Annotated in this window: 39 protein-coding genes; 28 read left to right on the forward strand and 11 right to left on the reverse strand. The window is 74.7% G+C overall.

Going from position 1 to position 41,353, the window contains the following annotated elements; genetic code table 11:
* The first annotated feature begins 85 nt into the window (after positions 1–85).
* On the forward strand, positions 86–709 hold the full coding sequence (locus FHE66_RS09980; protein ID WP_139072814.1) for a molecular chaperone TorD family protein: 624 nt from the start codon (positions 86–88) through the stop codon (positions 707–709).
* 9 nt (positions 710–718) lie between these two features.
* On the forward strand, positions 719–1,363 hold the full coding sequence (locus tag FHE66_RS09985) for a molecular chaperone (protein ID WP_139072815.1): 645 nt from the start codon (positions 719–721) through the stop codon (positions 1,361–1,363).
* A gap of 331 nt (positions 1,364–1,694) precedes the next feature.
* Here the strand turns inward: FHE66_RS09985 and gatB are convergent, their stop codons facing one another.
* Genes gatB through gatC form a run of 3 tightly spaced genes read right to left on the reverse strand, consistent with a single transcriptional unit; the run spans position 1,695 to position 5,019 of the window.
* Positions 1,695–3,203 (reverse strand): Asp-tRNA(Asn)/Glu-tRNA(Gln) amidotransferase subunit GatB, encoded by a 1,509-nt coding sequence (gatB, locus tag FHE66_RS09990; protein ID WP_139072816.1) that lies wholly within the window; start codon positions 3,201–3,203, stop codon positions 1,695–1,697.
* Complete coding sequence (gatA, locus tag FHE66_RS09995) at positions 3,200–4,723, reverse strand: Asp-tRNA(Asn)/Glu-tRNA(Gln) amidotransferase subunit GatA (protein WP_139072817.1); 1,524 nt, start codon at positions 4,721–4,723, stop codon at positions 3,200–3,202. Before gatA ends, gatB begins: the two co-directional genes overlap by 4 nt.
* Positions 4,720–5,019: an Asp-tRNA(Asn)/Glu-tRNA(Gln) amidotransferase subunit GatC gene (gatC, locus tag FHE66_RS10000; protein WP_139072818.1), complete on the reverse strand. Its 300-nt coding sequence runs from the start codon at positions 5,017–5,019 to the stop codon at positions 4,720–4,722. Before gatC ends, gatA begins: the two co-directional genes overlap by 4 nt.
* Before the next feature lie 71 nt (positions 5,020–5,090).
* Between gatC and FHE66_RS10005 the strand changes: the two genes are divergently transcribed.
* Positions 5,091–6,350 carry a phosphatidylserine/phosphatidylglycerophosphate/cardiolipin synthase family protein gene (locus FHE66_RS10005; RefSeq protein ID WP_139072819.1) on the forward strand — a complete coding sequence of 420 codons (1,260 nt, stop codon included), beginning with the start codon at positions 5,091–5,093 and terminating at the stop codon, positions 6,348–6,350.
* Between the two features lie 9 nt (positions 6,351–6,359).
* A complete protein-coding gene (locus tag FHE66_RS10010; protein WP_218013682.1) occupies positions 6,360–7,928 on the forward strand; it encodes an aspartate:alanine exchanger family transporter in 1,569 nt (522 codons plus the stop codon).
* Positions 7,929–8,010: 82 nt separating this feature from the next.
* Here FHE66_RS10010 and FHE66_RS10015 read toward each other — a convergent pair whose 3' ends face one another.
* A complete protein-coding gene (locus FHE66_RS10015; RefSeq protein ID WP_168202648.1) occupies positions 8,011–9,075 on the reverse strand; it encodes a MupG family TIM beta-alpha barrel fold protein in 1,065 nt (354 codons plus the stop codon).
* Between the two features lie 121 nt (positions 9,076–9,196).
* On the opposite strand from FHE66_RS10015, the gene ligA reads away from it, so the two are divergent.
* From ligA to FHE66_RS10050, 7 genes are all read left to right on the forward strand, one after another.
* Entirely contained in the window at positions 9,197–11,566 is a 2,370-nt protein-coding gene (ligA, locus tag FHE66_RS10020) for an NAD-dependent DNA ligase LigA (RefSeq protein ID WP_139072821.1), read from the forward strand.
* A gap of 94 nt (positions 11,567–11,660) precedes the next feature.
* Positions 11,661–12,362 carry an SOS response-associated peptidase gene (locus FHE66_RS10025; RefSeq protein WP_139072822.1) on the forward strand — a complete coding sequence of 234 codons (702 nt, stop codon included), beginning with the start codon at positions 11,661–11,663 and terminating at the stop codon, positions 12,360–12,362.
* Between the two features lie 2 nt (positions 12,363–12,364).
* A complete protein-coding gene (locus FHE66_RS10030) occupies positions 12,365–13,798 on the forward strand; it encodes a sensor histidine kinase (RefSeq protein WP_255303683.1) in 1,434 nt (477 codons plus the stop codon).
* Between the two features lie 11 nt (positions 13,799–13,809).
* Positions 13,810–14,487, forward strand: coding sequence for a response regulator transcription factor (locus tag FHE66_RS10035; protein ID WP_139072863.1), 678 nt, complete (start codon positions 13,810–13,812; stop codon positions 14,485–14,487).
* Between the two features lie 171 nt (positions 14,488–14,658).
* Entirely contained in the window at positions 14,659–15,408 is a 750-nt protein-coding gene (locus tag FHE66_RS10040; RefSeq protein ID WP_230976543.1) for an ABC transporter ATP-binding protein, read from the forward strand.
* Complete coding sequence (locus tag FHE66_RS10045) at positions 15,408–18,008, forward strand: ABC transporter permease (protein ID WP_139072824.1); 2,601 nt, start codon at positions 15,408–15,410, stop codon at positions 18,006–18,008. The genes FHE66_RS10040 and FHE66_RS10045 overlap by 1 nt, the downstream gene beginning before the upstream one ends.
* A 166-nt stretch (positions 18,009–18,174) precedes the next feature.
* Positions 18,175–19,782, forward strand: a complete 1,608-nt coding sequence (locus FHE66_RS10050; protein ID WP_139072825.1) for a phosphodiester glycosidase family protein — start codon at positions 18,175–18,177, stop codon at positions 19,780–19,782.
* Here FHE66_RS10050 and FHE66_RS10055 read toward each other — a convergent pair.
* Positions 19,779–20,192, reverse strand: a complete 414-nt coding sequence (locus FHE66_RS10055) for a hypothetical protein (protein WP_139072826.1) — start codon at positions 20,190–20,192, stop codon at positions 19,779–19,781. The two genes, FHE66_RS10050 and FHE66_RS10055, sit on opposite strands and share 4 nt — an antisense overlap.
* Before the next feature lie 182 nt (positions 20,193–20,374).
* On the opposite strand from FHE66_RS10055, the gene FHE66_RS10060 reads away from it, so the two are divergent.
* Positions 20,375–20,623 (forward strand): WhiB family transcriptional regulator, encoded by a 249-nt coding sequence (locus FHE66_RS10060; protein WP_139072827.1) that lies wholly within the window; start codon positions 20,375–20,377, stop codon positions 20,621–20,623.
* Between the two features lie 119 nt (positions 20,624–20,742).
* Positions 20,743–21,351 carry a DedA family protein gene (locus tag FHE66_RS10065; protein WP_139072864.1) on the forward strand — a complete coding sequence of 203 codons (609 nt, stop codon included), beginning with the start codon at positions 20,743–20,745 and terminating at the stop codon, positions 21,349–21,351.
* 24 nt (positions 21,352–21,375) lie between these two features.
* Here the strand turns inward: FHE66_RS10065 and FHE66_RS10070 are convergent, their stop codons facing one another.
* Positions 21,376–22,833 carry a sensor histidine kinase gene (locus FHE66_RS10070; protein ID WP_139072828.1) on the reverse strand — a complete coding sequence of 486 codons (1,458 nt, stop codon included), beginning with the start codon at positions 22,831–22,833 and terminating at the stop codon, positions 21,376–21,378.
* Between the two features lie 92 nt (positions 22,834–22,925).
* On the opposite strand from FHE66_RS10070, the gene FHE66_RS10075 reads away from it, so the two are divergent.
* The 9 genes from FHE66_RS10075 to FHE66_RS10115 all read left to right on the forward strand — a co-directional run bounded on the left by FHE66_RS10075 (position 22,926) and on the right by FHE66_RS10115 (position 31,261).
* Complete coding sequence (locus tag FHE66_RS10075; RefSeq protein ID WP_139072829.1) at positions 22,926–23,420, forward strand: DUF2505 domain-containing protein; 495 nt, start codon at positions 22,926–22,928, stop codon at positions 23,418–23,420.
* A gap of 104 nt (positions 23,421–23,524) precedes the next feature.
* Positions 23,525–24,427, forward strand: coding sequence for an AAA family ATPase (locus tag FHE66_RS10080; RefSeq protein WP_330998324.1), 903 nt, complete (start codon positions 23,525–23,527; stop codon positions 24,425–24,427).
* Positions 24,424–25,668, forward strand: coding sequence for a DUF58 domain-containing protein (locus FHE66_RS10085; RefSeq protein WP_139072831.1), 1,245 nt, complete (start codon positions 24,424–24,426; stop codon positions 25,666–25,668). The genes FHE66_RS10080 and FHE66_RS10085 overlap by 4 nt, the downstream gene beginning before the upstream one ends.
* On the forward strand, positions 25,665–28,148 hold the full coding sequence (locus tag FHE66_RS10090; RefSeq protein ID WP_139072832.1) for a DUF3488 and transglutaminase-like domain-containing protein: 2,484 nt from the start codon (positions 25,665–25,667) through the stop codon (positions 28,146–28,148). Before FHE66_RS10085 ends, FHE66_RS10090 begins: the two co-directional genes overlap by 4 nt.
* A gap of 44 nt (positions 28,149–28,192) precedes the next feature.
* A complete protein-coding gene (locus tag FHE66_RS10095) occupies positions 28,193–28,648 on the forward strand; it encodes an OsmC family protein (protein WP_139072833.1) in 456 nt (151 codons plus the stop codon).
* Positions 28,648–29,337 carry a hypothetical protein gene (locus tag FHE66_RS10100; protein ID WP_139072834.1) on the forward strand — a complete coding sequence of 230 codons (690 nt, stop codon included), beginning with the start codon at positions 28,648–28,650 and terminating at the stop codon, positions 29,335–29,337. The genes FHE66_RS10095 and FHE66_RS10100 overlap by 1 nt, the downstream gene beginning before the upstream one ends.
* A gap of 122 nt (positions 29,338–29,459) precedes the next feature.
* Entirely contained in the window at positions 29,460–29,891 is a 432-nt protein-coding gene (locus FHE66_RS10105; protein ID WP_139072835.1) for an Hsp20/alpha crystallin family protein, read from the forward strand.
* 66 nt (positions 29,892–29,957) lie between these two features.
* Entirely contained in the window at positions 29,958–30,767 is an 810-nt protein-coding gene (locus tag FHE66_RS10110; protein WP_139072836.1) for a thymidylate synthase, read from the forward strand.
* Positions 30,768–30,775: 8 nt separating this feature from the next.
* The gene (locus FHE66_RS10115; RefSeq protein ID WP_304364101.1) at positions 30,776–31,261 is read left to right on the forward strand and encodes a dihydrofolate reductase; all 486 of its coding nucleotides are present in this window, start codon (positions 30,776–30,778) and stop codon (positions 31,259–31,261) included.
* Positions 31,262–31,268: 7 nt separating this feature from the next.
* Here FHE66_RS10115 and FHE66_RS10120 read toward each other — a convergent pair whose 3' ends face one another.
* The 4 genes from FHE66_RS10120 to FHE66_RS10135 all read right to left on the reverse strand — a co-directional run bounded on the left by FHE66_RS10120 (position 31,269) and on the right by FHE66_RS10135 (position 34,325).
* Complete coding sequence (locus FHE66_RS10120; protein ID WP_230976542.1) at positions 31,269–31,505, reverse strand: helix-turn-helix transcriptional regulator; 237 nt, start codon at positions 31,503–31,505, stop codon at positions 31,269–31,271.
* Entirely contained in the window at positions 31,498–32,364 is an 867-nt protein-coding gene (locus FHE66_RS10125) for an ABC transporter permease (RefSeq protein ID WP_218013683.1), read from the reverse strand. Before FHE66_RS10125 ends, FHE66_RS10120 begins: the two co-directional genes overlap by 8 nt.
* The gene (locus FHE66_RS10130) at positions 32,361–33,290 is read right to left on the reverse strand and encodes an ABC transporter ATP-binding protein (RefSeq protein WP_139072838.1); all 930 of its coding nucleotides are present in this window, start codon (positions 33,288–33,290) and stop codon (positions 32,361–32,363) included. Before FHE66_RS10130 ends, FHE66_RS10125 begins: the two co-directional genes overlap by 4 nt.
* Positions 33,291–33,506: 216 nt before the next feature.
* Positions 33,507–34,325, reverse strand: a complete 819-nt coding sequence (locus FHE66_RS10135; RefSeq protein ID WP_139072839.1) for an alpha/beta fold hydrolase — start codon at positions 34,323–34,325, stop codon at positions 33,507–33,509.
* Between the two features lie 35 nt (positions 34,326–34,360).
* Here FHE66_RS10135 and FHE66_RS10140 point away from each other — a divergent pair, with 35 nt between their 5' ends.
* Genes FHE66_RS10140 through FHE66_RS10160 form a run of 5 tightly spaced genes read left to right on the forward strand, consistent with a single transcriptional unit; the run spans position 34,361 to position 38,394 of the window.
* Complete coding sequence (locus FHE66_RS10140) at positions 34,361–35,068, forward strand: DUF4129 domain-containing protein (protein WP_139072840.1); 708 nt, start codon at positions 34,361–34,363, stop codon at positions 35,066–35,068.
* Complete coding sequence (locus tag FHE66_RS10145) at positions 35,065–35,517, forward strand: hypothetical protein (protein WP_139072841.1); 453 nt, start codon at positions 35,065–35,067, stop codon at positions 35,515–35,517. The genes FHE66_RS10140 and FHE66_RS10145 overlap by 4 nt, the downstream gene beginning before the upstream one ends.
* Positions 35,514–36,506 (forward strand): MoxR family ATPase, encoded by a 993-nt coding sequence (locus FHE66_RS10150; protein WP_139072842.1) that lies wholly within the window; start codon positions 35,514–35,516, stop codon positions 36,504–36,506. Before FHE66_RS10145 ends, FHE66_RS10150 begins: the two co-directional genes overlap by 4 nt.
* Positions 36,503–37,840 carry a DUF58 domain-containing protein gene (locus FHE66_RS10155; RefSeq protein WP_176554733.1) on the forward strand — a complete coding sequence of 446 codons (1,338 nt, stop codon included), beginning with the start codon at positions 36,503–36,505 and terminating at the stop codon, positions 37,838–37,840. Before FHE66_RS10150 ends, FHE66_RS10155 begins: the two co-directional genes overlap by 4 nt.
* Entirely contained in the window at positions 37,837–38,394 is a 558-nt protein-coding gene (locus tag FHE66_RS10160) for a hypothetical protein (protein ID WP_139072843.1), read from the forward strand. Before FHE66_RS10155 ends, FHE66_RS10160 begins: the two co-directional genes overlap by 4 nt.
* Before the next feature lie 4 nt (positions 38,395–38,398).
* On the opposite strand, the gene FHE66_RS10165 is transcribed toward FHE66_RS10160, so the two are convergent.
* Positions 38,399–39,955, reverse strand: a complete 1,557-nt coding sequence (locus FHE66_RS10165; protein ID WP_139072844.1) for an ABC-F family ATP-binding cassette domain-containing protein — start codon at positions 39,953–39,955, stop codon at positions 38,399–38,401.
* A 383-nt stretch (positions 39,956–40,338) separates the two neighbouring features.
* Between FHE66_RS10165 and FHE66_RS10170 the strand changes: the two genes are divergently transcribed.
* Complete coding sequence (locus FHE66_RS10170; RefSeq protein ID WP_139072845.1) at positions 40,339–41,313, forward strand: alpha/beta hydrolase; 975 nt, start codon at positions 40,339–40,341, stop codon at positions 41,311–41,313.
* Positions 41,314–41,353 lie beyond the last annotated feature (40 nt).

Consider the following 41,353-nt stretch of genomic DNA (forward strand, 5'->3'; position numbering starts at 1 on the left):
TGACCGCGGCCTTCACCCTCGCCCTCATCGCCGAGCTCATGGGCCGCTCCCTGCACTACGACTCCATGATCCGAGTCGGCATCTGATGGATCTCCTCGACCACGGAGTCCGCACCGGGACAGCCGGGTTCGTGCTGTCCCGGCTGCTCCTGGCGGCGCCCAGCCAGGCGCTCGCCGAGAGCTTCGGGACCCCGCAGATGCGCGGGACGTGGCCGCTCACGGACCCCTCCAGCGCTGCGGCGCTGGAGGGGTTCGGGGCCGACCCGTACGAGGTGCTCGCCCGCGAGCACGTGACGCTCTTCCGGGGCCGGCAGCCCCTCGTCGCCCTGCACGAGTCGGCGTGGCGCGCCGACGTCGACCGGGCGGCGCTGCTGAGCGAGCTCGCGGCGACCTACGAGGGTGCGAACTTCACCGGCCTGCCCACCCCCGTCGACGACCACCTGGGCTACCAGGTGGCCTACCTGGCCGACCTGGCCACCCTCGTCGGGCGGGCCAGCGCCGCCGGTGACCTCGAGACCGCGCGCGCCGCGGCGGAGCGCGCCGAGCGCTTCCGGACCGAGCACCTCGACCCCGTCGTGGAGCTGGTCCTCCAGGGCATCGAGGCGCATGCCCACACCCACCTGTACCGGGCCCTGCCCGGTCTGCTCCGCGGCTTTCTCACCGAGCACGAGAGACTGTGTTCCGCGGCCCTGGACCACCCCCCAGCCTGAGGAGGCTCCGTGCTCGACCCCACCCAGCTCGACACCCTCGCCGCAGGGTTCACCGTCCTCGCGCGCTTCCACCAGGAGCCGCCGGACGAGGACACCCTGGCGACGTTCCGCCAGATGCTCGACGAGTGGCCGCTGCCCGGGACGGAGGGCGCCACTCAGGGCCTGCAGGTCCTGCGGTCCTCCGAGGCCGTGGCGGAGGACGCCGCAGCCGTCCGCGCCGACCACGCCGGGCTCTACGGCACCCTTGCCGTCGCCCGCGTCGCGCCCTACGAGTCGGTTCACCGCGGCCAGGAGCGGCTCGTCTTCGACGCGCACACCCTCCAGGTCCGCGACGCCTACCGCACCCTGTCGCTGCAGGCTCCCAAGCTCAACCGGGAGCCGGACGACCACATCGGCCTCGAGCTGGAGTTCGTCGCCCAGTCCTGCCTGCGGGCGCTGGACGCCCTGGACCAGGGCTCCGAGGCGGACGCGGAGCGGTACGTCCGCCTGGGCGCGGACTTCTACCGCGACCACCTCGGCCAGTGGGCTCCCGAGATGCTCGGACGGGTCGTGGACGAGGCGCACACCGCCTTCATGGCGGGTCTCGCCCACCTCACGGCCGGCGCGCTCGAGAGCTACGCCCAGGCCACCGGCGTCCAGACCGAGGACGCCTGACAGCCCCCGTCCCCCGGTCCAGACGCCGAGAGCTGGATCGTGCACCGTGCACGATCCAGCTCTCGGCGTCTTTGGGCGGGGCGTGACCAGTCGCGGGGACGAGATCCGTCGCGGGGGCCCGTCCTGGGTCCCGCGTCCCTCCCGTCCCGCGTCCCTCTCGCACCACCTCCCTTCCCCACCCACGTCGCCGGCTCGGGCGCGTGCACGATCCAGCGCTCGGCAGGTGGTGGGGCGCCCATGTGCGGGTGGTGAGGGCGCCATGTACGGCGAGAGCCGGATCCTGCGTGCAGGATCCGGCTCTCGCGCGTGAGGGGTTGTGCGTGAGGGGGCGTCAGCCGCTGACGCGCTCCATGATGAGTTCGCGGACGCGGGCGGCGTCGGCCTGACCGCGCGTCGCCTTCATGACCGCGCCGACGATCGCGCCGGCCGCCTGCACCTTGCCGCCACGGATCTTCTCCGCGACGTCCGGGTTGGCGGCGAGGGCCTCGTCGACGGCCGCGATGAGCGCACCGTCGTCGGAGACGACCTCCAGGCCACGGGCGACGACGACCTCCTCCGGACCGCCCTCCCCCGCGAGCACGCCGGCGAGCACCTGGCGGGCGAGCTTGTCGTTGATCCGGCCCGAGTCGACGAGCGACTGCAGCTCGGCGATCTGCGCCGGGGTCACGGCCAGCTCCTCGAGCTCGACGCCGTCGGCCTTGGCGGTGCGGGCGAGCTCGCCCATCCACCACTTGCGCGCCGCGCCCGGGTCGGTGCCGGCCGCGACGGTCGCCTCGATGAGGTCCACCGCCCCGGCGTTGACGACGTCGCGCATCTCGGCGTCGGCGTAGCCCCACTCCCCCTGGAGACGACGACGCCGCAGCGCCGGCATCTCGGGCAGCGAGCTGCGGATCTCCTCGACCCACTCCCGGCTCGGGGCGAGCGGGACGAGGTCCGGCTCGGGGAAGTACCGGTAGTCCTCGGCGTCGGACTTCACCCGGCCGGGCGACGTCGTGCCGGTGTCCTCGTGCCAGTGGCGGGTCTCCTGGACCACGGCCTGGCCGGCGTCGAGGACGGCAGCCTGGCGCGAGACCTCGTAGCGCACGGCGCGCTCGATCGAGCGGAAGCTGTTGACGTTCTTCGTCTCGGTGCGCGTGCCGAGCGGCGCGTCGGGGCCCGGGCGCAGCGAGACGTTGATGTCGGCGCGGACGTTGCCGCGCTCCATCTTGGCCTCGGAGACGCCCAGTGCCCGGAACAGGTCACGCAGCGTGCTCACGTAGGCGCGGGCCACCTCCGGCGCCCGCGCGCCGGTGCCGGTGATCGGCTTGGTGACGATCTCGACGAGCGGCACCCCGGCACGGTTGTAGTCCACGAGGGAGTACTCCGCCCCGTGGATCCGGTTCCCGGCGCCGCCGACGTGGGTGTTCTTGCCGGCGTCCTCCTCCATGTGGGCGCGCTCGACCGCGATCGGGACGACCGTGCCGTCCTCGAGCTCGACGTCGATGGCGCCGTCGAAGGCGATCGGCTCGTCGTACTGGGAGGTCTGGAAGTTCTTCGTGAGGTCCGGGTAGAAGTAGTTCTTCCGGGCGAAGCGGCACGTCTCGGCGATCTCGCAGCCGAGGGCCAGGCCGATGCGGATCGCGTACTCGACGGCGGTGCGGTTGACCACCGGCAGCGCGCCGGGCAGCCCGAGGGACACCGGCGTCGTGAGGGAGTTGGGCTCCCCGCCGAAGGCGTTGGGGGCGCCGTCGAACATCTTCGTCGCGGTGCCCAGCTCGACGTGCACCTCGATGCCGATGACCGGGTCGTAGCGGGTGACGGCGTCGTCGAAGTCGACGAGCGCGGGGGTGGTCGCGGTCATCGCTGGGCCTCCTCGGAGACGGTGGTGGGCAGGGCCGGAGCCTCGGCCAGCAGCCGGTGCCCGCGCTGCTCGTCGAGCAGCCGCTCGAGGACCGCTCCGACCCGGTAGAGCCGGGCGTCCTCGCGGGCCGGGGCCAGCGCCTGGAAGCCGACCGGCAGGCCGTCGTCGCTCAGGCCGCTGGGCACCGAGATGCCGGGGATGCCGGCGAGGTTCGCCGGGATGGTCGCGACGTCGTTGAGGTACATCGCCATCGGGTCGTCGAGCTTCTCCCCGAAACGGAAGGCCGTCGTCGGGGTGGTCGGTGAGACGAGGACGTCGGCCTGCTCGAACGCGGCGGCGAAGTCGCGCTGGATGAGCGTGCGCACCTGCTGCGCGCTGCCGTAGTAGGCGTCGAAGTACCCGGCCGACAGTGCGTGCGTGCCGAGGATGATGCGCCGCTTGACCTCGTCGCCGAAGCCGGCGCCGCGGGTGGCGCCCATGACGCGCTCGGCGGTGAGGGGGCCCTCGGAGGGCTCCACGCGGAGGCCGTAGCGCATGCCGTCGAACTTCGCGAGGTTGGAGGAGGCCTCGGCCGGGAGGATGAGGTAGTACGCCGCGAGCGCGTAGGCGAAGCTCGGGCAGGACACCTCGACGACCTCGGCCCCGGCCTGACGGAGCAGCTCCAGGGCGGCGGTGAAGCTCGCCTGGACGCCGGGCTGGTAGCCCTCGCCGCCGAGCTCACGGACGACGCCCAGACGCACGCCGCGCAGGTCGCCGGCGCCGGCCGCGGCGACGAGGTCACCCACGGGGTCGGGCAGGGAGGTCGAGTCGCGCGGGTCGTGCCCGCCGATGAGCTCGTGGAGCAGCGCCGAGTCGAGCACCGTGCGCGAGACCGGGCCGGCCTGGTCGAGGCTCGAGGCGAGGGCGATGAGCCCGTAGCGCGAGACCCCGCCGTAGGTCGGCTTGGTGCCCACGGAGCCGGTGACGGCGGCGGGCTGGCGGATGGAGCCACCGGTGTCCGTGCCGATCGCCAGGGGCGCCTCGAAGGCGGAGACGGCCGCGGCCGAGCCACCGCCCGAGCCGCCGGGGATGCGCTCGAGGTCCCACGGGTTGCGGGTGGGGCCGAACGCCGAGTGCTCGGTGGAGGAGCCCATGGCGAACTCGTCGAGGTTCGTCTTGCCGAGGATCGGCAGGCCCGCGGCGCGCAGCCGCTCGACGATCGTCGCGTCGTACGGCGGCACCCAGCCCTCGAGCATGCGCGAGGCGGCCGTCGTCGGCTGTCCCTTGGTGACGACGACGTCCTTGACGGCGATGGGCACGCCGGCGAGCGGGTGGAGCTCCTCGCCGCGAGCCCGACGCTCGTCGACGTCGCGGGCGGTGGCCAGCGCCTCCTCGCCGTTGACGTGGAGGAAGGCGTGCACGGCGCCGTCGACCTGCGCGATGCGCTCGAGGTGCGCCTGGGTGACCTCGACCGAGCTGACCTCCTTCGCGCGCAGCCGCTCGGACAGCTCCGCCGCGGTCGCGGTGATCAGCTCGTTCATGCGTCCTCCCCGAGGATCTGCGGGACCAGGAACTGGCCGTCCCGGCTGGCCGGCGCGCCGGAGAGCGCCGCGTCGACCGACAGCGGCTCCTCGACGACGTCGGGCCGCATGACGTTGGTCAGCGGGATCGGGTGGCTGGTGGCCGGGACGTCGGGGCCGACGGCGGCGCTCACCTGGGCGACGGCATCGGCGATGACGCCGAGCTCCCCCGCGAGGCGCTCGACCTCCTCGGTCGTGAGGTCGATGCGGGCCAGGGCGGCCACACGCGCGACCTCGGCTGCGTTGATGGTGGACATGGAGATCGAGTCTAACGCCACGCCCCGCGCCGCCGGGGCTGGGCAGCCCCTCGCTGCTCTAGGTTTGGTACATGAAGCTGAGCACCGCCCGCAGGTGGCTGCGGCCGCGCGTCCGACGCGCCGTCACCTGGGGCGCCCTCGGCCTCGCATGCGCGCAGGTCGCGGCCGCCGCGACCGTGTGGGGGGTGGACTCGCTGCGCAAGCGACGGGAGCCCCCCGGCGGGGAGTTCCCCCTCACCGAGCCCGTGCCGATCGACGTCGCCGGCTCCGCGCTCACGGTCTACACCTACGGCGAGGACGTCTACGCCGCGATGCTCGAGGCGATCCGCGAGGCGAAGCACTACGTCTTCTTCGAGTCCTACATCTGGAAGGACGACCCCGTCGGCCGGGAGTTCAAGCGCGAGCTGATCCGTGCCGCCGAGCGCGGGGTGCAGGTCTTCGTCATCTTCGACTCCTTCGGCAACCTCGTCGTCCCGCGGTCGTTCAAGCGCTTCCCCGACTCGGTGCACGTCATGCGCTTCCCGCTGTGGCGCCCGGGGCTCATCACCTTCAACATCCGCAAGTCCGGCCGGGACCACCGCAAGATCCTCGTCGTCGACGGCGAGCGCGGCTTCGTCGGCGGCTACAACATCGGCCAGCTCTACGCGACGAGCTGGCGCGACACCCACCTGCAGGTCCGCGGTCCGCAGGTGTGGGAGCTGGACAACGCGTTCGTCGACTTCTGGAACGAGCACCGCCGCCCCCACCACCCCGAGCTCGAGGACCGCGGGGCGCTGTCGTGGGACGCCCGCATCCAGTCGACGCAGAACTCCCCCTCCTCGATGCTCTTCCCGGTGCGCGGCGCCTACATCAAGGCGATGGACCGGGCGCAGCACCACATCTACATCACCCAGGGCTACTTCATCCCCGACACCGAGTTCCTCGGCGCGATGCTCCGCTCGGCCAGGCGCGGGGTGGACGTGCGGGTGCTCATCCCCGAGGTGTCCAACCACGTGCTCGCCGACTGGGCAGCGCGCACCCTGTACCGGCGCATGCTGGAGGGAGGGGTGACGATCTGGCTCTACCAGGGCGCGATGGTCCACGCGAAGACGGCGACGGTCGACGGCCGGTGGACGACGATCGGAACGACGAACATCGACCGGCTGTCCCTCGTCGGCAACTTCGAGATCAACCTCGAGATCTACGACGAGGCCATCGCCCGGCACATGGAGAAGGTCTTCGCCACCGACCTCACCAACGCCCGTCTGCTCACCCTGGAGGAGTGGGAGAGTCGCCCGTTCCTCAACCGGGTGGGTGAACGACTGCTCCACCCGCTTCGCTTCTTGTTCTGAGGTACCACCGTGCTCGACGTCCTCGCTTCCGCTCCCCTCCTGACGATGATGCTCGTCGTCGCCCTCGGCACCCTCCTCGGGGCGGTGCCCTTCGGGCCCGTCCGCTTCGGCGCCGCCGGAGCGCTGTTCGTCGGGCTCGCGGTCGGCGCACTCGACCCCCGCCTCGGGGAAGGGCTGGGCCTGGTCCAGACGCTGGGCCTGGCCCTGTTCGTCTACACCGTCGGACTGGCGGCCGGCGGCACCTTCTTCCGCGACCTGCGCGGCCAGCTGCCGCTCATGGCCGGATCGATCGTCGTGCTCGTCGTCGTCGCGGGCGTGGCCGTCCTGGCCGCCCGGTGGGCCGGGATCCCCGCGGCGATGGCCGGCGGGGCCTACGCCGGGGCCCTGACCTCGACGCCGGCGCTGGCCGCGGCGACGACGGCGGCCGGCTCCCAGGAACCCGCGGTCGGGTACTCCCTCGCCTACCCCATGGGCGTCCTCGTCTCGATCGTCGTCGTCGCGGTCGTCACCGCGCGGCCGTGGCAGGCCCGGCGCGACCCCGACCCGACAGCGGGCATCGGGCTCATCGACGTGAGCGCGGAGGTCGAGCACCCCGGGCCGCTGTCGGCGATCCCCGGCGTCGCGCAGGGCGAGGTCCGTCTGTCCTACCTCGAGCGGGACGGGGCGACCCGCGTCGTCGACGCCGACGAGGACCTGCAGGCCGGCGACCGCGTCGTCGTCGTCGGGTCACGCGAGGCGGTCGAGCGCGCCGTCGAGCACCTCGGCCGGCGGGTGCACCGCCACCTGGCACACGACCGCTCGGTCGTCCACTTCCGCCGGTTCGTCGTGTCGAACCGGAAGGTGGCCGGGCGCACGGTCCACGACCTCGACATCCCCGGCCGCTTCGGTGGCGTCGTCACCCGGGTGCGCCGCGGGGACCGGGACCTGCTCGCCGGCGACGACCTCGTCCTCCAGCTCGGGGACCGGGTCCGGGTGGTCTTCCCGCGCGGGCGCCTCACCGAGCTGTCCGAGATCTTCGGGGACTCCGAGCGCGGCGTGAGCGAGATCGACCCGCTGTCGGCGATGACCGGCATCGCCGTCGGCCTGCTCCTCGGGCTCATCACGGTGCCGCTGCCCGGCGGGGCCGCCTTCGCGCTCGGCTCGGCGGCGGGCCCGCTCGTCGTCGGGATGGTCCTCGGCCGGCTCGACCGCACCGGTCCGATCGTGTGGACGCTGCCCAACGCCGCGAACCTCACCATCCGCCAGCTCGGCCTGCTGCTGTTCCTCGGGGCGACCGGCCTGTCCTCCGGGCAGGCGTTCGCCGCGCAGGCGTTCACGCCGCTCGGGCTGCGGGTCGTGCTCGTCGGCATCCTGCTCGTCGGACTCGCCGCCGTGGCGTTCGTCGTCATGGCCCGGCTGCTCGGGCAGAGCACGCCGCGCACGGCGGGGGCGCTGGCCGGCTTCGTGGGCCAGCCGGCGATCCTCGCCTACGTCGGCGGCCGGGTCAGCGACGAGCGGGTCGAGGCGGGCTACGCCTCGCTGTTCGCCCTGGGGATCATCGTCAAGATCCTCCTCGTCCAGTTCGTCACCACCCTCTGACCGCCGGCCCCGCCGTCGGGCACCAGGTGCCTCCGGCGGGACCGGAGAGGGCCGGGAGTGACCGGCCGGCGAGCCTGCCGGGTCAGCGCAGGCGGAGACGGACGGGCTGGCCGGGCCCGATCCGGTCGAGCAGGTCGCGGTCCTCGGCGACGACGTGGCCGACGACGTTGACCGTCGGGTCGGCCGGCAGGTCGCGCCGCTGGATCGCGATCTCGCCCTTGTACCGACCGGCGGCGTCGTTGTCGACGGTCACCGAGCCCAGGGCGCGCCCGACGGTCGGCCCCGCCGGGACGGCGACGTCGGCGAGCGCCCCGCGGGCGCCCTCGAGGCGGACCATCGCGGCGGCGTCGTCGGTGCGGTTGCGGTCCTGGACGGCGAGCCGCTCGGCCACGGCCTGCGGCACCGGTGCGGTGAGCTCGACCTCGAGCTCGACGACCCCCTCGACCGCCCACGCCCGCCACGTGCGGCGGGTGCGCTCGGACAACGACGGGTCTCCGACGAAGACGTCGTCGACGCCGAGGCGGAGCAGGTCGATGGCCGCGGCCACCGGGTGGGTGTCGCGGTGCCGCTCGAGCGTGGGCAGGCCGAACCCGAGGGGGATGCGGCGCAGGCCGTCGCCCGGCACCCACGCCTGGACGGGCAGGCCGAGCCCGTGGAACATCCGGGTCTGGGCGTCGAGGAACTCCTCCGACAGCCCGGTCCACACCTTGGGGTAGAAGTTGTGCGAGATGCCGATCCCCTCGGTGCGCATCCCCATCCCGACGAGCCGCTCGTAGTCGCCCGGGGTGGCCGTGGAGGCGTTGAACCAGATCGGGATCGAGCGGGACAGCGCGACGATCTCCTCGTCGCTCAGCCCGTAGTCCACCCGCAGGGCCGTGACGCCCCAGTCGCGCATCGTCCCGGCCGTCGTCACGTCCAGGCCGACGGCCGCGAGCGACGGGCCGGAGATGTCGACGACGAGGCCGAGCCCGTTGTCCTGGGCGAGCGCGCCGACCCGCTGCATCCGCGCGCGGAAGTCGCCCTCGGGCTCCTCGGGAACGTGGAGGGAGCCGAAGAGCGTGGTGAACCCGTCCTCGCGGGCGGTCGCGCAGACCTGCTCGGCGACGTCGAGGTGACGGAAGTAGGCGGACAGTCCGAAGCCGGTCACGGGGTCTCCTCGAGGGGGTCGGTGCACCCGCGCGGGTGGTGCCCGCACGGGCCCTCAGTCTCTCAGCCGGCGCGGGCCCCACCGCGAGGCAGGCGGCCCGCTCCTTCGTACACTGGCCCGCGTGGCACAGACCGAACCGGTCCCCGCGAGCCTCGACGAGGCGAGGGACGAGGCCCGCGCGCTCACCGAGAAGATCGACGGCGCCCGCGAGGCGTACTACGGCAAGGACACCTCGCTCGTCGACGACGCGACGTACGACGGGTGGATGCACCGCCTGGAGGAGATCGAGCGCGCGCACCCCCTGCTGCGCAGCCAGGACTCCCCCACCCAGGTGGTGGGTGCCGCCGGGACCAGCGACCTGCCGACCATCGAGCACGCCGAGCCGATGCTCAGCCTCGACAACGTCTTCTCCCTGGAGGAGCTCGCCGAGTGGTGCGCCAAGACCCAGGCGGCGGCCGGCCGCACGGTCGCCTGGCTCACCGAGCTGAAGATCGACGGACTGGCTGTGTCGCTGCGCTACGAGCACGGCGTCCTCACCTCCGCCGCGACGCGCGGGGACGGCCGGGTCGGTGAGGACGTCACGAGCAACGTCAAGCGCCTGGGCATCGTGCCCGACCGCCTCGCGGGCGAGGGGCACCCTCCGCTCGTCGAGGTCCGGGGCGAGCTGTTCATCCCCGTCGCGGAGTTCGAGCGGCTCAACGAGCTGCAGGCCGAGCTCCGTGAGCGCGCCGTCGCGGAGGCCCGCACCCGGTGGCAGGAGCGCTCGACCGGGGGCACCTTCGACGAGTCCCGCGCCGAGGCGAGCGCCGCCCGCCGCTTCCCCGCCTTCGCCAACCCGCGCAACGCCGCCAGCGGCGGCCTGCGGCAGCGGCTCGACAAGAAGACCGGGCTCGAGCACGAGGCCGGGACCGCCCGGCTACGCGCCCTGGCGCTGTTCGTCCACGGCTTCGGCGCCTGGGGCGACCCGCCGGTCCACGCGCAGAGCGAGGTGTACGAGCTCCTCGCCGGCTGGGGCCTGCCGACCAACCCCCGCACCAAGGTCCTCGGCAGCGTCGAGGAGGTGGGCGCCTACGTCGAGCAGTACGGCCGCGAGCGCCACGAGGTCGAGTACGAGATCGACGGCGTCGTGGTCAAGGTCGACGAGTTCGCCCTGCACGCCGAGCTCGGCCGCACGAGCCGAGCCCCGCGCTGGGCCATCGCCTACAAGTACCCGCCCGAGGAGGTCCACACCCGGCTGCTCGACATCAAGGTCGGCGTCGGGCGCACCGGGCGGGCCACCCCCTACGCCGTCATGGAGCCGGTGCACGTCGCGGGGAGCACGGTGCGCCAGGCGACGCTGCACAACCAGGAGGTCGTGCGGGCCAAGGGCGTGCTCATCGGGGACACGGTCGTCCTGCGCAAGGCCGGTGACGTCATCCCCGAGGTGCTCGGGCCGGTCGTCGACCTCCGCGACGGCAGCGAGCGCGAGTTCGTCATGCCGCAGGACTGCCCCGAGTGCGGCACGCCGTTGCGGCCGATGAAGGAGGGGGACATCGACCTGCGGTGCCCCAACGCCCGCTCCTGCCCGGCGCAGGTGCGCGGACGGGTCGAGCACATCGGCTCCCGCGGCGCCCTGGACGTCGACGCGCTCGGCGAGGTCACCGCCGCCGCCCTCACCCAGCCGACGAGCCCGGCGCAGCCGCCGCTCACCACCGAGGCCGGCCTCTTCGAGCTCGAGCTCGACGAGCTCGTGCCCATCGAGGTGGTCGTGCGCGACAACGAGACCGGGGAGCCGCGGGTGGACGAGCACGGCGAGCCCGTGCGCCGCCGCCCGTTCCAGCGGGTGGAGCTCACCTACCCGCCGGGCTACGAGGACGCGACACCGGCCGAGCGCCGCGCGGCAGGGGTGCGCAAGAACTTCCGCCGCGTCCACCCCTCCAAGCAGGCGCTCGTCCTCCTCGAGGAGCTGGAGCGCGCCAAGACCAAGGACCTGTGGCGCCAGCTCGTCGCCCTCAACATCCGGCACGTCGGACCCGTCGCCGCGCGGGCGCTCGCCGCGCACTTCGGCTCCCTCGACGCGATCCGCGCGGCGGAGCAGGCCGAGCTGGCCGCCGTCGAGGGCGTCGGCGGGATCATCGCCGACGCCGTGCGCGACTGGTTCGAGGTCGACTGGCACCGCGAGATCGTCGAGCGGTGGACGGCCGCCGGCGTCCGCTTCGCGATCCCCGGCCACCCCGGTCCCGGGGCCGCCGCGGAGACCGGGGGCGTGCTCGAAGGGCTCACCGTCGTCATCACCGGCTCGATCGAGGGCTACACCCGCGAGGGTGCCAAGGAGGCGGTCATCGCCGCGGGCGGCAAGGCCGCGACGAGCGTGAGCAGGAAGACCGACTACGTGGCCGCCGGCCCCGGTGCCGGGTCCAAGCTCGCCAAGGCCGAGGAGCTCGGGCTGCCGGTCCTGGACGCCGAGCAGTTCCGCACGCTCGTCGAGCAGGGGCCCGACGCCCTGGGCTGAGGCCACCGGGTCCACCCCTGGTCTGAGGGCGTGCCACCCCCGGTCAGCCCGGGGTCGGACGCCCGGTGTGGGACCCACCTGGCACCCTTGAGTCATGTGCGGTCGCTATGCATCGTTCCGGGAGGCGCAGGAGCTCGCCGACGCCTTCGACGTCGAGGAGATCGCGGAGGAGGCCGCCGCCGTCCACCCGTCGTTCAACGTCGCCCCCACCGACCGGGTGCGCGTCGTCCTGGAACGCTCGGACGGGCACGTGCGCCAGATGCACTCCGCCCGCTGGGGCCTGGTCCCGGCGTTCGCGGACGACCCCTCGATCGGGGTGCGGATGATCAACGCCCGGATCGAGACGGTCGCGGAGAAGAGCGCCTTCGCCAAGTCGCTGCGCGCCCGGCGCTGCATCCTGCCCGCCGACGGCTACTACGAGTGGCGCAAGGAGCCCGACGGCTCCAAGACGCCCCACTTCATCCACCGGGCCGACGCCGCACCACTCGCCTTCGCGGGGCTCTACGCGTTCTGGCGTGACCCGAGCAAGGACGACTCCGACCCCGCCCGCTGGCTGCTGTCGACGACGATCCTCACCCAGCCTGCCCGCTCCCAGCTCGCCGGCATCCACGACCGCGAGCCCGTCGTCCTGCGCGGCGACGCCGTGGCGCCGTGGCTCGACCCGTCGGTGACCGCGCCCGAGGAGGCCCTGGCGGCCATCGGCGCGGAGCGGCCGCAGCTGCAGTTCCACCGGGTGGGGCCGCGCGTGGGTAACGTCCGCGTCGACACCCCCGACCTCATCGAGCCCGTGGACTGACGGTGAGCACCTCCCCCACCGACTCCCCCTGGTCCTACCCGCCACCGCCCCCGCCGCCCGCGTCCTCCCAGCCCTGGGTGTCACAGGGCTCGACCATGCACGGCGCGCCACCACGCCTGCCCGAGCCGCAGCTGCGCGACACCAGCCGCACCGTGGACCTGCTCGTCGTCCTCCTGCTCGCGGTCTTCGTCGCGATCCCCTCGCTCATCGGCGGGGTCGGCACCGCCACCACCGGGTACGGCGCGTTCTTCGGGGCGCTGGCGTCCCTCGCCATGCCGGCCGCGCTGTTCTGGCGCCGCACGCGGCCGGTCCCCTCCGCCGTCGTCGTCTACGGGGCGGCGCTGGTCCACTTCGCGAGCGGCGCGCCGCTCATCGTCGCCGACGTCCTCATCTTCGTCGCGCTCTACTCGGTGACCGTCTACGGGCCGGTGTGGGCGGGGCGCACGGCCCTCGTCTCGGCCATCTTCGGCGGCCTGCTCCTCGCGACGTGGATCAGCGGGACGTCCGGTCCCGGCCTCACTGGTCGGTTCTGGCTCGACCTGTCTCCCGAGAGCCTCCTTCTCATCGCCGTCATCGGCGGCCTCATCGGGGCCGCGTGCCTCTTCGTGTGGGCGATGGGGCTGGTGCGCCGCAGCCGCCTCGCCCACACCGAGACGCTCGCCGAGCGCGCCCAGCGGCTGGAGATCGAGCGCGACCAGCAGGCCCAGATCGCCACCGCCGCGGAGCGCTCACGCATCGCCCGGGAGATGCACGACATCGTCGCCCACTCGCTGTCGGTCGTCATCGCCCAGGCCGACGGCGGGCGGTACGCGGCGGCGGCGGACCCCGACGCCGCCGTCCGCGCGCTCACGACCATCGCCGACACCGGGCGCGCGGCCCTCGCCGACATGCGCAAGATCCTCGGCGTCCTGCGCGCGCCGGGCGGGGAGGACGAGACCCACGGCGCGACGATGCCCCAGCCCATCGACGCCGACCTCGACGGCCTCGTTGAGCAGCTGCGCTCCTCGGGGCTCGACGTCTCGCTCATCCGCGTCGGCGACGCCCGCCAGCTGCCCCCCGGCCTCGGGCTCACCGTCTACCGGATCTGCCAGGAGGCGCTGACCAACGTCCTCAAGCACGGCGGTCCGGCCGCGAGCGCCACCGTCCTGCTCCAGTGGGCACCGCAGCGCATCATCGTCCAGGTCGAGGACACCGGCCGAGGCGCGGCCGCCTCGAACGACGGCGCCGGGCACGGTCTGCTCGGCATGCGCGAGCGGGTCATGCTCTTCGGCGGGACGCTCGAGACCGGCGCGAAGCCCGGGGGTGGCTACCGGGTGCGGGCGGAGATCCCGCTGCCCGGCGTCACGCCGCTCAGCCCACTCCCACCCCCCGACGGCGCGAACGCCCCGCTGGCTCCGGCATCATGGCCCCAGCAGCAACGAAACGGAGTCCTGTGAGCACCGAGCCCATGCCCGCCGAAGACACCCCCATCCGTGTCGCCCTCGTCGACGACCAGCAGCTCGTGCGAGCCGGCTTCACCCTCGTCATCAACTCCCAGCCGGACATGGAGGTGGTCGCCGAGGCCTCCGACGGCGCGCAGGCGCTGCGGATGCTCAGCGCCTACGACGCCGACGTCGTCCTCATGGACGTGCGCATGGCCGGCATGGACGGGCTCACCGCCACCGAGCAGCTCACCGCGCAGGGCTCGGGCCCGAAGGTCGTCATCCTCACGACCTTCGACCTCGACGAGTACGTCATGCGCGCGATCAAGGTCGGAGCGAGCGGCTTCCTCCTCAAGGACGTCCCGCCGGAGGACATGCTCCAGGCCATCCGCACCGTGCACGCGGGCGACGGCGTCATCGCGCCGTCGTCCACCAAGCGGCTCATCGAGCACCTCGCCCAGGTCCTCCCGGACGAGCAGAAGGCCCCGCCTGCCATCCTCGACGCGCTCACCGAGCGCGAGCGTGAGGTCCTCGTCCTCATGGCCCGCGGGCGCAGCAACACCGAGATCGCCGCCGACCTCTTCGTCGCCGAGGCCACCGTGAAGACGCACGTCGGGCGGGTGCTCTCCAAGCTCGGCGCCCGCGACCGGGTCCAGGCGGTCGTCCTCGCCTACGAGACCGGGCTCATCACCCCGGGCTCCTAGCCCGTCCGCGCGCGCCCGCCCGCCCCAGGGGTGGACCCGCGGGTGGTGGCGTACGACCACGGGATGACCCGAGAACAGGCCCCCGGCAGGACGCAGGCACCGTGGTGCCGCCCGTAGCGTCGGTGACATCACCAGACGCGGCCCGTGGCCGCCCCACCCAGGAGGATCCCTGTGAGCAGCTCCCCCCGACGACCCGCAGTCCAGGCACGCGGCCTGAGCAAGGTCTACGGCAGCGGGGACGTCGCCGTCCACGCGCTCCGCGGCGTCGACGTCGCCTTCACCGCCGGTGAGTTCACCGCGATCATGGGGCCTTCCGGCTCCGGCAAGTCCACCCTCATGCACCTGCTCGCCGGGCTCGACGCGGCCACGGGCGGCCAGGTCGTCCTCGGGGACACCGAGCTCACCGCCCTGGGCGACACCGAGCTCACGCTGCTGCGCCGTGAGCGGGTGGGCTTCGTATTCCAGTCCTTCAACCTCCTGCCGATGTTCACCGCCCTGCAGAACATCACCCTGCCGTGCGAGCTCGCCGGCACCGCCCCGGACCAGGGGTGGCTCGACACCCTCATCGACACGCTCGGCCTGCGGGACCGGCTCACCCACCGGCCCAGCGAGCTGTCCGGCGGCCAGCAGCAGCGCGTCGCCATCGCCCGCGCCCTCATCACCCGCCCCGACGTCGTCTTCGCCGACGAGCCGACCGGCAACCTCGACTCCCGCTCCGGCGCCGAGGTGCTCTCCTTCCTGCGCACCAGTGTGCGCGAGCTCGGGCAGACGATCGTCATGGTCACCCACGACCCGGTCGCGGCGTCCTACGCCGACAGCGTCGTCCTCCTCGCCGACGGCCGCATCGCCGGCTCGATCGACAACCCGACCCCCGAGTCGGTCCTCGCCGGTCTCGACGCGCTGCGCACGGTGAACGCCTGATGCTCAGACTCACCCTCACCCAGATGCGCCGCAGCACCGGGCGCCTGCTCGCCGCGGGCCTGGCGATCATGATCGGCACGGCCTTCATCGCCGCGACACTCCTCGGCACCGCGGTCATCCGCGACACCACGTACTCGGCGGTCACCGCCGACATCGGAGACGCGGACGTCGTCGTCCAGTCCGGCGACGACCTGCTCACCCCCGAGCAGCTCGACGAGGTCCGGGCCCTGCCCGGCGTCTCCGTCGCCGACGGCCAGGTGACGATGTTCGGCTCGATCGTCGCCGGTGGGCGCCAGGACTGGTCGGCCGTCGACGCCGTCGGCTCCCCCGGCCTGTCCGGCGTCACCGTCCTCGACGGCACGCTCCCGACGGCGCAGGGCGAGGTCGCCCTCACCGCCTCCTCCGCCGACCGGCTCGAGGTCGAGGTCGGTGACGCACTGACGATGTCGACCGAGATCTACCTGCCGCCCCCGCCTGGCGCGAAGGACTCGATGCCCTTCGTCGACGCGGAGCTCACCGTCGCCGGCATCCTCCAGGACCCCTCTGCGCTCGTCGGCATGGGCAACACGGCGCTCGTCACCCCCGCCCAGCGCGACGCCTGGGTGGTGCAGGCGGACCGCGAGCTCGCCTTCAGCGAGATCCTCGTCCGCGCGGCGGACGGCGCGGAGCCGGCCGCCGTCGCAGCCGCGGTGTCCGCGGAGCTGCCGAATGCCGCCGTCCGGACGGGCGAGGAGTACGCCCAGCAGACGCTCCAGGACCTCACCGGTCAGGCCTACGCCCTCACCGCGGTCATCCTCGCCTTCGGCGCGCTGGCGATGTTCGTCGCCGCGATCGTCATCACCAACACCTTCCAGGTGCTCGTCGCCCAGCGCACCCACACCCTGGCCCTCCTGCGGGCCGTCGGCGCGACCAAGCGCCAGATCCGCCGCTCGGTGCTCACCGAGGCGCTCATCCTCGGGATCGTCGCCGGTGTCGCCGGGCTGGTCCTCGGCACCGCGCTCGCCCAGGGCGCCCTGTGGGTCCTGCACGCCCAGGAGCTGCCCTTCCCGGTGCCCAGCAACGTGACGATCACGGCGGCGGCCGTCATCGTCCCGATCGTCACCGGTGCCCTCGTCACCGTGCTGGCGGCGCTGTCCCCCGCGCGGGCAGCGACCGTGGTCTCCCCGCTCGCGGCGCTGCGTCCCCCTGAGCCGCCGGACCCGCGCGGCGCCTCCCGACTGCGCGTCGTCGCCTCGCTCGTCCTCGTCCTGGGCGGCGGCGCCATGGTGGCCGCGGCCCCGTTCCTCGCCGGCGCCGAGTCCATCGACGAGGAGACCGCCGTGCTCGGCGGGCTCGCCCTGGGGATCCTCGGCGGCTTCGTCTCCTTCGCCGGCGTCATGCTCGGGATGGTCTTCGTCGTCCCGACGGTCGTCCGTGGCCTGGGCGCGCTCGCCCGGCGGGCCGGTGGCGGCACCCCGGCGCGGATCGCCACCGCCAACGCCGTGCGCAACCCGCGCCGTACCGCGGCGACCGCCACCGCGCTCGTCATCGGCGTCACGCTCGTCGCGCTCATGTCGACGGGCGCGGTGAGCGCCCGGTCCAGTCTCGACTCGATGCTGCGCAGCCAGTTCCCCGTGGACCTCGTCGTCTCCTCCAGCGCCTGGGACCAGGAGACCGGCCTTCCCGGCGGGCTCACCCCCGCGCAGATCGAGACGGTCGAGCGCACCGAGAACGTCGAGGCCACGCTCGGCATCGCCGAGGCCCAGGCCACCTTCCAGACCCCGCAGGGGGAGATCGAGACCGGGGTCTCGCTCGTCGACCGCGCGGCCGCCGAGTCGATCATGCGGGACAGCTCGCTCCTCGACCTGCTCGGTGAGGACACGCTCCTCGTCGGCAGCGGCTGGGCCCGCGACGTCGGCCTCACCGACGGGCAGACGGTGACGCTGGGCGACGCAGACCTCACCCTCGTCGTCCAGGGCAACGGTTACACCGCCTTCGCCCCGCTCAGCCTGCGCGAGGCGATCGACCCGCAGGCGCCGGTCACCGAGCTGTGGGCGCGCCTGTCGGGCGAGGACCAGGCCGCGACGATCACCACGGTCTCCGACCGTCTCACCGAGGCCCAGGCGGTGGCCACGGCGCAGGACCCCGACGCGCGGTACGACACCCCCTACGTCGACGGGCCGGCCGCCCAGCGCGAGATCTTCGAGCAGGTCATCAACACGTTGCTGGCGATCGTCGTCGGACTGCTCGGCGTGGCCGTCGTCATCGCGCTCATCGGCGTGGCGAACACGCTGTCCCTGTCGGTCATCGAGCGGCGCCGCGAGTCGGCCCTGCTGCGGGCCATGGGCCTGACCCGCGGCCAGCTGCGCCGGATGCTCGCCGTCGAGGGCGTCTTCCTCGCCCTGGCCGGGGTGCTCATCGGGGCCGTCCTCGGGCTGCTCTACGGCTGGGCCGGCACCGCGGTCATCCTCGGCCGCTCAGGCGAGCTCGCGCTCGCCGTGCCGTGGGGGTACCTCGGCGCGATCGTCGTCGTCGCGCTCCTCGCCGGGTTCGCGGCCTCGGTGCTGCCCGCCCGCAGCGCCGTGCGCACCCCGCCGGTCGCCGCGCTCGCGGCCGACTAGACCCGTCGCCGCCGGGCTGGAGGGGCCGGCGCCGACGCACCGACGGACCCCGTCGTGTCCCTGGACGCGGCGGGGTCCGTTCGTGCTGTGGCGGCCCCTCCCCCACCCCGTGAGACTGGCGCCACACCGGCCGCGACGAGCGGCCCCCGACCCCGGAGGACCTCCCATGCCCCGTGCGCACGGTGTCACCGCCCTCGCGACCGCCGCCCTGCTCGCCCTGCCCCTCGCCGCCGGCGCCGCGCCGGCGCCCGACGACGGGCCGGGTCTCCCCCTCGGCGCGGCAGACCTGCAGGAGACCCGGCACACCGAGGCGGTGGCCCCGGGGGTCACGCTCACCCGGATCGTCCGCGGGGACGCCGAGGCGACCTACCCGTGGACGGTCGAGGTCTCGGTGCCCGCGGGCTCCGGCTCACCGGACCCCGACGCCCCCGCCACCGCGCTGCGCGACCGGGCGAGCGCCGAGGAGGTCGTCGCCGAGCTGCGTGCCGCCGGGCTCGACGCCCGCACCGAGGAGGTGCGCACGCAGCCCACCGTGGACTTCGCGGGCGGCAGCCTCGGCTGGCGTGTGCGCGTCGGCTCGTTCACCGACCGGGCCGCGGCGGACGCGGCCCGGGAGCAGGTCGTCGCCGCCGGGCACCGCGGCTCCACCCTGTCGACCGCGTGGGACGCCGACGGCGAGGAGGACCGCGGGCCGTGGCGGATCGACGTCCTCACCGTCGACCCGCGCCACTTCCGCGGCGAGCTCGCGGCGTCGGTCGGCCCGGACGTCGAGCGCCGCGAGACGACCTCCGAGCTCGCCGCCCTCTCCGGGGCCCTCGCGGCCGTCAACGGCGGGTTCTTCGTCCTCGACCCGCGGGCCGGCGCGCCCGGCGACCCGGCCGGGGTTTCGGTCGTCGACGGCGAGCTGCTCAGCGAGCCGGTCGGGGACCGGCCCGCGCTGCTGCTGCGACCCGACGCGCGGCGCACCGAGGTGGAGCGCCTCACGTGGGAGGGCGAGCTGCGCACGGGCGGAACCCGTCTCCCGCTCGACGGGGTCAACCGGGTGCCGGGCCTCGTGCGCAACTGCGGCGGGCTCGACGACCTGCCGACGTCCCTGCCGCTGCACGACACGACGTGCACCGACCCCGACGAGCTCGTCGTCTTCACCGGCACCTACGCCGCGACCACGCCCGCGGGCCCCGGTACCGAGGTGGTGCTCGACGCGGGCGGCCGGGTCGTGGAGGTCCGCGGGGAGCGCGGGGGCCCCGTGCCGGAGGGCGGGCGCACCGTCCAGGCCACCGGCGACCTCGCCCCGGTCCTGCGCGGACTCGTCGAGGAGGGCGGGCGGCTCGACGTCCGCACGACCCTGCACGACGAGGAGGGCCGACCCGTGCACCCCACCCGCTACCCCGCCGTCGTCAACGGTGGACCCGAGCTCGTGCGCGACGGCGCACGGCACGTCACCGTCGCCGCCGACGGCATGGTCCACCCGGACAACCCGAGCTTCTACTACGGCTGGGCGCACAAGCGGAACCCGCGCACCCTCGCGGGCGTGGACGCCCAGGGCCGCCTCGTCCTCGTGACCGCGGACGGGCGCAGCACCGACGCGCTCGGCCTGTCGATCCCGGAGGCCGCGGACGTCGCGGTCGGGCTGGGTCTGCGCGAGGCGCTCAACCTCGACGGCGGCGGGTCGACGGCGATGGTCGTCGGGGACCGGCTGCTCACCGTCCCGTCCGACGCCGCCGGGGAGCGGCCGGTGGGCGACGCGGTGCTCGTCCTGCCCGGGCGGTCCTAGGCGACCGCGCGGGGCGGGGTGGCGCTGCTGGTCCACTCCACCGAGCGCGGCAGGAGGATCCCCACCGTCACGGCCACCGGGAAGGCGACGAGGAGAGTCACGACCCACCACTCCAGCGCGCCGGCCTGCGACACCCCGGTGGCGAGGAGGAGCAGCTGCCACGTCACGACGGGCCCACGGCCCCACCGGTGGCGCTGGTAGAGCGCCCGGCCCGCGGCGACCAGCACGGCGCACAGGCCGAGGAACAGGGCGGCGAGCACGGCGGTGACGGCCCCTCCGGTGCTCTGCCCGCGGACCACCTCGAGGAGCATCCCGACGGTGAGCGCGAGGAGCGCCCCGACCTCCACGAGGAGGAGCAGCAGCGCGCTGAGAAGGGCGGTGGGCGGACGGACGGGCCGGTCGGAGGTCACGGTCCTGAGCGTACGTCCTACATCCGTGTGACGAAGGCCACTCCCCCCGGGAGGTGGTTGACCTCCGCCGAACCCTTGTCCCGGCACGGGCCGTCGTGTGAAGGTGGTGCACAGTCATTCTCCCGGACCGCCCCCCTTGCTCCATCAGGCGGTCCGCACGCGCCCAAGAAGGAGTTTCATTCATGGACTGGCGCCACACCGCCGCTTGCCTGACCGAGGACCCCGAGCTCTTCTTCCCGATCGGCAACACCGGCCCCGCTCTCCTGCAGATCGAGGAGGCCAAGGTGGTCTGCCGCCGGTGCCCCGTCGTGGACACCTGCCTCAAGTGGGCGCTGGAGAACGGTCAGGACGCCGGGGTGTGGGGCGGCCTGTCCGAGGACGAGCGGCGCGCTCTCAAGCGCCGCACCGCCCGAGCCCGGCGCGCGTCCTGACTCCCCTCGCCGCACTGAGCGTGCCCCCGGTGTCCCTCGCGACGCCGGGGGCTTCCTCGGTGTCCGCCGCCGACGACGGGGGCCTCTTCTCCGGGGTCGCCGACTACGCGGTCTCCCTCATGGAGACCCTCGGCGGGCCCGGCGCGGCCCTCGCGATCGCCCTGGAGAACCTCTTCCCGCCGATCCCCAGCGAGGTCATCCTCCCGCTCGCCGGCTTCACCGCCAGCCAGGGTGAGCTCGGCCTCGTCAGCGTCATCCTCTGGACGATCGCCGGCTCGGTCGTCGGCGCGCTCACCCTCTACGGGCTGGGTGCCGCGCTCGGGCTGCGCCGGCTGCGGGCCATCGCCGACCGGCTGCCGCTCGTCGACTCCCGCGACGTCGACGCCACCGACCGCTGGTTCCAGCGCCACGGCACCAAGGCCGTCTTCTTCGGGCGGATGCTGCCGATCTTCCGCAGCCTCATCTCCATCCCCGCCGGCATCGAGCGGATGAGCCTCCCGGTCTTCCTCGGGCTGACGACGGCGGGCTCGGCGATCTGGAACACGGTCCTCGTCCTCGCCGGGTACTACCTCGGCGAGCGGTGGCACGTGGTGGAGGAGTACACCGGCATCCTCCAGCTCGTCGTCATCGCGGGCATCGTCCTCGCCGTCGCGTGGTTCCTGTGGAGCCGCACCGGCCGCCGCGGGCGCGAGCGCCGGCAGCGCAGCGAGGCACCCGCCACCGACTGAGCGGGACGCGGCGGGCGAGCCGCCTCAGCGGGCCTCGGCGATCCGGGCCCGCACGGCGACCTCGGTCCCGCCGCCGGGAGCCGGCAGCCACTCGATGGTCCCGCCGAGCTCCCCGCGCACGAGCGTGGAGACGATCTGGGTGCCGAGGCCACCGAGGACGCTGCCCTCCTCCATGCCCTTGCCGTCGTCGCGCACGGTGACGGAGAGCTGCTCGCCCTCGCGGTCCGCGGTGACGACCACGGTGCCGCCCTCGGGCCCGAGCCCGTGCTGGACGGCGTTGGTGACGAGCTCGGTGAGCACGACGGCGAGCGCCGTCGCGTCGTCGGCCGGCACCTGACCGAAGCTGCCGCACACCTCGGTGCGCACCTGCCCCTCGCCCGCCGCGACGTCCGCCGACAGGCGCAGCACCCGGACGAACAGGGCGTCGAAGTCGACGATCTCGTCGATGATCTGGGAGAGCATGTCGTGGACGAGGGCGATCGTCGAGACGCGACGGATCGCCTCGCCGAGGGCCTCGCGGACCTCCTCGCTGCCCGAGCGGCGCGACTGGAGACGCAGCACCGCGGCCACGGTCTGGAGGTTGTTCTTCACCCGGTGGTGGATCTCGCGGATCGTCGCGTCCTTGGTGAGCAGCTCGAGCTCCTGACGGCGCACCTCGGTGACGTCGCGGCACAGGAGCACCGCCCCGCGCCGCTGACCGTTCTCCGTGATGGGGATCGCGCGGAAGGAGACGACGACGCCGTGCGCCTCGATCTCCGAGCGCCATGCCGCCTTGCCGGTCATGACGACGGGCAGCGACTCGTCGACCGGGCCCTCGCCGTCGATGACCTCGGTGACGGCCTCGACGAGCACCTTTCCGGTGAGGTCACCGATGATTCCGAGCCGGTGGAAGCACGACAGTGCGTTCGGGCTGGCGTAGAGCACCTCGCCGTCCAGGCCGAGGCGGAACAGGCCGTCCCCCACGCGCGGGGCGCCGCGCCGCGAGCCCGACGGGGTCTCGGGCTGGGGGAACTCCCCGCGGGCGACCATCGCGCAGATCGCGTCGGCGGCCTCGACGTAGTTGAGCTCCAGCCGGCTGGAGGTGCGGGTGATGCCGAGGTTCGCCTGGCGGGAGACGACGGCGATGGTCCTGCCCTCGTGGACGACGGGGATCGCGTCCTCACGCACGGCGTGGGAGCCGATCCAGCGCGGCTCGGTCGCCCGGACCGGGACCTGGCGCTCCATCGCCTGACGCAGCAGGCGGCGGCGTCCCGCGGGGATGAGCCGGCCGACGACGTCCTCGTAGTAGACGGTGGCCCCGGTCGAGGGACGGCAGTGGGCGACGATGAGGAAGTCCTCCTCGCCCATCGGGATGCACAGGAGGAGGTCGGCGAACGAGAGGTCCGATACGACCTGCCAGTCACCGACGAGCTGGTGGAGCCACTCGATGCTGTGCGGGTCCAGCCGCGACCTGTCCTGGATGAGTTCGCTGAGCGTCGACACCCTGCCAGCGTATAGCGCGGCCCGCCGCGAACCCGGCGCCCGCGCGGCGCGGCGGCTAGGCTGGGACCTCCCACCGACTGGAGGAATGCACAGTGCGCTTCGACGCGACGATCGACTACCCGGCCGACGTGCGAGCGGTGGCCGCGATGCTCGCCGACGACGGCTTCGTCCGCCGCAAGATCGAGGCGTCCGGCGCCCTCGACGCCTCGTGCGAGATCCTGCGTGAGGGCGAGGCGTTCACCGTCACCACCCGCCGCAAGATGCCGACCGACCAGGTGCCCTCGCGCTTCCGCTCGCTCGTCGGGCAGAGCCTGGACGTGCGGCTCGTCGAGGCGTGGGGCGCCCCGCAGGCCGACGGCAGCCGCAGCGGCACCCTGGCGCTCGACATCGCCGGCGTCCCGGTGCGGGTCAACGGCCGGATGTCGCTCACCCCCGCCGGCGAGGGCGCCGCCCAGTCCTACTCCGGCGACGTCACCGCCTCGATCCCGCTCTTCGGGAAGCCGATCGAGAAGGCCGCCGCCGACGCCGTCGACAAGGTCCTCGCCGTCGAGCGCAGGATCGGCCTGGAGTACCTCGCCGGCCGCTGACCCGCCACCCGGTTCCCCCGGCAGGACGGCTGTCCATGGGGGAGGATCGGGGAGTGAGCGAACTCGACGAGGTCCAGGTCGTCGCCGCCCGGATCCAGGAGGCCATGTCCGCTGTCGTCGTGGGCAAGGACCGCGTCGTGCGCACGGCGGTGACCGTGCTCCTGGCCCAGGGCCACCTCCTCGTCGAGGACGTGCCCGGCGTCGGCAAGACGCTGCTCGCCAAGGCGCTGGGGCGCAGCATCGACTGCTCGGTCCAGCGCGTCCAGTTCACCCCGGACCTGCTGCCCAGCGACGTCACCGGCGTGAGCGTCTTCAACCAGGACGCGCGGACCTTCGAGTTCCGCCCCGGTGCGGTGTTCGCCAACATCGTCGTCGGGGACGAGATCAACCGGGCCTCCCCCAAGACGCAGTCCGCCCTGCTCGAGGCGATGGCCGAGGGGCAGGTGACCGTCGACGGCACGACCTACCGGCTCGAGGAGCCGTTCATGGTCATGGCCACCCAGAACCCCATCGAGATGGAGGGCACCTACCCGCTGCCCGAGGCGCAGCGCGACCGGTTCATGGCGCGCATCGAGATGGGCTACCCCGACCCGGCGGCGGAGCTCGCGATGATCGGCTCGCACTCGGAGACCGACCCGCTCGACGAGCTCGAGCCGGTGACCGACTCCGCGACGGTGGCGCGGCTCGTCCAGGCGGTCCGGCGGCTCTACGCGAGCCCCGCCGTGCTCCAGTACGTCGTCGACCTCGCCGTCGCCTCCCGCCACCACCCGCGGCTGCGGCTGGGCGTCTCGCCCCGGGCCGCGCTCCACCTCGTGCGCGCCGCCCGCGCCCACGCCGCCCTGGCCGGGCGTGAGCACGTCCTGCCCGACGACGTCCAGCGCCTCGCCGTGCCCGTCCTCGCCCACCGGGTCATCCTCAGCAACGACGCCCGGCTGGCCCGGGACACCGCCGAGCAGGTCCTCACCGACCTGCTGCGCGAGGTGCCCGTCCCCGCGGGAGTCCGATGAGCCGACGACCGCGCCTCACCGGCCGAGGACAGGTCTTCCTCGCGCTGGGGGTGGTGGTCGTCGCGCTCGGCACGCTGCTCGGCTTCCCGGACATCACCCGGGCGGGCGTCCTCCTCGTCTGCCTGCCGGTGCTCGCCGTCCTCGTCGGGTGGCGTCCCGCGCCGCCGGTGACCTTCCAGCGGCTCGTCGACCCCGCGCTCGTCGCCCCGGACCAGCCGGCCCGCGTCGAGCTCTCCTTCCGCGGGCGCGGCCAGCGGCTCAGCCCGCTCCAGGTCGCCGAGGAGCAGGTCGACCCGCTGCTCGGCGCCCCCCACCGCTTCCTCCTGCCGCGGATGGACCCCGGTGAGCGGCACCTCGTCACCTACACGGTCTCCTCACCGTTCCGCGGCGCCCACAAGCTCGGTCCGCTGCGGCTGGAGCGCCACGACCCGTTCGGGCTGACGACGGCCACCCTCGCGCTGCCCGGCGCCGGGCAGGTCCTCGTCCTGCCGCGCATCGAGCCCCTCGGCGCGGACCGGGTCCGCGGGGGCGGGGTGGGCCGCGAGGGCCAGGTGCCGCACATGGTCGCCCTCCACGGGGAGGACGACGTGAGCATCCGCGCCTACCGGGACGGTGACGACCTGCGCCGTGTGCACTGGCCGACCACCGCGCACCGTGGCGAGCTCATGGTGCGCCAGGAGGACCGTCCGGCGCGCCGCCGCGCCGTCCTCCTCCTCGACCCGCGCGCCGCGGCGTACCGGCACGCCGCGGAGGCCTTCGAGTGGGCGGTGCGCGCCGTCGCGTCGGTCGCGGTGCACCTCGCGCAGGACGGCTACGCGGTCCACGTCGTCGGCGCGGGAGACCCGTCCGCCACCCAGCTGGGCACCCTCCTGCGGGAGCTCGCCGTCGTCGAGCCCACCGCCCGCGACCTCACCACCCACGTGCGCGAGGCGCACGCGCTCACCTCCGAGGGCGCCGTCGTCGTCGCCGTCGTCGCCGACCGCGACCCCGAGACGGTCCTCACGCTCCCCGCGGTCCGCTCCCCCGGGAGCCTGGGGGTGGCCCTCGTCCTCGACACCCCGTCCTTCGCCGACGTCCTGCCCTCCCCACGCGCCGACGACGGCCCTCTCGCCCCCCTGTTCACCGCGGCCGGGTGGCGCACCCGCACGGTGCGCCAGGGCGAGACCGTCGCGGCTGCCTGGGCCGGGGCCACGCGCGGCCTGGACGGGCTGCGGCCGGGCGTCCCGGCGGGGCTGCGATGACCGCCGACTGGCCCGCCGCCGTGGCCCGCGGACGGTGGGTGGACTCCCTGCTCGCGGTGGGCGCGGTCCTCGCCGTCACGTGGCCGATCGGCGGCCTGCTGTCCACCCGCCCGTGGACGGTGCCGCTCGTCGCGCTGCTCCTGCTCCTCGTCGTCGTCGGCTCCCTCGTGCGCGCCGCCCGGGTGCCCGCGTGGCTCGTCCTGCTGGCCCAGCTCCTCGCCCTCACCAGCGGCCTGGCGGTGTGGGCCCAGGAGCAGCGGCCGGGAGAGTCGGCCATCACCGCGCTGAGCACCCTCGCGGTCCAGGGCGTGGACACGATCCAGCACTACGCCGTGCCCGCTCCCGCGACGCCGGGGCTCGTGCTCCTCGTCCTCGCCGGCACCGGGCTGCTCGCCCTGCTCGTCGAGGCGGTCGGGGTGACGTTCCGGGCCGCGGCCGTCGCCGGGGTCCCGCTCCTGCTCGTCTCCGCCGCCACCGCCTCGAGCACGGGCACGGCCCTGGACCCGCGCTACTTCCTCCTCGCCGCTGCCGCCTGGCTGCTCCTGCTCACCCAGCAGGGCCGTCGCACCCTCGCGCGCGCACAGGCACGCTCGACGGTGACGACGGTCGACAGCGGCGCCGTCACGAGCGGCGGGCTGCACCGGCTGTCGGTGACGGCGCGCGTCATGGGGCTGTCCGCGCTCGTCCTCGCCGTCGTCCTGCCCGGGGCGCTGCCCCACCTGCCACCGACCGTGCTCCTGGACCGGGCCGGGGACCCGCAGGCCGGCTCGGTGAGCTTCACCGACACCCTCGACCTCGCCGAGGACCTTGCCGACCGGTCGACCGCGCCGGTGCTGCGCTACCGCACCGACGACCCCGCTCCCCCACCGCTGCGTGTCAGTGCCACCGCCCACTACGCGGACGGCCGGTGGTACCCGGCCGAGTCCGTCGCCGGCCCCGTGGACACCGAGGTCCGCACCCCCACGCAGCTGTTCCTCGCCGCACACGGCGTCGAGGTCTCCACCCAGACCGTCACCGTCACCCAGAACGGCATGCGCGCCCCCCAGCTCGCCGTGCCCTACCCGACGAGCGCGGTCGACCTCGGGGACGTCCCCTGGACGTGGGACCCGGTGAGCGAGGCGGTCGGGGTGGGGGCGGCGCCACGCACCTACGAGGCCTCCTACCTCAAGCTCGGGCCCCTGACGACGCTGCCGGAGAGCGTCGGCGCCCCGCCGCAGCGGCTGCTCGACGTCGTGCCCGTCGCGGAGGTCCAGGAGGACGGCGGGGGCTGGGAGATGCACCTGTCCCGCGACGGACAGCCGGTCGAGTTCGTCCAGCCCGACGGGACCCGCCAACGCCCGTTCACGGACGGCAGCGTCGAGATCGTCGCGCCGGACGGCACGGCGGTGCGCACGTTCTGGGGTGTCGACGCCGCGGACGACGCCCTCCACGTCGACCCGCGGTCCGCCGACCGGGTCCGCGAGCTGGCCGCCGAGATCACCGCGGGGCTGACCAACCAGGTCGAGATCGCGCTGGAGATCCAGCGCTACCTGCGCGGACCGGACTTCACCTACTCCCTCACCCTGGCCGACCCGGTCGAGGGTCCCGACGGCGAGCCGCTCGACCCGCTGTCCCACTTCCTGGAGACCAAGCAGGGCTACTGCACCCAGTTCGCCACCGCGATGGTCATGCTCGCCCGGGCCACCGGCATCCCCGCCCGGCTCGCCGTCGGCTTCCTGCCGGGCAGCGAGGGCCTGGACGGCACCCGCACCGTCGTGGCCTCCGACGCCCACGCCTGGCCCGAGCTCTACGTCAACGGGCTCGGCTGGACGCGCTTCGAGCCGACGCCGAGCTCCCGCGCCGGGTCGGCGCCGTTCTACGCCACCCCGGGCAACGAGGAGGAGGTGCCCACGGTCGGTGCCGACCCCACCGCCGGGCGGCCGACCCCGTCCGCGGCGGCCGTGGACGCGCTCGACCCGCGCGGCGGCGGCACGTCGCTGGGGTGGTGGGACCGCAACGGGCGGACGGTGGGGCAGGTGGCCCTCGGGCTCGCCGGGCTGGCCGCGCTCCTGTCCGTCGTCCCGCTGGCCGGGGCCTGGCGGCGGTGGCGGCTGCGTCACGGCCCCGACGTGACCCAGCAGATCGAGGGCGAGTGGGCGGGCCTCGTCACCGGGCTCGCCGACCTCGGCGTTCCCCCACCGGACGAGGCGGCCACGCCCCGCGGGCTGCGCGACCACTACGCGCGCGAGCTCGCCGCCGACCCGCCCACGCTCGAGGCGCTCACCCGCGCCTCCGCCCGGCTCGAGGCCGCCCGCTACGCCCCTCGCCCGCCCTCCCTCGGGACGATGGGCGAGGACGTGCGCACGGTCCTCGACTGGCGCCGCCGCCACACTCCCCGCGGTCGGCGGCTGGGTGCAGCGCTCCTGCCGGCCGACGGCACCACCCACCTCCGGTCCCTGCTCCCCGGCTCCCGCCCGGCCGCCGTCGACCCGGCCCGCTGAGCCGTGCGGCGGCGGGCCGGTGCGCCCCGTGCCACGATCGGGGCATGAGCGACACGACGACCCAGGACGAACCCGCTGCCCGCGCGCTGTGGGCCGAACGACAGGGCGGGCCCGTGTACGTCGCCCGCAACGAGCGCGGGGCGCAGGTGCGCATCGGCAGCGGCGACACCGAGGGCGTCTTCTCCCCCGGTGAGCTGCTGAAGATCGCCCTGGCCACCTGCACCGCGCTGTCGACCGACCACGTCCTGCGCAGCCGGCTCGGTGAGGACTTCCCCGCCGTCGTCGGCGTCTCCTCCACCGGCGTCGAGGGCGAGAACCGGTACGGGCACCTCGCCGTCGAGCTCCTCCTCGACCTCGCCGACCTCGAGGAGGGCAAGCGCGCCGCCCTGCCCGAGCGGGTCGAGCGCACCTCCGCGCGCCTGTGCACGGTCGGGCGCACACTCAAGGCCGGGGCCGACTACGACCTCACGGTGACCGACGAACCCATCCGGGAGCGCTGATGACCCAGATCGCCCTGCCTGCCCAGACCGAGGACGAGTCCGCCCCGAACCTCCTCGAACGGCTCGTCGACCGCGCCGTCGCCTCCGGGGAGGAGCGCTCACGCCGCCAGGTCGAGCGGCTCACCCGCCGCCACCCACGTGCCTCGGCCGCCGACGTCGTCGCGATCCTCGAGCACCGCTACCGCCGGCGGGTCAAGACGCTGAGCGCCGCCGTCGGCCTCACCGCGGCGGTGCCGGGCGTGGGCACCGGGATCGCCGCCGTGCTCACCGCCGCGAACGTCGGCACGTTCCTGCGCATGAGCACGACCTTCGTCGGCTCCGTCGCGCGCGTCCACGGCGTGCCGCTCGAGGACGCCGACCGCCGCCGCACCCTCGTCCTGGGCGCGCTGCTCGGTGAGGACGGCGCGCGAGCGGTCACCGGCGACCTCGGGGTGAGCAGCCTCTACTGGGGCCGCGGTGTCCTCGGTCGCCTGCCGCTGGGCACGGTCCGCGCCGTGAACAAGGGCCTCTCGCGGCGCCTCGTGCGCTCGGCCACCGAGCGGACCGGCGCCCTGCTCCTCGGGCGGCTCGCTCCCTTCGGGGTCGGCGCCGTCGTCGGCTGGATGCTCGGGCGCGGCCTGTCGAACCAGGTGGTCACCGGGGTCCGGGCCGCTCTCGGCCCCGTCCCCGCAGGTCAGTCCATGACTTGAGCCTGGTCGGCTCAACTTCTTTCGCGGCAGGCGAACTCGGCTGGCACTCTCGCCTCCCGAGTGCCAGCATTGTCCTCGACGGCGTCCCACCTCGGGCGCCTGGGACCGAAGGAGGGACATTCATGGCACTCTTCACCGACCCGCTGCGGGACATGGACCGCGTGGTCAACAGCGTCCTGCGTCAGGCACCCGCATCGGCCGCGATGCCGCTGGACCTGTACCGCCGCGGTGAGTCCTTCACCGCACAGATCGACCTGCCGGGAGTCGACCCGTCGACGATCGACATCGACGTCGAGGACCGCACGCTCACCGTCCGGGCCGAGCGCACGAGCGTCACCGGCGAGGACATCCAGTGGCTCTCGCACGAGCGCCCCACCGGCACGTTCGCCCGTCAGCTCGTGCTCGGCGCCGGCCTCGCGCTGGACCGCATCGACGCCGACTACTCCGACGGCGTCCTCACCCTGACGATCCCGGTGGCCGAGGAGGCCAAGCCGCGCAAGATCCAGGTCTCCCACACCCCGCGGACCATCGAGCAGGACACCCCGCAGGCCTGAGCCGTTCTCCCCGACGGGCCGCCGCACCGACCACCCGGGCGGCGGCCCTCGGCATACGATGGCGCGGTGACCACCGCTCCTGTCGCCACGCCCTACGAGGACCTCCTGCGCCACGTGCTCGAGCACGGGACCCCCAAGGCCGACCGCACCGGCACCGGCACCCGCAGCGTCTTCGGGCACCAGATGCGCTTCGACCTCACCGCCGGCTTCCCGCTCGTCACGACCAAGCGCGTGTTCCTCCGCGGCGTCGTCGAGGAGCTGCTGTGGTTCCTGCGCGGGGAGCGCAACGCCCGCCCGCTGCAGGACAAGGGCGTGCACATCTGGGACGAGTGGGCCGCCGAGGACGGCGACCTCGGGCCCGTCTACGGCTACCAGTGGCGCTCGTGGCCCACGCCCGGCGGCGGCCACGTCGACCAGCTCGCCGAGGTGCTGCGCACCCTGCGGGAGAACCCCGACTCCCGGCGGATGATCGTCTCGGCGTGGAACGTCGCCGACCTCGACGCCATGGCCCTGGCCCCCTGCCACGCCTTCTTCCAGTTCTACGTGGCCGACGGGCGCCTGTCGCTCCAGGTGTACCAGCGCTCGGCCGACCTCTTCCTCGGGGTGCCGTTCAACATCGCGTCCTACGCCCTGCTCACCCACATGGTCGCCCAGCAGGTGGGCCTCGAGGTCGGTGACCTCGTGTGGACCGGCGGGGACTGCCACATCTACGACAACCACGTCGACCAGGTGCGCGAGCAGCTGAGCCGCGAGCCCTACCCGCTGCCCCGGCTCGAGCTGCGCAAGGCGCCGTCCCTGTTCGACTACACGTTCGAGGACGTCGTCGTCCACGACTACCGCCACCACCCCGCGATCAAGGCGCCGGTGGCCGTATGACGCTCGGGATGATCTGGGCCCAGGCCCACGACCGCGTCATCGGCCGCGACAACGACCTGCCCTGGCACCTGCCCGAGGACCTGCGCCACTTCCGCCGCACGACGGCGGGTGACGCCGTCGTCATGGGCCGGCGCCAGTGGGAGTCGCTGCCGGAGCGCATCCGCCCGCTGCCCGGCCGGCGCAACGTCGTCCTCACCCGCAACCCCGACTACGACGCCCCCGGCGCCGAGGTCGTCACCGACCTCGAGGCCGCGCTCGCGCTCGTCTCCGAGGAGGACGCGTGGATCTGCGGCGGCGCCCAGGTGTACGAGGCCGCCCTGGACCACGCCGACCTCCTCGTCGTCACCGAGATCGACCACGCCGTCGAGGGCGACCGCTACGCCCCGCCGATCGGCCCGCAGTGGCGCGTCACCGAGCAGGACCCCGCCGACGGCGGCTGGCACGTCGCCGAGAACGGCATGCGCTTCCGCATCCTCACCTACCGCCGCGACTGACCGCGCCTCACCCCGGGCCGATCTTGGGGAAGGGCTCCAGGGAGAAGACGAACTCGAGCGGGACGCCGAAGTAGGCGCTGATGCGCAGCGCGAGGTGCAGGCTCGGGGCGTACTCACCGCGCTCGAGGTACCCGACCGTCTGGTAGTGCACGCCCAGGGCCTCGGCGAGCTCACGCCGGGTGACGCCGCGCTCAACCCGGAGCATGGCGATGCGGTTGTGGACGACGTCGGTGGGCTCAGACACGCTGCAGCTGCTTCTCCCGGCCGGCCTGGACGACGGAGCCGGACTCCCGGCGGGCCATCCGTCGCAGGAGGACGGGGGCCAGCACGACGCCGACGACCGCCCACAGACCGAGCACGCCGAAGACCTCCAGCGTGCGCCAGCTCTGCCCGAGCTCGATGGCCACGGCGGAGTCCGGGAGCAGCGCGCCGCGCAGGCCGAGCCCCATCCAGTACATCGGGGTGAGCTGACCGACCACCTGGGCCCAGCCCGGGATCTGGGAGATGGGGAAGAAGACGCCGGAGACGTAGACCAGCCCGGCGATGACCAGCATCCCCCACCCGCCGACGGCGCGCGGACTGCGGAACACCGAGCCCACCGCGAAGCCGATCGGGACGCAGGCGACGAGCCCGAGCAGGAGCACGGCGACCATGACCGCGATGCCCTCCGGGCCGGCGGAGCCCCACAGGCCCGGGACGAGGAGGGTCGCCGGGACCGACAGGAGGAGGACGTTGAGGGCGACCTCGAGCGTCCCGCGGGTGGTCTGGCCGACGACGTAGCCGCGCATGCCGTGCGGGACCGACTTGGCCCGGAGCAGGGTGCCGTCCTCGCGCTCGGTGGCGACCTGCGTCGCCAGCCCGTAGGAGGCGGAGAACATCGTGCTGAAGGCGAGCACGCCGGGGAAGATGAGGAGCGCGGCGGTGATGCCGGTGCCCTGGATCTCGTTGTCCCGGTTGAGCCACATGACGACGACGAAGACCGCCGCGCCGATGACGTAGTAGGCGACGTCGTCCGGGGCGCGCAGGGAGTTGCGCATCTCGATCCAGCCGCGGCGGGCCCCGACCCGCACGGCGTTCGTCGTGGCGTTCGTCGTGGCGTTCATCGGGCTGCCTCCACTCGTGCCGGTGCCGCCTGCTCCTCGCGACGCCGGGCGTCGCTGCGGGCGACCATCGTGAGGTAGGTGTCCTCCAGGGTCGTGCGCCGCACCTCGAGGTCGCGCACGTCGTCGTGACGGGCCAGCAGCTCGCGGGTGAACGCGGTGCCGTCCTCGGTGGCGTGGACGTGGCGCTGACCCTCGGACGTCCAGCGGACCTCGGTGCGCCCGGCGACCTGGTGGGCGAGCTGCTCGGCACTGCCGTCCGCCACGATCCGGCCGTCGTCGAGGATGAGGATCCGGTCGGCGAGCCGCTCCGCCTCGGCGAGGTCGTGCGTGGTGAGGAGGATGGTCGTGTCCTCGAGGTCGCTCAGCCGGTGGATGAGGTCGTGGAAGTCGCGCCGGGCGACCGGGTCGAACCCGGCGGTCGGCTCGTCGAGGAAGAGGAGGCGCGGGCGGCCGACGATCCCGATCGCGACGTCGAGGCGACGGCGCTGGCCACCGGAGAGCTTCTTCACCTGCTGGTCGGCCTGCGGGGCGAGGCCGACCCGCTCGAGCAGCTCGTCGGCCGCGTAGGGACGCTCGCGCCCGGCCTCGGAGTAGGGCCGGTAGTAGGCCCCGTAGTGCTCGACGAGCTCGCGGACCGTCCAGCGGCCGTGGTCCCGCCAGGACTGCAGGACGACGCCGACGTCGGCGCGCCATCCCTCGTCCGCCTGGGCGGGGTCCTGCCCCAGGACGCGCGCCCGCCCGCCGGACGGGAGCCGGAAGCCCTCGAGGACCTCGATCGTCGTCGTCTTCCCGGCACCGTTGGGACCGAGGAGGACGACGACCTCGCCGCGGCGGACCTGGAGGTCCACGCCGTCGAGCACGTCCTTGGCGCCGTAGCGCATGCGCAGACCGCTGACCTCGATGACGGTCTCGGTTGCTGCGACCATGGTCGCCCCCCTCTGTCGTAGTGACAAGATGGAATGTAGCAGGAGTGCTACATCCGCGGAACCCCCTCCTGGACTCCCCCTCCCCCGCGACAGCCGACTTCCGCCCGACAGCCGACTTCCGCGCGACAGCCGACTTCCGCCCGACAGCCGACTTCCGCGCGACAGCCGAGTTCCGCGCGACGGCCGATCTCCGCACGGCGTCGGCGCGGACCTCTCTCAGGGCGCGCTGCGGACGCGCGCGAGGACGGCACCGGCGACGGCGTCGGGGGCGAGCTCGGGCAGCCAGTGCCCGCCCGGCACCGGGAGGAACTCGTAGGGGCCCAGGGCGAACCGCGCCGTGGCCCGAGCGGCGACCGGTCCGAGGAAGGGGTCCTCCTCGCCCCAGACGTACGTCGTGGGGACGGTGACCGGGCGGGGCGCGAGCCGGCTGAGCGGGACGGCGCGGTACCAGTTGAGGGCCCCGCGCGCCGCCCCCGGCTCACGCATCCGCTCCTCGTAGTGCCGCGCGGTCGCCTCGGGCAGGCCGGTGCCCGCGAGCGCCGGCACGAGCCGTCGGCGCACCACCTGCTCGGGTATCCACGGCAGCTGGAAGAAGCCCATGTACGTCGAGCGCAGCGCCTGGTCCGAGCGCGGCAGCGACCACCTCATCGCCCCCGGGTGGGGCGTGGACACGACGGTGAGCGAGGCGACCCGCTCCGGGTGGGCCCACCCCAGCGCCCACGCCACACCCCCGCCCCAGTCGTGCCCGACGACGTGCGCCCGGGCGACCCCCGCGGCGTCGAGCACCGCGATCGCGTCGGCGACGAGGTGCTCCAGGCGGTAGGCGGCCCGCTGCGGCGGACGCGCCCCGGGTGAGTAGCCGCGCTGGTCGAAGGCGATCGTCCGCAGCCCGGCGGACCGCAGCAGCGGGACGACGTGCCGCCAGCTCGTCAGGTCCTGCGGGAAGCCGTGGAGGAGCAGGACGGGCGGCCCGCTGCCCCCGTCCTCGACGTCGAAGGTCAGCCGGCCCCGCCGCACGCTCGTCCGCTCGTTCATCCGGACACGCTAGGCGCCGCGGGTACCGTGTGCCCATGGACGGAGGAGGAGCGTGGCCCCGCCGCGCGCTCCTGCTGCCCGTGTCGGCCGCGGTCGTCGCGCTCGCGGTCGTCGCCGGCTCCGCCCTGGCCGGGCCGTGGCGCCTGCCCGACCGCGACGTCGCCCTCCCCGCGCCGGCCGAGCCGACGAACGTGCCCACGCCGACCGCGACGGCCGACCTCGCTCCCCCGCCCGAGCCCACGGAGGGCGGGGTCCCGGTCACTCTCGTCCTCGCCGTCATCGGGCTGCTCCTCCTGTTCCTCCTGCTGCGCGCGTTCCTGCGCCGGGCCACCCTGGCCCGCGGCGCCACCGGCGCGCCCTACGAGGCCGCGCACGGCTCCGTGGCACCCGTCGCCCTCGCCGAGGTCGAGCCCGACCTGCCGGCGCTGCGGCGCGGCGTGGCCGCCGCGCGGCGGGTGCTCGCCGGCGCCGCCGACCCGGACGACGCGATCATCGCCGCGTGGCTCGAGCTCGAGGCCGCCGCGGCGAGCTCGGGCGTCGAGCGCCGCCCCTCGGACACCCCGACCGAGCTCACCACCGCGGTCCTCGACGCGACGAGCGCCGACCCCGACGCCACCCGCGGCCTGCTGCGCCTCTACCACCGCGCCCGCTTCGCGCCGCACGCCGTCATGACCGCCGACGACGTCGCGGCCGCCCGGGGACACCTCGAGCGGCTCGCCGAGTCGTGGGAGCCCGCCCGGTGAGCGGGTGGCGGGTCGCGGGGACCCTCGCCGCCGTCGCCGCGGTCGTCGCCGTCATGGCCCTCATCGGCTTCGCAGGGGTGAACATCGCTCTTGCCGCCGTCGCGACCCTCGCCCTCGGCACCCTGCTGGGCCACCGCGACCTCGGGCGCGACGTCACGCTGCCCGGGCTGCGCGACGCGGAGCGGGCCGGCCACCGCCAGGAGGCGGCCCGCATCTCCTGGTCCCTCACCGACTCCGACGGCCGCGTCGGCGAGCACGGCGTGCGCGAGCTGCGGGCGGTGGCCGCCGGGCGCCTGCGCACCGCCGGGATCGACCCCGCCGACGCCGACGCCGCCCGCGCCGCCCTCGGTGAGCGCGCCTGGACCACCCTCACCTCCCCCACCCCACCGACCGTGCGGGCGCTGGACGCCTGCCTCACCGCCCTCGAGAACCTGGAGCCGCGCCGATGAGCGAGCCGACCCGTCCCCTGCCCGTCGCCGACGTCGCCGCGCTCGGCGGTGAGGTGCTGCGCGAGGTGGGCACCGCCGTCGTCGGCATGACCCAGCCGCTGCGCCTGGCGCTGGCGGCGGTCCTCGCCGGCGGGCACGTGCTCTTCGAGGACGTGCCCGGCCTGGGCAAGACGCTCGCCGCCCGCTCCCTGGCCACGGCGCTCGGCCTGGACTTCCGGCGCCTGCAGTGCACGCCGGACCTCCTGCCGGCCGACATCACCGGCTCCTACGTCTACGACCCGGCGACCTCCGGGTTCACCTTCCGGCCCGGCCCGGTCTTCACCGGCCTGCTCCTGGCCGACGAGATCAACCGCACCGCCCCCAAGACCCAGTCCGCGCTGCTCGAGGCGATGGCCGAGCGCCAGGTGTCCGTCGAGGGCACGAGCTTCCCCCTGCCCTCCCCCTTCCACGTCATGGCGACGTCCAACCCGGTGGAGTACGAGGGCACCTACCCGCTGCCCGAGGCGCAGCTCGACCGGTTCATGGTCCGGCTCGCCGTCGGCTACCCCGACGCCGCGGCCGAGTCCGAGGTGCTGCGCCGGCGGCTGGCCCGCCGTCGCGAGCGCGCCGACGTCCGCCAGGTCGTCACGCCCGAGCAGCTGCTCGCCATGCAGGCCGGCGTCGAGGCGGTGGCCGTCGAGCCCGACGTCCTGGACTACTGCGTCGCGCTCGCCGCCGCCACCCGCGGCCACCAGGCGGTGGAGGTGGGCGCCTCCCCGCGCGGCTCTCAGGCCCTCGTCCTCGTCGGACGCGCGCTCGCGGTGCTCGACGGGCGCGACTTCCTCACCCCGGAGGACGTCAAGGCCGTCGCCGTCCCCGCGCTGGCCCACCGGCTCACCCTCACCGCGGCCGCCTGGGCCGGTGGCACGCAGCCGCAGCGCGTCGTCGAGGCGCTGCTGTCCTCGGTTCCCGGCCCGGCGAGCACCCGACAGGGCGTGCCCGCGAGGTGAGCGCCGCCCGCCAGGTGGCGGCGCGCGCGACGACGAGCCGCTGGCTGCCGCTCACGCACCTCACCGCCCCGCTCGTCCTCGGCACGCTCGTGCTCGTCGCCGGGGCCGTGCTCGCCCGGCCGGACGTCGCCGCGCTCGGCGTCGCCCCGCTCGTCGGCGGGGTGTGGCAGTGGTCCCGGCGCCCCCGGGGTGCGCTGACCGTCGAGCTGCGCGCCCCGGACCAGCTCACTGCGCGCAACGAGCTGCGTGCCCCGGCTGTGCTCACCGCGCCGCCGGGGGTGCGGGCCGCCCGGGTGCGCGCCTCCAGCCCCGGCACCCGCGCGGAGGAGCGGCTGGTGCGGCTGACGCCGGGCGCCACCCGTGAGCTCACGCTGACGACGACGAGTCTGCGCACCGGGGAGAACGAGCTGTTCCGGCTCGACGTCGTCGGGCTGGGTGCCGGGCAGGCGACGGCCGGTGAGGTCGTCACGGTCGGCCCGGCGCGGGTACTCGTCCTCCCGGGCCGGCGGCCGCTCGCCGAGCTGCCGCTGCCGTTCCGGCTCCAGGGCCTCGTCGGCCCGCACGCCGCGCGCCGCATCGGGGACGGCGAGGAGCTGCACGACGTCAACCTCTTCACCGCCGGGGACCGGCTGCGCCGCATCGACTGGCGCACGAGCGCCCGGCGCGGCGTGCAGGGGGGCCGGTTGCAGGACCTCTACGTGCGCCGCACCCAGTCGACGGCCGAGGCTACGGTCGTCCTCGTCATCGACTCGCGCGACGACGTCGGCCCCGACGTCGCGACCTGGGCCGGTGGCCGCGAGGTCCTCACGAACGACGTCACCTCCCTTGACATCGCCCGCGAGGCGGCGGCCTCCCTCGCCGCCGCCTACCTCGGGCAGGGCGACCGGGTCGGGCTGGAGGACCTGGGCCTGCGCCGTCGCCCGGTGCGCCCCGGTGGCGGGCGCCGGCACCTCGACCGGGTCGTGCGGCGGCTCGCGCTGTCCGTCCCCGAGTCCACGCCCCGCCCGCGGGTGCGCGCCCCGCAGGTCCCCTCCGGTGCGCTCGTCGTCGTCCTGTCGACCTTCCTCGACGACGAGGCGACGCGCCTGGCGCTCGACTGGCGCCACCAGGGCCACCGGGTACTCGCGGTCGACGTCCTGCCGCCCGTCCGCGGTGGCCAGCTCAGCGGACGCCTGCTCATGGCCTACCGGATGGTCTCGATCCGCCGCGAGGACCGGCTGACGACGCTGCGCCGCGGCGGGGTCGAGGTCGTGCGGTGGGCCCAGGACGGGGAGGCGGGTGGCCGCGCCGAGCTCGCCGCCCTCGCCCGCCGGCGGCACGGGGCGCCGCGATGAGGGTCCGTGCGCTGCGTGAGGGACTGCCCTCCCTCCGCCCGGCGGCGCGGACCGGGCCCCCGCCGCGCACGTCCGTGCGCACCGGGCCGAGCGTGCCGGCCCTCCTCCTGCGCCTCGGGCTGCTGCTCCTGTGCCTGGCCGCCGGCCCGGTGCTCGCGGCGAGCCAGGCCCAGTGGTGGGTGCTCCTCGCCGCCGGGGTCCTCGTCGCCGCCCGCCCGCACGCGGCGCTCGTCTCCCTCGCCGCGGCGGTGCTCGTCGGGATGCTCGCCGTGAGCGGGGAGCACGCCTGGCAGCTGCCGGTGCTCGTGCTCCTCACCCACGCCCTGCTGCGCCTCGGCGCGCTCGCCGACGCCGTCGCCTGGCAGGGGCGGGTCGAGCTCGGTGTGCTCAGGGACGGCGCGGGCGGGTTCCTCGCCGTGCAGGCGGTCGCCCAGGCGGCCGCCGTCCTCGCCCTCGTGCTCGACGGCGCCGCGCCCGTGCCGTGGCTCGCCGTCGTCGCCGTCGGCGGGCTCGGCGCGCTGGGCTGGACGCTCGTGCGCGACCTGCGCGACTGAGGCGTCAGGCCAGGCGCTCCAGCCGGCCGTCGGCGGTCAGCCGGACGACGGCGTCGAGGGTGAGCCGGTCGAGGAAGGCGCGGTCGTGGCTCACGACGAGCAGTCCGCCCCGGTAGGCGGTGAGCGCCGCGAGGAGCTGGTCGACGCTGGGGACGTCGAGGTCGTTCGTCGGCTCGTCCAGGACGAGAAGCTCGGGCGGAGGGTCGGCGAGCAGCAGCCTGGCCAGGGCCACACGGAAGCGCTCCCCGCCGGAGAGGCTGCCCACCGGACGCTCGACCGCCTCGCCCCGCACGAGCAGCCGGGCGAGCCGTCCCCGGAGCTCCCCCGGCGGCAGGTCCGGGGCGGCCGCGCGCACCGTGTCGAGCACCGAGAGGTCCTCGGCCAGGTCGACCCGCTGCGGCAGGTAGCCGGCGCGCACGGTGAGGCGCGGGACCAGGGCGCGCAGCAGCGACGTCTTGCCCACGCCGTTCGCCCCGACGAGGGCCACGCGCTCGGGCCCCTGGAGGACGACGTCGCGCCCGTCGCTGCTCGGCAGTCGCGCGAGCCGCCGGCCGCGGGGCACCTGCGGGTCGGGCAGGTCGATGCGGATGGCGTCGTCCTCGCGCACCGCCTCCTCGGCCGCACCGACGGACGCCCGGGCGCTCTCCACGCGCGCGGCGACCGCGTCCCGGCGCGCGCCCTGGGACCGCTCGGCGGCGCTCTTCCGCCCGCCGAGGACGATCGGCGGGTACTTGCCCGCCGCGCGGTCCGCGCGTCCCTGCCGGCGGCTGTGCGCGAACCGCTCCTCGGCGCGCACCTGCTCGCGCCGGCGGCGGCGCAGCGTCTGCTCGGCGGTCCGCAGCGACTGACGGGCCGCCTCCTGCTGGGTCGCCAGCCAGTCGCGGTAGGCGCTGTACGGGCCGCCGAAGGTCGTGAGCGACCCCGCCCGCAGCTCGGTGGTCTCGTCCATGAGGTCGAGCAGGGTGAGGTCATGGCTGACGACGACGAGCGTGCCGCGCCACTGGCGCACGATGTCGTAGAGGCGCTCGCGCGAGTCGAGGTCGAGGTTGTTCGTCGGCTCGTCCAGGAGCACGACGTCGGCCCGCCGCAGGACCACCCCGGCGACGGCGGCGAGCACGGCCTCCCCGCCGGACAGCGCCGTGACGGGGCGGTCGAGCTCGGTCGGCAGGCCGAGCGCACCGAGCTCCGCGGCGGCCCGCTCCTCGACGTCCCAGTCGCTGCCGATGGTCTCGAAGTGCGCGGGCTCGACCGACCCGGCCTCGACGGCGCGCAGCGCGTCCCGGGTGGCACGCACACCGAGAAGGTCGGCGAGGGTGGCGCCAGCCGCGACCATGAGCTGCTGCGGGAGGTGGTCAATGCTGCCCGTGACGGTGAGCGACCCGCCGGTGGGCGTGAGCCGACCGGCGACGAGCCGGAGCAGGGTCGACTTCCCGGCGCCGTTGGCGCCGACGAGCCCGGTGCGGCCACGGCCGAGGGCGCCGCTCACGCGGTCGAGCGCCGGGGTGCCGTCGGGCCAGGCGAAGGAGACGTCGTGCAGGACGACGGAGGAGCTGGGTGCCACAGGGGGACCTTCCGGGTGCGGGACGTCGCGCCGCACCCGGGGGCGTCAGCGCGCTGGCGACGTGGTCTCGCTCCGCCGTCCTGTCATCGCTCGCTCCCCTGCTCCGTCCCCTCACACGCGCGGCCGGCCCGCTGGGACATGAGCAGTCTGCAGGCGCTCCCCCGGCAGGTCCAAGAGGTTTTCCCCGGGGAGGTGCTCGCCGCGGCGGCCCGGGGCCAGCCGCGGCGACCCGCCCTCGTCCCCGCCTAGGTAGCTCTCTAGGTGTCCCGGGCACCGGTCACGGGGACAGGTCAGGTGACTCTCCCCGGCGCCCTGCCCGCAGGCCCGCGGGCAGTCTTGGCCCACAGGGGCGCCACTGCCCCCGTGACCGGGAGGAGAGCACCATGAGCGACACACAGCAGAGGATCGTCACGCAACTGGAGCCCGCGGCAGCCGAGTTCGCCGCCGCCACCGCCGACCCGCCGTACCTCTACGACCTCGGGCCTGCGAAGGGCCGGGCGACGGTGGAGGAGGTGCAGGCCGGTGACACGCCCCGGCCCGCCGTCGCGGAGGAGTGGGTGACCGTCCCGGGTGGGCCGACCGGCAGCGTGCGGGTGCGGGTCGTCCGGCCGCCCGAGCCGGCCAGTGACCCGCTGCCGGTCATCCTCTACGTCCACGGAGCCGGGTGGGTCTTCGGCAGCGCCCGCACCCACGACCGGCTCGTGCGTGAGCTCGCGGTGGGCACCGACGCCGCGGTCGTCTTCCCCGAGTACGACCTGTCCCCGGAGGCGCGGTACCCCGTGGCCCTCGAGCAGGCGTACGCCGTCGCGCAGTGGGTCGTCCGGGAGGGGACGTCCCACGGCCTGGACCCGGCGCGGATCGCCGCCGTCGGCGACTCGGTCGGCGGGAACATGGCCACCGTCCTCACGCTCCTCGCCAAGGAGCGCGGGGACCTCACCTTCGCCCAGCAGGTGCTGTTCTACCCCGTCACCGACGCGTCGTTCGACACCGGCTCCTACGAGCAGTTCGCCGAGGGCTACTTCCTGCGACGCGAGGCGATGGAGTGGTTCTGGGACCAGTACACGACCGAGGACTCCGAGCGGGACCAGATCACGGCATCCCCGCTCCGGGCGACGACCGAGCAGCTCACCGGCCTCCCGCCCGCCCTCGTCATCACCGCCGAGGCCGACGTCCTGCGCGACGAGGGCGAGGCCTACGCCGAGAAGCTCCGCGCGGCCGGGGTCCCCGTGGTGGCGACCCGCTACCCGGGCGTCATCCACGACTTCGTCATGCTCGACGCCCTGCGCGGGACGCGGGGGGCCGGTGCCGCCATCGCGCAGGCCGTGGACACGCTACGTGCCGCGTTCGGGCAGGCGTAGCGGGGAACGCAGAAGGCCCGGACCTGATGGTCCGGGCCTT

Origin of the sequence: Georgenia sp. 311 (genome assembly GCF_006151955.1) — a bacterium.
GTDB lineage: Bacteria > Actinomycetota > Actinomycetes > Actinomycetales > Actinomycetaceae > Oceanitalea > Oceanitalea wutianyii.

Excerpts from the sequence above, each read along its gene's own strand:
- FHE66_RS09980 (WP_139072814.1), top strand. The coding sequence starts at position 86 with ATGGATCTCCTCGACCACGGAGTCCGCACCGGGACAGCCGGGTTCGTG.
- gatB (WP_139072816.1), bottom strand. The coding sequence starts at position 3,203 with ATGACCGCGACCACCCCCGCGCTCGTCGACTTCGACGACGCCGTCACC.
- gatA (WP_139072817.1), bottom strand. The coding sequence starts at position 4,723 with ATGAACGAGCTGATCACCGCGACCGCGGCGGAGCTGTCCGAGCGGCTG.
- gatC (WP_139072818.1), bottom strand. The coding sequence starts at position 5,019 with ATGTCCACCATCAACGCAGCCGAGGTCGCGCGTGTGGCCGCCCTGGCC.
- FHE66_RS10005 (WP_139072819.1), top strand. The coding sequence starts at position 5,091 with ATGAAGCTGAGCACCGCCCGCAGGTGGCTGCGGCCGCGCGTCCGACGC.
- FHE66_RS10025 (WP_139072822.1), top strand. The coding sequence starts at position 11,661 with ATGTGCGGTCGCTATGCATCGTTCCGGGAGGCGCAGGAGCTCGCCGAC.
- FHE66_RS10035 (WP_139072863.1), top strand. The coding sequence starts at position 13,810 with ATGCCCGCCGAAGACACCCCCATCCGTGTCGCCCTCGTCGACGACCAG.
- FHE66_RS10045 (WP_139072824.1), top strand. The coding sequence starts at position 15,408 with ATGCTCAGACTCACCCTCACCCAGATGCGCCGCAGCACCGGGCGCCTG.
- FHE66_RS10050 (WP_139072825.1), top strand. The coding sequence starts at position 18,175 with ATGCCCCGTGCGCACGGTGTCACCGCCCTCGCGACCGCCGCCCTGCTC.
- FHE66_RS10060 (WP_139072827.1), top strand. The coding sequence starts at position 20,375 with ATGGACTGGCGCCACACCGCCGCTTGCCTGACCGAGGACCCCGAGCTC.
- FHE66_RS10065 (WP_139072864.1), top strand. The coding sequence starts at position 20,743 with ATGGAGACCCTCGGCGGGCCCGGCGCGGCCCTCGCGATCGCCCTGGAG.
- FHE66_RS10080 (WP_330998324.1), top strand. The coding sequence starts at position 23,525 with ATGTCCGCTGTCGTCGTGGGCAAGGACCGCGTCGTGCGCACGGCGGTG.
- FHE66_RS10085 (WP_139072831.1), top strand. The coding sequence starts at position 24,424 with ATGAGCCGACGACCGCGCCTCACCGGCCGAGGACAGGTCTTCCTCGCG.
- FHE66_RS10090 (WP_139072832.1), top strand. The coding sequence starts at position 25,665 with ATGACCGCCGACTGGCCCGCCGCCGTGGCCCGCGGACGGTGGGTGGAC.
- FHE66_RS10095 (WP_139072833.1), top strand. The coding sequence starts at position 28,193 with ATGAGCGACACGACGACCCAGGACGAACCCGCTGCCCGCGCGCTGTGG.
- FHE66_RS10100 (WP_139072834.1), top strand. The coding sequence starts at position 28,648 with ATGACCCAGATCGCCCTGCCTGCCCAGACCGAGGACGAGTCCGCCCCG.
- FHE66_RS10105 (WP_139072835.1), top strand. The coding sequence starts at position 29,460 with ATGGCACTCTTCACCGACCCGCTGCGGGACATGGACCGCGTGGTCAAC.
- FHE66_RS10115 (WP_304364101.1), top strand. The coding sequence starts at position 30,776 with ATGATCTGGGCCCAGGCCCACGACCGCGTCATCGGCCGCGACAACGAC.
- FHE66_RS10125 (WP_218013683.1), bottom strand. The coding sequence starts at position 32,364 with ATGAACGCCACGACGAACGCCACGACGAACGCCGTGCGGGTCGGGGCC.
- FHE66_RS10130 (WP_139072838.1), bottom strand. The coding sequence starts at position 33,290 with ATGGTCGCAGCAACCGAGACCGTCATCGAGGTCAGCGGTCTGCGCATG.
- FHE66_RS10135 (WP_139072839.1), bottom strand. The coding sequence starts at position 34,325 with ATGAACGAGCGGACGAGCGTGCGGCGGGGCCGGCTGACCTTCGACGTC.
- FHE66_RS10140 (WP_139072840.1), top strand. The coding sequence starts at position 34,361 with ATGGACGGAGGAGGAGCGTGGCCCCGCCGCGCGCTCCTGCTGCCCGTG.
- FHE66_RS10150 (WP_139072842.1), top strand. The coding sequence starts at position 35,514 with ATGAGCGAGCCGACCCGTCCCCTGCCCGTCGCCGACGTCGCCGCGCTC.
- FHE66_RS10160 (WP_139072843.1), top strand. The coding sequence starts at position 37,837 with ATGAGGGTCCGTGCGCTGCGTGAGGGACTGCCCTCCCTCCGCCCGGCG.
- FHE66_RS10170 (WP_139072845.1), top strand. The coding sequence starts at position 40,339 with ATGAGCGACACACAGCAGAGGATCGTCACGCAACTGGAGCCCGCGGCA.